This window comes from Planococcus sp. ISL-110 (assembly GCF_018613575.1).
GTDB lineage: Bacteria > Bacillota > Bacilli > Bacillales_A > Planococcaceae > Planococcus.
The window spans coordinates 1-57,671 of record NZ_JAGGPX010000010.1 but is presented as its reverse complement, the minus strand read 5'-3'; the positions used below and the strand labels follow the sequence as shown (position 1 = coordinate 57,671).

Annotated in this window: 55 protein-coding genes (1 of these 55 running past the window's edge); 32 read left to right on the top strand and 23 right to left on the bottom strand. The window is 44.2% G+C overall.

Translation table 11 applies throughout. The features are described 5' to 3' along the window. Positions 1–814, top strand: the 3' end of a protein-coding gene (locus J7I83_RS05865; RefSeq protein ID WP_215099769.1) for an excinuclease ABC subunit UvrA. It extends 1,457 nt beyond the left edge of the window; only the last 814 of its 2,271 coding nucleotides appear in the window; the start codon falls outside the window, past its left edge; the stop codon is at positions 812–814. A 903-nt stretch (positions 815–1,717) separates the two neighbouring features. Here J7I83_RS05865 and J7I83_RS05860 read toward each other — a convergent pair. The 5 genes from J7I83_RS05860 to J7I83_RS05840 all read right to left on the bottom strand — a co-directional run bounded on the left by J7I83_RS05860 (position 1,718) and on the right by J7I83_RS05840 (position 7,261). After that, positions 1,718–2,887 (bottom strand): M24 family metallopeptidase, encoded by a 1,170-nt coding sequence (locus J7I83_RS05860; protein WP_215099768.1) that lies wholly within the window; start codon positions 2,885–2,887, stop codon positions 1,718–1,720. 386 nt (positions 2,888–3,273) lie between these two features. After that, positions 3,274–4,338, bottom strand: a complete 1,065-nt coding sequence (locus J7I83_RS05855; protein ID WP_215099767.1) for a TRAP transporter substrate-binding protein — start codon at positions 4,336–4,338, stop codon at positions 3,274–3,276. A 104-nt stretch (positions 4,339–4,442) separates the two neighbouring features. After that, positions 4,443–5,717, bottom strand: coding sequence for a TRAP transporter large permease (locus J7I83_RS05850; RefSeq protein WP_215099766.1), 1,275 nt, complete (start codon positions 5,715–5,717; stop codon positions 4,443–4,445). Between the two features lie 41 nt (positions 5,718–5,758). Then, complete coding sequence (locus tag J7I83_RS05845; protein WP_215099765.1) at positions 5,759–6,262, bottom strand: TRAP transporter small permease; 504 nt, start codon at positions 6,260–6,262, stop codon at positions 5,759–5,761. A 261-nt stretch (positions 6,263–6,523) separates the two neighbouring features. Beyond that, a complete protein-coding gene (locus tag J7I83_RS05840; protein WP_215099764.1) occupies positions 6,524–7,261 on the bottom strand; it encodes a maleate cis-trans isomerase family protein in 738 nt (245 codons plus the stop codon). A gap of 656 nt (positions 7,262–7,917) precedes the next feature. On the opposite strand from J7I83_RS05840, the gene J7I83_RS05835 reads away from it, so the two are divergent. The 10 genes from J7I83_RS05835 to J7I83_RS05790 all read left to right on the top strand — a co-directional run bounded on the left by J7I83_RS05835 (position 7,918) and on the right by J7I83_RS05790 (position 20,716). Continuing rightward, a complete protein-coding gene (locus J7I83_RS05835; RefSeq protein WP_215099763.1) occupies positions 7,918–8,082 on the top strand; it encodes a hypothetical protein in 165 nt (54 codons plus the stop codon). Positions 8,083–8,086: 4 nt separating this feature from the next. Continuing rightward, positions 8,087–9,520, top strand: a complete 1,434-nt coding sequence (gene aspA / locus J7I83_RS05830) for an aspartate ammonia-lyase (RefSeq protein ID WP_215099762.1) — start codon at positions 8,087–8,089, stop codon at positions 9,518–9,520. 131 nt (positions 9,521–9,651) lie between these two features. Then, positions 9,652–11,367, top strand: coding sequence for a PucR family transcriptional regulator (locus J7I83_RS05825; RefSeq protein WP_215099761.1), 1,716 nt, complete (start codon positions 9,652–9,654; stop codon positions 11,365–11,367). Positions 11,368–11,572: 205 nt separating this feature from the next. After that, complete coding sequence (locus J7I83_RS05820; RefSeq protein ID WP_215099760.1) at positions 11,573–12,757, top strand: M24 family metallopeptidase; 1,185 nt, start codon at positions 11,573–11,575, stop codon at positions 12,755–12,757. A gap of 220 nt (positions 12,758–12,977) precedes the next feature. Next, a complete protein-coding gene (locus J7I83_RS05815; RefSeq protein WP_215099759.1) occupies positions 12,978–14,177 on the top strand; it encodes a cystathionine gamma-synthase family protein in 1,200 nt (399 codons plus the stop codon). A 27-nt stretch (positions 14,178–14,204) separates the two neighbouring features. Further along, on the top strand, positions 14,205–15,452 hold the full coding sequence (locus J7I83_RS05810) for a M20 metallopeptidase family protein (RefSeq protein ID WP_215099758.1): 1,248 nt from the start codon (positions 14,205–14,207) through the stop codon (positions 15,450–15,452). Continuing rightward, the gene (locus tag J7I83_RS05805; RefSeq protein WP_215099757.1) at positions 15,442–16,497 is read left to right on the top strand and encodes a homoserine dehydrogenase; all 1,056 of its coding nucleotides are present in this window, start codon (positions 15,442–15,444) and stop codon (positions 16,495–16,497) included. The genes J7I83_RS05810 and J7I83_RS05805 overlap by 11 nt, the downstream gene beginning before the upstream one ends. A 21-nt stretch (positions 16,498–16,518) precedes the next feature. Further along, positions 16,519–17,952, top strand: a complete 1,434-nt coding sequence (locus tag J7I83_RS05800) for an aldehyde dehydrogenase family protein (protein WP_215099756.1) — start codon at positions 16,519–16,521, stop codon at positions 17,950–17,952. Positions 17,953–18,792: 840 nt separating this feature from the next. Continuing rightward, on the top strand, positions 18,793–19,842 hold the full coding sequence (locus tag J7I83_RS05795) for a 2,3-butanediol dehydrogenase (protein ID WP_215099755.1): 1,050 nt from the start codon (positions 18,793–18,795) through the stop codon (positions 19,840–19,842). A gap of 376 nt (positions 19,843–20,218) precedes the next feature. Further along, the gene (locus tag J7I83_RS05790; RefSeq protein ID WP_215099754.1) at positions 20,219–20,716 is read left to right on the top strand and encodes a TspO/MBR family protein; all 498 of its coding nucleotides are present in this window, start codon (positions 20,219–20,221) and stop codon (positions 20,714–20,716) included. Between the two features lie 157 nt (positions 20,717–20,873). On the opposite strand, the gene J7I83_RS05785 is transcribed toward J7I83_RS05790, so the two are convergent. Beyond that, entirely contained in the window at positions 20,874–21,263 is a 390-nt protein-coding gene (locus tag J7I83_RS05785) for a VOC family protein (protein WP_215099753.1), read from the bottom strand. Positions 21,264–21,835: 572 nt separating this feature from the next. After that, positions 21,836–22,879, bottom strand: a complete 1,044-nt coding sequence (locus J7I83_RS05780; protein ID WP_215099752.1) for an aromatic acid exporter family protein — start codon at positions 22,877–22,879, stop codon at positions 21,836–21,838. A 306-nt stretch (positions 22,880–23,185) separates the two neighbouring features. Between J7I83_RS05780 and J7I83_RS05775 the strand changes: the two genes are divergently transcribed. The 4 genes from J7I83_RS05775 (at position 23,186) to J7I83_RS05760 (ending at position 25,836) form a co-directional block, all read left to right on the top strand. Then, on the top strand, positions 23,186–23,995 hold the full coding sequence (locus J7I83_RS05775) for a tryptophan-rich sensory protein (RefSeq protein WP_215099751.1): 810 nt from the start codon (positions 23,186–23,188) through the stop codon (positions 23,993–23,995). A 115-nt stretch (positions 23,996–24,110) separates the two neighbouring features. After that, entirely contained in the window at positions 24,111–24,788 is a 678-nt protein-coding gene (locus tag J7I83_RS05770; protein ID WP_215099750.1) for a type 1 glutamine amidotransferase domain-containing protein, read from the top strand. 4 nt (positions 24,789–24,792) lie between these two features. Beyond that, entirely contained in the window at positions 24,793–25,077 is a 285-nt protein-coding gene (locus J7I83_RS05765; protein ID WP_215099749.1) for a putative quinol monooxygenase, read from the top strand. Positions 25,078–25,596: 519 nt separating this feature from the next. Further along, positions 25,597–25,836 carry an SHOCT domain-containing protein gene (locus J7I83_RS05760; protein ID WP_215099748.1) on the top strand — a complete coding sequence of 80 codons (240 nt, stop codon included), beginning with the start codon at positions 25,597–25,599 and terminating at the stop codon, positions 25,834–25,836. 162 nt (positions 25,837–25,998) lie between these two features. Here J7I83_RS05760 and J7I83_RS05755 read toward each other — a convergent pair whose 3' ends face one another. From J7I83_RS05755 to J7I83_RS05735, 5 genes are all read right to left on the bottom strand, one after another. Beyond that, on the bottom strand, positions 25,999–26,454 hold the full coding sequence (locus J7I83_RS05755) for a biotin/lipoyl-containing protein (protein ID WP_215099747.1): 456 nt from the start codon (positions 26,452–26,454) through the stop codon (positions 25,999–26,001). A 19-nt stretch (positions 26,455–26,473) separates the two neighbouring features. After that, complete coding sequence (locus tag J7I83_RS05750) at positions 26,474–27,475, bottom strand: alpha-ketoacid dehydrogenase subunit beta (protein ID WP_251047487.1); 1,002 nt, start codon at positions 27,473–27,475, stop codon at positions 26,474–26,476. Between the two features lie 44 nt (positions 27,476–27,519). Next, positions 27,520–28,479, bottom strand: a complete 960-nt coding sequence (locus tag J7I83_RS05745) for a thiamine pyrophosphate-dependent dehydrogenase E1 component subunit alpha (RefSeq protein WP_215099771.1) — start codon at positions 28,477–28,479, stop codon at positions 27,520–27,522. A gap of 324 nt (positions 28,480–28,803) precedes the next feature. Next, positions 28,804–29,643: an alpha/beta fold hydrolase gene (locus J7I83_RS05740; protein ID WP_215099745.1), complete on the bottom strand. Its 840-nt coding sequence runs from the start codon at positions 29,641–29,643 to the stop codon at positions 28,804–28,806. A 57-nt stretch (positions 29,644–29,700) separates the two neighbouring features. Then, positions 29,701–30,522, bottom strand: coding sequence for a CPBP family intramembrane glutamic endopeptidase (locus J7I83_RS05735; protein ID WP_215099744.1), 822 nt, complete (start codon positions 30,520–30,522; stop codon positions 29,701–29,703). 259 nt (positions 30,523–30,781) lie between these two features. Between J7I83_RS05735 and J7I83_RS05730 the strand changes: the two genes are divergently transcribed. Then, complete coding sequence (locus J7I83_RS05730) at positions 30,782–31,330, top strand: flavodoxin family protein (protein WP_215099743.1); 549 nt, start codon at positions 30,782–30,784, stop codon at positions 31,328–31,330. Positions 31,331–31,930: 600 nt separating this feature from the next. On the opposite strand, the gene J7I83_RS05725 is transcribed toward J7I83_RS05730, so the two are convergent. Next, positions 31,931–32,185: a cupin domain-containing protein gene (locus tag J7I83_RS05725; RefSeq protein WP_215099742.1), complete on the bottom strand. Its 255-nt coding sequence runs from the start codon at positions 32,183–32,185 to the stop codon at positions 31,931–31,933. A 318-nt stretch (positions 32,186–32,503) separates the two neighbouring features. On the opposite strand from J7I83_RS05725, the gene J7I83_RS05720 reads away from it, so the two are divergent. From J7I83_RS05720 to J7I83_RS05705, 4 genes are all read left to right on the top strand, one after another. Continuing rightward, the gene (locus tag J7I83_RS05720) at positions 32,504–33,277 is read left to right on the top strand and encodes a GNAT family N-acetyltransferase (RefSeq protein WP_215099741.1); all 774 of its coding nucleotides are present in this window, start codon (positions 32,504–32,506) and stop codon (positions 33,275–33,277) included. Positions 33,278–33,301: 24 nt separating this feature from the next. Next, positions 33,302–33,490, top strand: coding sequence for a hypothetical protein (locus J7I83_RS05715; protein ID WP_215099740.1), 189 nt, complete (start codon positions 33,302–33,304; stop codon positions 33,488–33,490). Positions 33,491–33,683: 193 nt separating this feature from the next. After that, the gene (nadX, locus tag J7I83_RS05710; RefSeq protein WP_215099739.1) at positions 33,684–34,463 is read left to right on the top strand and encodes an aspartate dehydrogenase; all 780 of its coding nucleotides are present in this window, start codon (positions 33,684–33,686) and stop codon (positions 34,461–34,463) included. 477 nt (positions 34,464–34,940) lie between these two features. Beyond that, entirely contained in the window at positions 34,941–36,020 is a 1,080-nt protein-coding gene (locus J7I83_RS05705; protein WP_215099738.1) for an NAD/NADP-dependent octopine/nopaline dehydrogenase family protein, read from the top strand. Positions 36,021–36,227: 207 nt separating this feature from the next. On the opposite strand, the gene J7I83_RS05700 is transcribed toward J7I83_RS05705, so the two are convergent. Next, positions 36,228–37,658 (bottom strand): sodium:solute symporter family protein, encoded by a 1,431-nt coding sequence (locus tag J7I83_RS05700; RefSeq protein WP_215099737.1) that lies wholly within the window; start codon positions 37,656–37,658, stop codon positions 36,228–36,230. Positions 37,659–37,992: 334 nt separating this feature from the next. Between J7I83_RS05700 and J7I83_RS05695 the strand changes: the two genes are divergently transcribed. Continuing rightward, entirely contained in the window at positions 37,993–38,682 is a 690-nt protein-coding gene (locus J7I83_RS05695; protein ID WP_215099736.1) for a FadR/GntR family transcriptional regulator, read from the top strand. Positions 38,683–39,285: 603 nt separating this feature from the next. Continuing rightward, positions 39,286–39,537, top strand: a complete 252-nt coding sequence (locus tag J7I83_RS05690; RefSeq protein WP_215099735.1) for a hypothetical protein — start codon at positions 39,286–39,288, stop codon at positions 39,535–39,537. A gap of 144 nt (positions 39,538–39,681) precedes the next feature. On the opposite strand, the gene J7I83_RS05685 is transcribed toward J7I83_RS05690, so the two are convergent. Together J7I83_RS05685 and J7I83_RS05680 are read right to left on the bottom strand one after the other, a co-directional pair. Next, positions 39,682–40,503, bottom strand: a complete 822-nt coding sequence (locus J7I83_RS05685) for a CPBP family intramembrane glutamic endopeptidase (protein WP_215099734.1) — start codon at positions 40,501–40,503, stop codon at positions 39,682–39,684. 147 nt (positions 40,504–40,650) lie between these two features. Further along, positions 40,651–41,490 carry a DUF4097 family beta strand repeat-containing protein gene (locus J7I83_RS05680; protein WP_215099733.1) on the bottom strand — a complete coding sequence of 280 codons (840 nt, stop codon included), beginning with the start codon at positions 41,488–41,490 and terminating at the stop codon, positions 40,651–40,653. 114 nt (positions 41,491–41,604) lie between these two features. Between J7I83_RS05680 and J7I83_RS05675 the strand changes: the two genes are divergently transcribed. Further along, on the top strand, positions 41,605–41,814 hold the full coding sequence (locus J7I83_RS05675; protein ID WP_215099732.1) for a hypothetical protein: 210 nt from the start codon (positions 41,605–41,607) through the stop codon (positions 41,812–41,814). Between the two features lie 101 nt (positions 41,815–41,915). On the opposite strand, the gene J7I83_RS05670 is transcribed toward J7I83_RS05675, so the two are convergent. After that, complete coding sequence (locus J7I83_RS05670; RefSeq protein ID WP_215099731.1) at positions 41,916–43,448, bottom strand: Na/Pi cotransporter family protein; 1,533 nt, start codon at positions 43,446–43,448, stop codon at positions 41,916–41,918. Positions 43,449–43,805: 357 nt separating this feature from the next. After that, the gene (locus J7I83_RS05665; protein WP_215099730.1) at positions 43,806–44,270 is read right to left on the bottom strand and encodes an SRPBCC family protein; all 465 of its coding nucleotides are present in this window, start codon (positions 44,268–44,270) and stop codon (positions 43,806–43,808) included. Between the two features lie 704 nt (positions 44,271–44,974). Here J7I83_RS05665 and J7I83_RS05660 point away from each other — a divergent pair. Next, positions 44,975–45,604 carry a proline iminopeptidase-family hydrolase gene (locus J7I83_RS05660; protein ID WP_215099729.1) on the top strand — a complete coding sequence of 210 codons (630 nt, stop codon included), beginning with the start codon at positions 44,975–44,977 and terminating at the stop codon, positions 45,602–45,604. Here the strand turns inward: J7I83_RS05660 and J7I83_RS05655 are convergent. Continuing rightward, entirely contained in the window at positions 45,591–46,550 is a 960-nt protein-coding gene (locus tag J7I83_RS05655; protein ID WP_215099728.1) for an IS30 family transposase, read from the bottom strand. The two genes, J7I83_RS05660 and J7I83_RS05655, sit on opposite strands and share 14 nt — an antisense overlap. 102 nt (positions 46,551–46,652) lie before the next feature. Here J7I83_RS05655 and J7I83_RS05650 point away from each other — a divergent pair, with 102 nt between their 5' ends. From J7I83_RS05650 to J7I83_RS05630, 5 genes are all read left to right on the top strand, one after another. After that, on the top strand, positions 46,653–46,928 hold the full coding sequence (locus J7I83_RS05650; RefSeq protein WP_353048232.1) for an alpha/beta hydrolase family protein: 276 nt from the start codon (positions 46,653–46,655) through the stop codon (positions 46,926–46,928). A 343-nt stretch (positions 46,929–47,271) separates the two neighbouring features. Next, positions 47,272–47,616, top strand: a complete 345-nt coding sequence (locus J7I83_RS05645) for a PadR family transcriptional regulator (RefSeq protein WP_215099727.1) — start codon at positions 47,272–47,274, stop codon at positions 47,614–47,616. Continuing rightward, on the top strand, positions 47,613–48,662 hold the full coding sequence (locus J7I83_RS05640; RefSeq protein ID WP_215099726.1) for an HAAS signaling domain-containing protein: 1,050 nt from the start codon (positions 47,613–47,615) through the stop codon (positions 48,660–48,662). Before J7I83_RS05645 ends, J7I83_RS05640 begins: the two co-directional genes overlap by 4 nt. 51 nt (positions 48,663–48,713) lie before the next feature. Next, a complete protein-coding gene (locus J7I83_RS05635; protein WP_215099724.1) occupies positions 48,714–49,565 on the top strand; it encodes a CPBP family intramembrane glutamic endopeptidase in 852 nt (283 codons plus the stop codon). A gap of 271 nt (positions 49,566–49,836) precedes the next feature. Beyond that, positions 49,837–51,342: a phytoene desaturase family protein gene (locus J7I83_RS05630; protein ID WP_215099723.1), complete on the top strand. Its 1,506-nt coding sequence runs from the start codon at positions 49,837–49,839 to the stop codon at positions 51,340–51,342. A gap of 286 nt (positions 51,343–51,628) precedes the next feature. On the opposite strand, the gene J7I83_RS05625 is transcribed toward J7I83_RS05630, so the two are convergent. Beyond that, a complete protein-coding gene (locus J7I83_RS05625; RefSeq protein WP_215099721.1) occupies positions 51,629–52,711 on the bottom strand; it encodes an AI-2E family transporter in 1,083 nt (360 codons plus the stop codon). Between the two features lie 410 nt (positions 52,712–53,121). Between J7I83_RS05625 and J7I83_RS05620 the strand changes: the two genes are divergently transcribed. Continuing rightward, entirely contained in the window at positions 53,122–53,556 is a 435-nt protein-coding gene (locus J7I83_RS05620; RefSeq protein WP_215099720.1) for an Hsp20/alpha crystallin family protein, read from the top strand. Between the two features lie 73 nt (positions 53,557–53,629). Here the strand turns inward: J7I83_RS05620 and J7I83_RS05615 are convergent, their stop codons facing one another. Beyond that, the gene (locus J7I83_RS05615) at positions 53,630–54,103 is read right to left on the bottom strand and encodes a GerW family sporulation protein (RefSeq protein ID WP_215099719.1); all 474 of its coding nucleotides are present in this window, start codon (positions 54,101–54,103) and stop codon (positions 53,630–53,632) included. A gap of 933 nt (positions 54,104–55,036) precedes the next feature. On the opposite strand from J7I83_RS05615, the gene J7I83_RS05610 reads away from it, so the two are divergent. Continuing rightward, the gene (locus J7I83_RS05610; protein ID WP_215099717.1) at positions 55,037–55,591 is read left to right on the top strand and encodes a restriction endonuclease; all 555 of its coding nucleotides are present in this window, start codon (positions 55,037–55,039) and stop codon (positions 55,589–55,591) included. A 151-nt stretch (positions 55,592–55,742) separates the two neighbouring features. After that, positions 55,743–56,336 (top strand): SWIM zinc finger family protein, encoded by a 594-nt coding sequence (locus tag J7I83_RS05605; RefSeq protein WP_215099716.1) that lies wholly within the window; start codon positions 55,743–55,745, stop codon positions 56,334–56,336. 52 nt (positions 56,337–56,388) lie between these two features. Here J7I83_RS05605 and J7I83_RS05600 read toward each other — a convergent pair whose 3' ends face one another. Together J7I83_RS05600 and J7I83_RS05595 are read right to left on the bottom strand one after the other, a co-directional pair. After that, positions 56,389–56,865 (bottom strand): SRPBCC family protein, encoded by a 477-nt coding sequence (locus J7I83_RS05600; RefSeq protein WP_215099714.1) that lies wholly within the window; start codon positions 56,863–56,865, stop codon positions 56,389–56,391. Between the two features lie 110 nt (positions 56,866–56,975). After that, positions 56,976–57,410 carry an OsmC family protein gene (locus J7I83_RS05595; RefSeq protein ID WP_215099713.1) on the bottom strand — a complete coding sequence of 145 codons (435 nt, stop codon included), beginning with the start codon at positions 57,408–57,410 and terminating at the stop codon, positions 56,976–56,978. Positions 57,411–57,671 lie beyond the last annotated feature (261 nt).

Below are 57,671 nucleotides of genomic sequence, written 5' to 3'. Positions count from 1 at the left end.
GGTATGCGGCGTTTCAGGTTCTGGCAAGAGTTCCTTACTGTTTGGCGCATTTACAGAGAACTACCCCGAAACCATCGCGGTCAGTCAAGGCAGCATCGGAACGTCCAGCCGTTCGACACTAGCTACCTACATGGGGATTATGGATGACATTCGGTCGATTCTTGCGAAAGAAACCGGACAGCCGGTCGGATTGTTCAGCTTTAATTCGGTGGGGGCCTGTCCGGTCTGCGAGGGCAAAGGCGTCACCACGCCAGACGTCGCTTTTGCGGATCCTGTGACCGTCACGTGTGAAGCTTGCAGAGGGACGAGGTATTCGGAAAAAGCACTGTCCTATCGCCACAAAGGAAAAAACATCGTGGAAATTTTACAACTCTCGATCGACGAAACCAATCAGTATTTAAAAATGCCGAAAATCGTCAAAAAGGTGGATACCTTAAAGGAGGTAGGCCTGGGCTACCTGACACTTGGACAGACGACAAGTTCGTTGAGCGGCGGAGAAGTGCAACGCCTCAAACTGGCCAGCCACCTGAAAAAAGAAGGGCAAATCTATTTATTGGACGAACCATCCTTAGGCTTGCACACTAAAGATAATGCTCATTTATTGGATGTGTTCCAAGGCCTCGTAGACAAAGGGAATTCGGTCATTATCATCGAACACAATTTGAACTTTATTGCCGCGAGCGACTGGGTCCTCGAAATGGGTCCAGGCGGAGGAAAGGAAGGTGGGGAAGTTTTGTTTGAAGGAACACCGGAAGGGATGCTCGAGTCGGACACATTGACGGCAGAGTGGCTGAGAAAAGGTGTAGAGGAGTAATAGTGATCGGCACTGCGGAGTTAGAATAGAAAGGTGTGTGGGTGACTAGAGTCGCCCACACATTTTTTTGGTTCCCTGATGTACGATCTGGTTCTAACAAGTGTTCGCCCCCATGGGATTTATATAGTGTTAAATGAAGTAACTCATCTTGCATGGTGACCGGGGCTAGTCGGCTCAATTCCTTTCGTTTGAAAAAGCGCAAGACCGCATTCCAAGAGAAGACACGATCCTAAACGATTTTGTCATTACACACAAAACATACTAATCGTAAGAAAAAATCCATGAAATGATTGCGCAGAAGAAAAGCGCAGCCAATTGGGAATTCATGTTCCTTGGCGCGAATATCGATGTGGTGGCCACTGCCGGTCAACTCCCATGCAGACGCTGAAGGCACACAGTTGAACTACCAAGTAGTAAGTGGAACAGTTGCTTCTCTTTCGAGAGGGAAAAAGTGTTGATGACATGACTAGAAGTCCAGAAATTGACGGTGTTTACCGTCCAAATTCTGCTGGAAATCCTTTTTGGGTTTAGACTTAAAAGTGGATACCATGGCCGATTTAGTCGCAAACGGTGGCTCTATCTTCCGCAATTGATGATTTAATTTTGCGCATAAGTGGCTCATTCACTATGCAATATTCAGAAAGGATCTCTAACTATACGCGTATTAGTTTTCCTCACTTGATTGATCGGTTACGCGGTAGATTATGAAATATGTTTTTTGTTCCCAGGGGGCGGCACAAACTAATTTACCTGTTCCAAAAAGCACAAGCCATCGATATGAAATAGTAGAAAGCGAAAGGCGTTTCCTTTTAACCTCAATGGGTTATAGGAAACGCCTTTCGCTTTTAAACCTAATTTTTACATCAGCAGGATTGTCACTGTTGATTGTGATCCAGCTTCTTCTTACTTAACAAAAAGTTTCCGTTCCACATTAGCCATAACTTCACAACCTGTTTCAGTTACTCGGAAAGTTTCACTTATTTCAATACCGTATTTTTCGAGCCAAATCCCGGGAATCATATGGAAGACCATATTCGGTTCAAGGATGGTTTTATCCCCAGGTCTTAAGCTCGCAGTGTGCTCGCCCCAATCAGGTGGATAATTAAGTCCTGTAGCATAACCGATTCTTGATTCTTTCTCAAAGCCTCTTTTTTGTATAGATTTGCGCCATGCCAATTCTACTTCTTCGCACGCAACTCCGGGTTTAATAATGTCCAGTGCCGCATTAATGCCTTCGATTGCGGCTTCAGCCAACGTCTCCATTTCGGGTTTTGGTTTGCCGATGACTACTGTCCGCGCTAAAGGTGCATGATACCGTTTATAACAGCCTGCTAACTCCAGAATTACAGGATCTCCTGTTTTATATTTTTCGTCTGTCCAAGTTAAATGACAAGCTGAAGTTTTTTCTCCGGAAGGGAGCAGGGGAACAATGGACGCATAGTCTCCACCGAATTCTTCTGTGCCAGAAATCTGTGCGTGATAAATGTCTGCCACTACATCACATTCTCTTACACCCGCATGGATCTGTTCAATTCCCTTGTACATCGTCTTTTCCACAATTGCAGCGGCACGTTTGATAAATTCGATTTCTTGATCGGATTTAACGATGCGCACCCAATTTACCAAGTTGTTGCTGTTGGAGAATGTAGCGTTGGGCAAGCCTTGAGTAAGTGAAATATAGTTCTGGGCGGTGAAGTAGTACGCATCATATTCTGCAGCGATTTTTTTATTTGCCTGGTTTTTTTCTCTCAAAACGTCACAAACAAAATCCATAGGGTGCCGTTCTGTTGATTGGACATAATTATCGGGATAGGGCAGAATGTTTTCTTTTTTCAGCCATGTGGTGAATTGAGCGGCACTCGCATCCATGCCTCGGCCAATCCAGATTGGTTCTTCTTCATCAATGAGTACGACAAGTATTTGATGGACATAGAAGGACCATGCGTCATAACCAGACAAATAATTCATATTTGCTGGATTGGTTATTAGAAGGACTTCAATTCCTTCAGCAGCCATTCGTTCTTTTGTTTTTTTTAGTCTACTTTTGAATTCAGAAACAGGGAAATGCAACATGTTTTTTTCCTTCCTTTCATAACTATATAAGTTGAACTAAAGAATATTCATAATCGATATTCCGCAAAACAGCTACGCTTACCGCTGGCGAGAGCGAGCCTTTGCGACGAGCTTACACAGGAGCAATCGTCTTTGCATTGCCCAAAGCGACGAGAGTGATTTTCAGTATGCTACTTCTTTAGTTCAACTTACAAAGAGACATTATAAAGTGAACATACTGATATTTTTTTATATGTAAGCATATAAAAAAGGAGCCCGAATCATATGGATCATCTAAAATTCCACTAAAAAAGGGCTCCTTTTTTACAGCATGTACAATGATTAAGAAACTCATACTATTTCTATAGACTTCTATTCTTCAATGCTAATTCAGAGTGAGAAGTCGATTATTTGAGTTCTTCTTCTGCTGCTTGTATATCTTGTTCAATTATTTTTAAAATTTCTTCGGCGCCGTCCCCGCCATTTTCAATATAAACATCGCGGATAGGGGCAACGAGCTCTTTAAAAGATTCTCTTTGATCTTCAGTCAACTCAATAATCTCCATATCCGATTTTTTGATTTCAGCCATCGCTTTTTCTTCTTCTTCTTGCTGCATTGTAAATGACCAATCATTCACTTCTTGCATTATTTCATTAACCAATTTCTGGTCTTCTTCAGCCAATGAAGAGAACCACTCAGAATTCGCCACTGTAGCCGTGATGTAAATATGGTGTTTAGAATCCATCAAATAATCTTGCACTTCATGGAAGTTACTGTTGTAAATAAAGAACAACGGATTTTCTTGGCCGTCGATTCCGCCTGTTTGCAGCATCGTATAGATTTCACCGGAATCTGTAGCTTGTGGATCTGCGCCCATTAACTTGTATGATTCCATGATCATATCAGTCGGCATTCCACGCATCTTGAGCCCTTTCATGTCAGTTGGTTCTGTGATTTTTTTATTTCCTGTCCAGTACATGGAACCTTCTGTCCAAAACTTGAATATTTCCAGCCCTTTTTCCTCGTATTTGTCTGCAAGTGTGCCGTATAACGCTTCACTTTCATCAAGCACTTTTCTATTTACTTCCGGGTTGTTTGAAAATAAGTATGGGATATTCATAATTTGTGTTTGAGGAATAACACTTCCTGTAAATCCAGGGGATGTAATGGCCATATCAACCGCCCCCGTCTGGAGTTGGGTGAACATGTCATCATTTCCTCCAAGCGTTCCTGTTGTATAAACATCAACAGAAACTCGTCCATCTGTTTCTTCTTCGATTAATTCCTTGAATTTATTTGCATACAAGTCTTGTACGTCCCCTTGGCTTTCTTCGTGCGCAAAGCGAATGTTTATACTGTCATCACTTGCTGTAGCTTCACTGCCCTCAGTGTTATCGCTGCCGCATGCGAACAAGAAAATCGGCATCAGGATCAAAAGAATTAAAAGAGTTGAATTTTTTTTACTAAACATTTTGTTACCCCCTATTAGTTTTATTTGTTTCAGGCCAACTCAACGGTAATAAGTGAATCAGTTAGATGAAACACCTCCTTTATTTGGCGAGAATGCCATGGATTTTAAAGCACATAGCGGTAAGCGATTATAATGTCCGGGAAAAGGATTAATAGGACATTGATGATTAAAAAGATAATAATATAGGGGAATACCCCTCTCACAACTTCTGCATACGGTTTGTTGAATACAGCGCAGGCGGTGAATATGTTTACACCGAATGGCGGCGTGACGGTCCCGAGTGTCGCTTGCATGGTGATTAAAATTCCAATTACGACTGGATCGATGCCCATTTGAGAGGCAATCGGGAAAAAGATTGGCGTTAGAATGGCAATCGCCACCAGCGAATCGACAAACATACAAGAGACTAAAAAAAATAACGACATGATGATGATCACTTGAAGTTCACTTGGGTTATTTCCCAAGACGGCTTCTGTCAAAGCCTGAGGAATTCTCAAGTACGATATGACCCAAGAAAACGATCCACCGGCAGCTAATAAAATAAATACGACACTGGTTATGACTCCGGTCGATGCTGCAATCGGCAAAAGCTGTTTGATCTTAACGGATCTGAAAATAAGTACTTCCAAGATAATGGCGTAAAATACAGAGAATGCCGCTGCCTCGGTCGGACTGAACATTCCTGAATAGATTCCACCTAAAATAATGATAGGGAACCCGAACGTTAAAAGAGCTCTTCTAAATGAACTCCATCTTTGGCCCATAGTCGCTTTAGGTTCAACCGGAATTTTCTTCCGTATTGCGATAAAGTATTCATATGCAGCAAAGCCGAAAAAAATCAGCACGCCTGGAATTACCCCGGCTATAAACAAGTCCCCTATGGAAGTACCGGTCAGCATTCCGTAGTAAATCATGACAATACTCGGTGGAATCAAAATAGCGATTCCGGCGGAGTTGACGATCAATCCCATGATATGCGAATCCTGGTATCCATACTCCAGCGCTCTCTTGCGCATCGGCGGTCCAATGGCTGCTATCGTTGCCTGGGAGGAACCGGAAACCGAACCGAATAAGGTGCTTGTAGCAGCAGTCACAATCCCCGTTCCACCCCGGATATGCCCAAACAAATCCTTTACAAAATCCAATAATCTATTTGCGGTGTTTCCCTTAACCATAATGTCCGCTGCAAAAATGAACATTGGTATCGCGAGTAATACATAAGATTGGACGCTGCTAGCCAGTTGTTGAATAAAGATGACAAAATCAATATTTGGAGCAAGCGTCAGCATCATGACAAGGCCTGTTGTTAATAAAACAATCATGATTGGAAAATTCATAAATAGCATAACGAACAATAATACAATTATGAGCCATAGCAATGTATTTCCCCCTAGCTGTGTCTGAGTTTATGAGACGTTAATTATTTGGCGTCAATGTCATTTTCTTTTCTCGTATAGATGCCTGTAATGAAGTCAACTAAATAACTAAGAAATGCAATGAAGAACCCGATAGGTATGACAGCCATAATAAGATAAACCGGGAACTGAAGCATCGTCGTCACTTCACCGATTTGATGCAAATGCAAAACGTACTCATAGGCAAGATACGTGAGGAAAAGCAAAACAATAGCTGATACCAGATCAATAAACAGCCGGAGAGCCCACTGGGCCTGTTTCGGCAATAAATCGTAAAATCCGGACATCTCGATATGCTGCTTTTTTCTTACTGCATATCCGATTCCTAAGAATGTCATGGCAACCAGTGCGAGGGAACCGACTTCTTCTGAAAATCCCCAGCTTTTATTGAAAAGGTAACGGCTGATCGCATTTCCGGCTAACAAAACACTCATTACAAGCGTTATCAGACCTAAAATGGCCAATTCGATGGAGGACCAGATTTTTTCAATTTTATTGAATGCTTTCATATTCTCTACACCACCTGAGTTAGTTGGAAGTCTTTTATAATATGTGCAGCCTTATTGTGTTCCGTCGCTTATGATATATTTTCCGCAGATAACTTCGGAATAATAGCCCGTAAGCCTGTAAAGGACGCGTCTCTTCGCTGATTATTTATAAAGTGCATAGAAAATTTCCTGGTTTTAATCATCATTAGTAGTCGGGCGATATTTTTTGTGTCGCTTTGAACGATAAATGAATCATTAAAATCGTGACTTCTTTTATGCACTTTATAAACGGAATAAGCTTCCGAAATCTTTAATATCCTCATTGATTCCGGCTAACTTCATACTATGCCAGAAAGTCGCCTGGTTGGATGAGATAACCGGCTTTCCTAAGTCAGCTTCCAGCGTCTCGATCAAGCGTACTGCCGATAAGCCGGTGCATGAAATGAAAACAGCTTCAGCGTCGGCTGTGTCCACTTCCTTCGCCATTTTGTAAATGGTATCTACAGTTATGTTCGATATTTCATAATCACTTGTTATGCCAAGTCCGGTCATATTTGTGACCGAAAATCCGCTATCTTCTAAAAAGATTTTGGCAAGTCTGTTTAAGGCATCTTCATAAGGTGTCGCTACTGCAATCTTTTTAACATTGAAAGCATTCAATGCTGCAACAACTGCAGTAGTAGTTGTTGTGCAGGGGATATTATTGGAAGCGCTTTCCATTCTGTTTATTAGTTCTTGATCGTAGCCCACACCGTGTGCAAAACTGCCGCTTGTACAGCCGAAGGCAATGGAACCCACAGGAGCTTGTGCTAATAATTTTGTCGCTTTTACTGCATCTTCTCCAAGCGAGGACACATCATAGACTGTAAAATTATCGGGATTTTCTGATAAAGCGACTCTCGTTGTAAGGGTAGTAACACCATCAGGAGCCATATCAACATATTCAGCATCCATTGACCAAGCTGAAGCAATGTAGATCAAGCCCAATTTTCCTCTCCAGCCATATGGCAAGTCTTTCATAAGTTCACCTTCTACTTCATTTTTTTATTGCATCTTTATAAAAGAATTACTTGGACCTAAATTATCCTATGAACTTCATCCCCCTCCTTTTGTCCCATTAAGAATTGACGTTGGTTGATGTCACTGTAAACATAATAAAGAATGTTGTCAATATATTTTAAATTATATGAATAATGCCTCGATTGGTGATTAGAGAGAGCATTATACTGGAGATGAAAGGGATCTTTTAAAATTGGTGTAGTCTTGCGGAAAGGAAATTTAGCAAGCTTCTAAGCCATCTCTGCCTTTTAAATTAGGAAAAATATACATCAATCAAAGTATAAGAGCAGATACCGGTTTATCATTCAAACTTCTTTCGACGAGTATTTGAAACTTTTTAAATATTCTTTTTTATTATACAATATTAGATTTTGAATTCTCCCCAAAAAGTGTATGAAGTTTTTATTGTTTTATATTCATTTTGAACAATGGATAAATAATTTTTGAAAGAATAGTATTTACTTCAATAACCAAACTAGGGAAGGGCGGATAAAATGGCAAATACCAGAACCAAAAATGAGGTGAGAATTCAAGGCGTATGGCAGGCTTAAAAGCAGATTGCATCTCTCGTCAATAAAAACTCGCTGATCCATTCAACCGACATGGTCAGCCGGCTGATGGATGATTTGCAATTAATCGCGGAAGAGGACATCGGATATGCCATGGCTTATATGATGGATAAGCACCATATAATCACGGAAGGGGCTGCGACTGGACAGAATGTCGATATAGCCATTCTTTACGCGTTGATTCAAAAATATATTACTCAAGAGGAGAAATGATTGTATGATCAGCGAAATTGAAAACGCTTCTTTTAGAATTGAAAGCGATTTTTTAGGATCGAAAGCAGTCCCGCACAGCGCTTATTATGGAATTCAAACTCTGCGGGCTGTTGAAAACTTTCCAATCACTGGATACCATGTCCATGAGGATTTGGTCAAAGCGTTGGCCACCGTAAAAAAAGCGGCTGCCCTGGCCAATATGGAAACGGGTCGTCTGAATCGGGGATTGGGCAATGCGATTGTCCAAGCAGCGGCTGAACTGATTGAAGGCCAATGGCATGATCATTTTATCGTGGATCCGATACAAGGCGGAGCAGGAACTTCCATGAATATGAATATAAACGAAGTGGTGGCGAACCGGGCGCTGGAGTTACTCGGGATCGACAAAGGAAACTACTCGGAATTGAGTCCCAATAACCACGTGAATATGTCGCAATCCACGAACGATGTTTTCCCGACGGCTATTCACATTTCCACGTTGAATTTATTGGGGAAACTGCTTCATACGATGAGAGAAATGCACACAGTGTTGAAAGAAAAAGCACGGCAATTTGACCATGTAATCAAAATGGGCAGGACGCATCTCCAAGATGCTGTGCCGATTCGGCTTGGCCAGGAGTTCGAGGCATACAGCCGCGTTCTTGAACGAGACATTAAAAGGATATGGCAATCCCAGCAACACCTATATGAAGTAAATATGGGGGCTACTGCAGTGGGAACTGGCTTGAATGCCGATCCGCGCTATATTAAATCCGTCACAATGCATTTGGCGGAAATCAGTGGATTACCTTTGACGGAAGCTGAGCATTTAGTCGATGCAACGCAAAATACAGATGCTTATACAGAAGTTTCAGGAGTATTGAAAGTCTGTATGATGAACATGTCCAAAATAGCCAATGATCTCCGTTTAATGGCGTCGGGACCGAGAGCCGGGCTTGGGGAAATCGTTTTGCCTGCGAGGCAGCCAGGTTCTTCCATCATGCCTGGGAAAGTAAACCCAGTAATGCCGGAGATGCTCAATCAGGTCGCATTTCAAGTGATCGGGAATGACCATACCATATGCCTGGCTTCTGAAGCAGGACAACTAGAGTTGAATGTGATGGAGCCGGTGATGGTCTTCAATTTGTTGCAATCGATTAGCATCATGAATAACGCATTCCATGTTTTCACGAATTATTGCTTGAAGGATATCGAAGCAAATGAAAAACATTTAAAGGAATATGTAGAAAAAAGTGTGGGCCTTATCACAGCCGTAAATCCTCACATTGGCTACGAGATAGCGGCAAAAATTGCCAGAGAAGCAATTGCGAATGGCAATTCTGTCCGCGAAATCTGCCTTTTGAAGAAAGTTTTAACAGAAGAAGAACTGGATTTGATTTTAAGTCCTTATGAAATGACAGAACCTGGGATTTCAGGTATCTCGTTATTTTTAAAATAAGTAAAAGCCCCAGAATATAGGGACCGCTTGTCCGTGTTTATGCGGTCATATAATTATGATGAGAAGGAGCTAACTATTTATCTTTCTTTTGTCTTTATTCAAAGGATATTCAAAAGTGGGAAGGGGACACTATGCGATTAACAGTAAAACATGTATTGAGTTATGAAATTTTAAATTCTGCTAAAGTTTTGGCTGGAAAAGAAATTATCAGCGAAAAGCAAATTCAGTGGGTTTCCGTTATTGAAATGCCGGTTGAAAATTTTGTCCGCCAAAATGAGCTCGTTTTGACAACTGCAATCGGCTGCACCAATGATGTGGAAGCTTTAAAGGCGTTTGTTCAAGATATCATCGATTCCAATGCTGCGGCATTGATGGTGGCGATGGGCAGGCATGTATATGATATCCCGACAGAAGTCATTGAATTGGCTGTAAAGCAGGGTTTCATCTTGATTGAGCTGCCATGGGAAGTCCGTTTTTCCGATATTGTTGAAGAAGTGATGCCGGAAATCAATAATCTGCTGCATCAAGAACGCGAGAAATCCGAAAAAGTGCAGCATGAGTTATTGCAGCTTATTCTGCAAGATACGGATCTTGTCCATATTTCGAAATACATTCAACGGCAAATTGACTGCCGGCTTATCATTGCGGACCGGTCTGGCACGATCTTGGAAAAAGGCGGACATTCAAAAGCGGTTATTGAAAAGTGGAAGAAGTTTGCCTTGCAAGGGGTATTTCCAATCACCGAGGAAAAATCGATGGCGAGCCAGGATTTTATGGCTCAAAAGTTCCGGTCAACTGAAGTGGATGGAAAAGTGGTCCTCCAAATCCCGGTCCTGCAAGTTTCGGAAGATCCCCAAGGATACATATATGTAATTTTGCCAGAAGGGGTATCGGTTGAATCTTATTTAACACAGTACCGGATTTATGTTCTGGAGCACGCAGCGACCACCATTTCGCTGTGGCTTTCCAGAAAAAACGCCATCGAAGATACGAAGGTCAGTTTGCGCAGTGATTTTGTCCAAGAGCTAACAAAGGGAGAATTCACATCTTCCGAACAAGCGCATTCAAGGGCGGCATTGCTGGGATATGATTTGACTGTTCCATACATCAACATGATCGGCTGTCTTGAAAATTTAGAAGAGCTATTTGGAAAATGGAAAAAAGAAGGCGATTCCTTGGCCCAGTGGACAGAAAGCATGGTCGGCTATATCGAAGAGGAAGTTTTTTACTCGGCACAATCGCTGAAGCGAGACACAATGATGACACGTCAAGGCAATCGATTGCTGATTTTCCTTGAAATTTCGATAGATGCTGAAACTGAAAATGTCGGGAATTTTTTGGATTTGATGGAGCGTCGTTTAAAAAATCTGTTGCCGGAAGTGATTATCTCTTGGGGAGTGGGAGAATACCACGATGGCATTAAAGGGTTTGCAGAGAGCTACGAGAATGCCGAGATTGCACTGCGCATCGGCCAGCGGAAAAACGGTCCCGGCCAACGGATGATGTACAGTAACACAAGAGTGGACCGCATCCTTTTAAATTTGGCTCAAAATGATGAAATGAAAGAAGTCATTACATCGACGATCGAACCGATTGTCTCGTACGATCAACTGCGGAACATGGATTTGATTCGAACATTCAGTGCGTACAACCAATACCATGGAAATGTAAGCCAGACTGCCCGTGCTTTGAACTTGCACCGGCAATCCTTATTGTACCGACTCAGAAAAATCGAGTCGTTGACCGGCCTTTCGCTCCTGGATCCGGATGATCTGTTTCTATTGGACCTGAGTATCAAGACCTGGAAGGTCGGAATAGAAAAAAAAGTGAATGAGCAACCGGAATAGCCTTACAGAACTTTTGCTAAAAGTTCTGTAAGGCTATTTTTTTCAGCGTTTTCCAGCCTTTAGATATTTTGACTAAAAACAATTTGATTCTTCATACATTGTTGCAGATGCCAGAAATTTTCCGGGGCGTCTATAATGAAATCAAGAGTTAATTATTCCGAATATTTAGAAAGGGTATTGCATTCTTTTAGAAGGGGGGGTTCCTATGCCGTTTGGAACAGCAGAGTATCAAAAAAGAATTCGCAAAACAAAAGAACGGATGGCTGCCCAAGGCATTGAGGTATTGCTTATCACCAATCCATCCAATATGAATTATTTATCAGGTTACGATGGCTGGTCTTTCTATGTCCATCAAATGCTGATTGTTATAGATGACGAAGACCAGCCATTATGGGTGGGCAGGATGCTGGATGCTAACGGAGCGAAAATCACCACTTGGCTTTATCACGAAAACATCATTCCGTATCCTGACATTTATGTGCAATCAGAAACTTTGCATCCGATGGATTTCATCGCCGATATTTTAAAACAGATTGGGCAAGATAAACAATCGATCGGAGTTGAAATGGAAAGCTATTATTTTTCTGCGAAGTGTTTTGAACAATTGAAAAAAGGGTTGCCGGATGCAAGGTTCAAAGACGCCTCTGATTTAGTGAACTGGATACGGATTGTAAAATCGGATCAAGAAATCGAGTTTATGAAAATTGCAGGGAAGTTCGCGGATCAAGCAGTAATGTCGGGAATAAACCTTATTGATGAAAATGTTCGCGAATGTGATGTAGCAGCAAAAATATTGCATTCGCAAGTGTCAGGAACTGAAGAGCATGGTGGAGATTATCCGGCAATCATGCCTCTTCTGCCATCGGGAAAAAAAACATCCACTCCTCACTTAACATGGACGGATGACCGCTATAAATCCGGAGATTCCATTATTTTGGAACTGGCTGGCTGTTACAGGCGTTATCATGCTCCGCTAGCCCGGACAGTCAACCTTGGAAGACCGGAAAAATTTCTAAAAGAGCTGGCGGATATTACAGTTGAGGGCTTGAATGAATGCTTGGCCATAATCAAACCGGGAGTCGTCTTAGAAGAAGTGGCGCAGACATGGAGCGAATCAATCGCGAAAAGTGGGTTTTCCAAAGAATCCCGGATCGGTTATTCCGTCGGGGTAGGTTATCCGCCTGATTGGGGAGAACATACAGCAAGCATCCGCAAAGGCGACCGAACGGTTCTTCAGCCAAATATGACCTTCCATTTGATCCCGGGTATGTGGTCTGAAGGTTCAGGATTTGCCGTAAGCGAATCGTTCCGTGTAACGGAGGATGGCTGCGAGACATTTTCCAGCCTGCCAAGAGGATTATTCGTCAAGGAAGGTTCAGGATTGGAATAGCTAATGCCGTCTAAGGAGGTGCAGTACAGTCTTGTTGATCTCAACGGAACAGGAACTCAGAAAATATGTGAAATCAAACGAAGAAGCAGTGGCGATTTTCGAAAGCGCTTTTACGAAACTGCAATCGCATTGTTCGCTTACAGCGAAATGGTTAAACGCAATTTAGGGATGAAAGTAGAAAACGATACTACACAACAAAAAAACTAAGAGGAGTGGTCGCATGACACACAAAAATATACAAATGGGAACTAAAGCAGTATGGGCTGGAGAAAAAGAATATTTGGCATTCGGTGCAACTCAAGTGCCGGTCGTGTTAAGCGTAGCTTACACATATGACGATATGGATGAATGGTATGACGTAGCAATCGGTAAAAAGAAAGGCCATATTTACGGGCGCAACACAAACCCGACTGTCCAAGCTTTTGAAGATAAAGTGAAAATCCTTGAAGGGGCGGAAGCAGCAACAAGCTTCTCAACAGGGATGGCCGCAATCAGCAACACACTGGCAACTTTCCTATTGCCGGGCGACCGTATTGTTTCAGTTAAAGATACTTACGGCGGTACAAACAAAATCTTTACAGAGTTTCTTCCGCGCCAAAACATTGAAGTGGCGTTGGCTGAAACGGGGAACCACGAATCGATTGAAGCGGAAGTCGCTAAAGGCTGCAAAATCCTTTACTTAGAAACACCGACAAATCCAACGGTTAAAATTACGGATATTGAACGCATGGCAAAAGCGGGCCACGCAGTCGGGGCTCTTGTCATCATCGACAATACGTTCGGAACGCCGATCAACCAAAACCCATTAGAGCTTGGCGTGGACTTGGTGCTACACAGTGCTACGAAATTCCTCGGCGGTCATGCGGACGCACTTGGCGGCGTACTGGTCGGTTCTCGAGAACTTGTGGAGCAAGTTTATCACTACCGTGAAATCAATGGTGCAACGATGGACCCGATGGCTGCTTACCTGATTTTGCGCGGCATGAAAACTTTGCATCTCCGTGTGCGCGAACAATCTAAAAATGCAATGGAACTGGCGAAATACTTACAGACCATAGACTTGGTTGAAGGAGTTTACTACCCAGGCCTTGAAACGCACCCTAACCATGATATCGCAAAAAAACAAATGAAAGGCTTCGGCGGCATGCTCAGCTTTGCAGTAAAAGGCGGAGTGGATACCGTAAGAGACCTTCTTCCGAAATTGAAATATGCACATCGCGCAGCAAACCTTGGCGCTGTTGAAACGACAGTCGGGCCAGCTCGCACGACAAGCCATGTGGAATGTACTCCAGAAGAACGCGCAGCAATGGGGATTCCTGAAGGTTTGGTCCGCGTATCTTGCGGAATTGAGAACATTGAAGACATCATCGCTGATTTTGAACAAGCGTTTGCACATGTTGAAAATACCTTGAAAGTATAATTTGCCGAGAGTTGAGGTGAGTGGTGTATGTCAGAAAATCATCCGATAGCTGAAAAAGCTAACAGCATTGCAAATAAATTGATTGAATGGCGACGCACGTTTCATCAATATCCCGAACTCAGTTTCCAGGAATTCGAGACCTCTCAATATATTGCTGAGACATTGGAAAAAATCGGGGGCATTGCAGTGGAAAGAGGCCTTGGCGTTGACACAAGCGTTGTCGGGACTTTAACTTCTGGTGAAGGACCAACAATTGCTATAAGAGCAGATATCGACGCTTTGCCCATTGCAGAAGAAAATATCAATGATTACCGCTCACTGCATGAAGAAGTTATGCATGCTTGCGGCCATGACGCCCATACCAGTATTTTACTTGGGGTAGCGAGTGTTTTAGCAGAAGGTTTTCAAAAAGGCGACATCAAAGGAACAGTGAAATTCGTCTTTCAGCCGGCGGAAGAATGCATCGATGAACATGGGCTTTCCGGTTCTCCTTACTTGATAAATGCCGGAGTCTATGACGGTGTGGATGCAGCGATCGCTCTTCATATGTGTCCATGGCTTCCGGTTGGCGAGGTGCAAATCAGCGATGGCTGCAGCATGGCGAATGTAGATGTCTTCAAAGCGAAAATCATTGGTACCGGCGGACATGGAGCGTACCCGGAACTCGGAACAGATCCGACATGGATGCTCGGTCCTGTATTGCAGGCATTGCACGGCATCGTTGCACGAAAAGTACCGGCATTGGAAGCTGCAGTAATTAGTATCGGCCAAATTCATGCCGGAGCTGCGAGCAATATTATTCCCTCGGAAGTGGAAATAGAAGGCACCATCCGCAGTTATTCTGCTGAAATCCGTGACTTGCTGTCACTGGAAATCCAGAAAGCCTTTTCAATAGTAGAAAATTTAAGCGGCGAGTTCACGTTGGAAATCCAGCGAGGCGAACCGGCTCTAGTCAATAGTCCAGTAGTCAATGGCTGGTTCAGAGAAACGATACGTGAAGTTTATCCGGAGCTTCGGCTCACGGATAAACCATTTGGAATGGGTGGGGAAGATTTTGGCTATGTCACGCAGAAGCTTCCCGGCGCCATGTTTCTCCTAGGGTGTGCGACTGAAGATGGAATCCAACGGGATCTGCATACACCTATATTTGATATCGACGAAAACTGCATGCCGCTAGGGGTTTCCATTCTGGCCCGCACAGCGATTGGTTTTTTAAAAGGTAAGAAACCGTCACCAAACAATCAAAAGTTAGAGGTGCAAACTCATGGCTCATAAGCTAGCATTCATTGGATTCGGCGTAGTCGGACAAGGTTTAGCCGAAATCCTTCGTGATAAAAAAGAAGCGTTAAAAAAAGAAGAAGAATTCGAAGCGGAAATTGTAGCGATTTCAGACTTGATGAAAGGCTCTATCTACCATCCGCATGGATTGGATATCGATACAGTTTTGAACGTGCTGAAAGAAACCGGGAATTTAGAGAATTACCCGCATACACCCGGGCTGATAACCGGGTGGGACAGCTTGAAAACCATCCGTGAAACGAATGCGGATACGGTAATTGAAGTTTCTTATACAGATGTGAAAACCGGGCAGCCGGCAATCGACCATTGCAAAACGGCATTTGAAAATGGCAAAAATGTAGTTATGACCAATAAAGGGCCAGTAGCTCTTGCTTATAAAGAGCTTTCCGAAATCGCTGAGCAGCACGGCGTCCATTGGGGATTTGAAGGAACGGTCATGAGCGGAACGCCTGCACTGCGGATGCCGATTGCTACACTTGCCGGAAACAATATCACTGGAATCCGAGGCATTTTAAACGGTACTACGAATTATATTTTAACCAAGATGGAAGACGAAGGCGTTTCTTACGAAGATGCATTAAAAGAAGCGCAAGCGCTCGGCTATGCAGAAGCAGATCCGACGAGTGATGTTGAAGGATATGATGCACGCTATAAAATCGTCATTCTTTCAAATTATGTAATGAACGCGCCTTTAACAGTGGAGGAAGTTTCATGTACCGGAATTTCAAGTATCACATTAGATGATATCGAACAAGCGAAGAAGGAAGGCAAGCGCTGGAAACTATTGGCGAAAGCGCGCAAAGAAGGGGCAGGTGTAGTTGCTTCCATTGCCCCTGAAAAAGTGGATATTTCTGATTCCTTAGCTTCCATCAGCGGTGCAATCAACGCCATTACGTATGAAACGGATCTTTTGGGTCCGGTCACTTTAAGCGGCGCAGGGGCGGGCAAAGTTGAAACGGGCTTCTCCTTATTGATCGATTTAATTTCCATTTCTCGGGAAAAACAAACAGTAAAAAAATGATGATGTAAAGGCGGTAATATCATGACGACTCATCTTAAAGGTCAAAAAATGCTTCTTGCAGGTGAATGGGTGAATAGCGAACGGGTCATCGAAGTACGCGATCCCCAGGACAATAAGATTATCGACACAGTACCTGCAGCCACGGTGGAAGACATGCTGAAGTGTGTGGAAGAAGCAAAAGAAGGGGCGGAAATTGCTGCTGAGATGCCTGTCCATCAGCGTATTAAGATAATTAATGCTGCTGCGGATTATATCGAGCAGAACAGTGAGGAGTATTCACGGACAATTGCATCGGAAAGTAGCAAAACCATCCGTGAAGCAACAAAAGAAGTCGGGCGCGCCATTCAGACATTGCGTATCAGTGCAGAAGAAGCGCGGAGAATCAATGGGGAAACGATTTCTTTTGATCAATCGCCTGGCAGCGAAAACCGTGTTGGCTATTTTTACCGGTTCCCAATCGGGATTATCGGGGCCATCACGCCATTCAATGATCCTTTGAACCTTGTTGCCCATAAAATCGGTCCGGCCATTGCATCAGGAAATGCGATTATCGTCAAACCGGCGACTGTTACACCACTCAGCGCCTTACTTTTAGCTAAAGCGTTTGTCCATGCCGGATTACCGGAAAAAGTATTGTCCGTTATCACGGGGCACGGCAGTGAAATTGGCGATGCTTTAGTAACCCATCCAGCTGTTCGAATGATCACTTTTACAGGCGGCTTAGAAGCCGGGGGAGAAATTTCCCACAAAGCCGGTTTGAAAAAAATCGGTATGGAACTCGGATCGAATTCACCGGTGATCGTGCTGGCTGATGCTGACTTGGAGGATGCTGTCGATTCATGCGTTTCAGGAGGATTCTGGGCAGCGGGGCAAAACTGTCTCGGCGTTCAGCGAGTGTATGTGGAAGAAGCTGTTTTTGAAGAATTCAAACAGAATTTCGTTGTCCAAACCAATGATTACATTGTCGGCGATAAGCAATCTGAATTGACTGATATGGGTCCGCTTATCACTGAAAAAGAAGCGATTCGCGTTGAAAATTTGGTCAATGAAGCCGTTGAAAAAGGAGCTACTTTATTGACTGGAGGAGAGCGCAATGGCGCTTATTATTCACCGACTGTGCTGACGGATGTACCCGGAGATTGCACGATTGCCAAAGAAGAAATTTTTGGTCCAGTGGTACTGCTTTATCCTGTTAAAGACCTCGATGAAGCCATTGCATTTTCAAATGGAGTGAACTACGGCTTGCAGGCTGGAATTTTCACTCAAAATATTACGAATGCCCATAAAGCTATTGCAAAGCTGGATGTTGGCGGTATCATGATCAATGACAGCAGCGATTACCGGATTGATGCTATGCCCTTCGGCGGCGTAAAACAGTCTGGATTAGGCCGAGAAGGCGTTAAGTTTTCAATCCATGAAATGACTGAGCCGAAAGTTGTTTGCTTTAAATTGTAAAACCGCCTAAAAAAGCGGTATCACTTTCCAATTCTTTAAGATACGAACCGTATATTCAGGTTTTAAAAAAGCCGGTTTTTCAGTAGCTGATAAAATTTCAGTAATATTTCTTTGGTCTTGAGAACTTCCTCAAGGCCATTTTACCTTTGCTTGCACCATTACTCATCGCTAATATTACGTTTCATTAATTCAATAATTTACTCGGATGTATCCTTTAAAAATTCGAGTCCCAGGGAAAGGGGAAATTTTAAACGATTCTGTGATTACAGCCATTTAATAGAACCACTTGAGACACGAGAGAACCACTCCTACGCAATATATTTACGGAATATTCCGCAAATATATTGCGTAGGAGGTTTTTTATGGTCAAATACCGGGAGATTCTCAGGTTGGATTCTCAAGATGTGACGAAACGGGGGAATCGCATCCAACGATAGGTGCTCGATGTAAAAAACTTCCCTGTGTTGAACCCAATTCAAGACATACAACAATGCTGCGTACGAAAAACGATGAAATTAGTAGTAGAAAGAATTCTCTTTGCATTTATAGAGTAATTGGTACTTCTTATATACCCGGAAAACAATGGTTCTTTGTGTTGGCAGCTATCTATTTAATATAGTAGGGAAAATTAGCAATACCAAGCTGTGTATTGCAAGATACACAAGCAGTACTATTGACGATATAAATCAAGAAGAATAGAATGACAGTGCATATATATTTAATTCGCGGTATTTGTAATCAAAGTATTTAGTTTAATTTTTTAGGGGTATACATTCCATTCTCCAACATTATTAACAGCATTCAAGATTAAAGAACTCACAACTCAGGAGGAATTTTATTATGAAAGCAGCAGTATGGTATGGAGAAAAAGATATTCGCATCGAAGAAAGAGAGTTAAAAGCATTAAAAGACAATGAAGTAACGGTCCGTGTCGCATGGGCTGGTATTTGTGGCAGTGATTTGCATGAGTATCAAGAAGGACCGGTATTTGTTCCTACTGAAAAAGAAGACCAACTAACTGGCCAAGTAGCACCCCTTATCATGGGACACGAATTTGCAGGTATTATTGAAAAAGTAGGATCACAGGTAACTAAGTTTAAAGTGGGAGATCGCGTTGCGATTAATCCAACTTTGACATTCGGCAACAAACCAGAAGATATTGATCAATACGATGGATTTAGCTTTATTGGTCTTCATGGAGACGGAGGATTCACTACTTTTGCCAATGCACCCGAATCGAATGTTTACCTTCTTCCAGAAACATTAAGCCTGCAAGAAGGTGCGCTCGTTGAACCAACTGCCGTTGCTGTACAAGCAATCAAAGAAGGCGGACTTCAATTTGGTGATACTACAGCAATCTTTGGTGCTGGACCTATTGGGTTGGTGACCGTAATTGCTGCAAAAGCTGCAGGAGCAAGCAAAATCATTGTTTTGGATTTATCAGAAACGCGTCTTGAAAAAGCAAAAGAATTAGGTGCAACGCATACTATTAACTCTGGAAAAGAAAATCCTGTAGAAGCAATTCGTGCAGTTGTTCCAGAAGGGGTGGATGTATCATTTGAAGTTGCAGGTGTAGCTCCAACATTTACACAAGCAATCGCGTCAACAAAAGCACGTGGAACAATGGTTATTGTTTCTATTTTTGCTAGACCAATCGAATGGAATCCACTTCAATTGACTAATACTGGTGTTAAAATAACGTCTTCTATTGCATATACACCAACTTCATTTCAACAAACTGTAGACTTGATGGGTACGGGCCAATTAAACCCACAAAGTATTGTAACCTCTCAAATTCAATTAGATGAGATTGTTGAAAAAGGTTTTGAGGCGTTAACTAATGATAAAACACAAGTGAAAATCCTTGTAGAATTAAGCGGTGAAAAGTAAGCAGTAAGTGTTCAAGTTTTAACCCAATAAGAACTTATGCTCAAAGTATAATTACAGTCAAAAGAAATCCGCCTATTCAACTATAGAGCGGATTTCTTTTACATTAATACCGAAAAAGCTAAAGAGTCCTAATCGTTCCGAACACACGGGACAATGGGGGACTGCTGGAAAAAGAATAGACAATTCTTTCGCGTGTTCATCAAAATTCTATTCATTACTTCACACCTATTCGCAGGCAGCATTATTTTAGGGAGAATCGCGCTCTTGTCCTGAAGGCAATTACTTGCATGGGTCCCTGGGAGCGCACAAATGACCGGAAATAGGATTTTATGGAGTGACTTTGTAGAAGACAATTGAATTCAGAGGAGGAAATTTTATGGAGTTCCTGAAAGTGGATGGCAAGATCAAACCCGGAAAACTGGCGTTGAGCATAATGGTGCCGGTTGTCGGCGGCTCATTAGCCGGCGCGTTCGCAAACCGCAACACCCAGGAAGAGTACGCTGAATTGAAAAGGCCTCTTTTTTCCCCGCCGCCTTGGATTTTCCCCTTGGCATGGACCGCTTTATACACTTCCATGGGGGTGGCAAAATACCGCGCGGCTGAAAAAGCCGCGTTGAAAGGAGAAGCGGGAAGAGTGCTGCTCCCCTACAATCTGCAATTGGGTCTGAACTTCCTGTGGTCATTTCTTTTTTTCAAATGGGGGCTGCGTGGCACCGCACTTGCGGAAATGGTTTTGATGCTCGCAGCAATCACGTGGACGACGTATGAATTTTACCAATACGATCAAACAGCCGGCAATCTCATGGTCCCTTATATCGCTTGGGTAATGTTCGCAATGGGCTTGAACAGCTCGATTTGGAAGCTGAATAAATGAACGATAAGAGAGCAGGCCACCGGAAAAGTCCCGGCGGCCTTTAAATTGCCCTCCTGTGCAAGATAAAATTTAAGATATACAATCATACTGCATAAAAAAACGACAAAATCAATGAAGTATAAGTTTTCCTTTTACTTCGCTGATTTCACTATCTATATCAAGCTTCAACTCTCTCCATCACAGCGAAATAATTTCCTTCATCATCCACAAAGTTGAAGCTTCTGCCGATGCCCATGTTCACCAGTTCGCCGGTCGTAACGCCTCTTTTCTTGAAATCAGCGTACAGCTGATCAACGCCGTCGGTATAAAACATCAAAGAAGGCGTGCCGAGCTCCAAATCGGGTGACAATTTCGAAACGACCTCTTTGTCATGCAAAACCATCGTCGTCGCGGCGTCTTTGGTAGGGGCGATTTCGATCCATCTTACCCCTTGTTCTTTCGAGCCTCCATCCGCAATCACGGCAAATCCCGCTTTTTCCGTCCAGAATTTTACTGCTTTGTCCTGATCCTCTACATACACCATCACTTGCCCAAGCTTATTGATCAATCTGACCACTCCCTCGCAAATTTGGTTTATTCAAGTCTCTTATATCCACTACATTTCCCATAAGGTAAATTCTTCAAACCGTAAGATGAGATCTCGAAAACGGAGGATCCATTGCTAAAAGCATAAGAAAAAAGAGGATTCCAATAAATCCTATAAGCAGCTTAGAGCATCTTTCGATTTATTTTGAACAGGTAGAAACTTAGTAGGAACGTTTGGGAAATGTCTTAAATGTCCCGTTGAGTGGGTTGGGCCATATCAGGCAGGTGAGGATTTCTATAAAGCAATCGGCGGAAAAAGGGAACTGGTGGTTATTGATATAGGGGAGGACGGAGAAGTTATGAGGTTGATTTGATTGCTGATCGAGCCTTTCTTCTATATTCCGTTAGCATATTCATTGGGGCTAATCGCCATCCCATCATGAGCGACACTAGGTGTGGTGTCTATTTTTAAGTGAATGAAGCAGTTTATTCACTAACATATAACGGCCGTGTCAGAAGCAGTTTAGTTTCTGGCACGGCCGTTTTTAAATTAGTTCATCGTAAATGCAACAGCTTGGTTCAAGCTTGATCCTATTATTTTTCCGCTTCCCGGGCTGCCTTCACACTATTTGGATCAAAAAACTTATCGACTAAATCATAAATCGTGATGAGTTCGTAAAGGATCTTGAACTCCGGCGGGAATAGGGTAGGATGCAGGGCGTCGCTTGTCGATACGCCTTTGCTGTCTTCCCAAAAGAAGTCTGTGATGATTTTTAATTGGTGCTGATGCTTTTCGTGATTGTATTCATTGGAATGCTGCAAGTCGTTGGCAAGCTCCGCAACGGCATGCATAATGATATTCCGCTCAGCTGGTGACCATTTAATACTATGGAACGGGATACGAAGTAAAGCATCCAAATGGAATTCCAGGTTATGTAAAAACAGCAATTGCCTTTCCGCCATGCGAAGCTCAGTTTCTCTTCCGCGAACCCAAGGGTATAAACTGGCTTCATCCCGCTGGAAATGGATTAGTTTCTCTGTCTTTCTAATTTCCAGAGTCAGTCGCTTAACAATCGCCTGATCTTCTTGAAGGTTCGCACCACCGTCAAACAGAATGGTATGGAATGTATGTTCCAGCATAGTTCCTGCACGTTCACTGATGCTTTGAATACTTTTTAGAATATCTGTCCGATAGTTTGGCGGGAAAACGAGCATGTTTACAGCGGTGGACACGAGCAACCCAATCGTCGTTGTACCCAATCGAATGAAGAACGAGATCAGGAAATGATCGTGGATGACTTCCACCATCGCGACAGATGTCAATGTGGCAACGAGCAGGCCGGCATGCAGATTTAGTCTGTAGCAGACTAAAATAGTAAAAACAGCAGCGAGTGTATAAGTAATCGGAGCATTGCCGAAGAGTGTAATAAAAAAAACAGCGAATGCCGAACCAATCGCAGATGCCGGGAACCTTACGAGTCCCTTTTTAATCGAATCGCTGACAGTTGGCTCAATCGAAACAATGGCCGTGATGACCGCAAAGACAGGCGGCCAACCAAACCACAAGCAAATAGTGGCTGTTAAAAATATAGCTATACCTGTTTTTAAAATTCGACTGCCCTGGAAGGATCGCTTCATATTTTAACCACCATCTTTTTTCGTAGTATTTTCAATGTAATTCAGTATATCATCGATTTCTAGGTAGACTCCAAGACAATTTGTATTCCATACGAAGACACACCCCTTACAACATGATTGTGGATGTATCTTTTTTAGTTTATTCATCTTTGTGAATTGTGCGGCACACAGAACATTCGTCATTCGTTGGAAGGACTTTGCAGAAAACCGTTTTGCCGTATAGCCAAATCGGGAAGAGAGTATGAAGGAGAGAAATACCAGTATGTTTGAAAAAAAGACAATACCTATCGAGAGGATGAAATCACCATGGATGAAAGCACATTGAAGAAAACAAAACTATTCACCTTATTAAACCTGGTTGCTTATTTCTCAACGCTCGGAGTCAATTACCTCGGATCTTCAGGGTTTTTTAATGGCAATACTCAAAAAGACATCTCAGACAAATACATGACGCTCATCTCGCCGGCGCCTTTTACGTTTTCTATTTGGGGAGTCATTTACAGCTTGGTGCTGATTACGTTGATTTATTTATTTGTCAAAAGGAAAGACGAGAACGTCAGTCGGCTGGTGTTATTGATCTCGCCTTTATTCATCGCGAGTTCGCTGTTCAATATGGGATGGATTGTCGCGTTTTCGTATGAATGGTTGGGCGTATCGACGCTGCTGATTTTGGGACTGTTGTTCTCCTTGCTCATCATCGTGGAAAAAATCTATAAAAATCGTTTTGAGATTCCTTCTACGCTCGCGGGACTCGCATTCACCTTCTATGGTTCGTGGGTGTTCATTGCGACCATCGTCAACATTTCGCTGTTCTTGGTGCAACTGGAGTGGAACGGGTTCGGGCTTTCCGATTCTGTCTGGACAATCATTGTATTGGGCATTGCCATCGCATTTGCGCTCTTTTACTTGTCGCGTTTCAAAAACGCAGCGTTTCCGATTCCACTGGCATGGGCTTTCTATGGAATCTATAGTTCGTATGCGAACGGACAGCTCGACCCTGCCATGTCCGTGGCCATTCAAGGCGTTTTGTTAGCCGGCATCGCAATCTTCTTGATCGCTGTTGTGTGGAGATTCGTTAAAAATGGCAATGCTCTTTTCCTGAGAGAGACAGCTTGAAATCCGGACCGAGTGTCAGAAATCGTTTGCAGGAATTGTCAGTTTGTTTAAACGGGAAAACATTCGGGAACAACTAGTGTCAAGATGATTTATAAATTAGAGGAGGAAACAGAAAATGGCAAAAGTATTAGCAGTACTATCAAGTGGACACAAGGATACAGAAAACAATTACGAAACCGGCTGGTGGGGTGAAGAATTATTTGCACCGATGGAGATACTGGAAAAAGCGGGCCATCAAATGGATATGGCTTCACCACTCGGCGGCAAACCGACAATCGATCAGGCCAGCATCACTAAAGAAACTGACCCAGAAGGCAAATATAAAAAAATGTATGAATCTGGATTAGCGGACAACACAAAAAAACTTTCGGAAGTCACGCCGGAAGACTATGACGCAGTATTCATCGTAGGTGGCCACGGTGCTATGTATGACCTGGCTGAAAATGAAACCTTGCATAACATCATCAATACCGTTTACGACAACGGAAAAATCGTTTCGGCCGTATGCCACGGACCGGCTCCGTTACTTTGGACAAAACGTCCGGATGGCAAAAGCATCATTTCCGGCTTGGACGTAACGGGGTATCCGGAAGCGGTCGAACCTGAAGGTCTTTCTGCCATTCTGCCATTTAGCCTGGAAGGGAAAATGAGCGAAGTAGCCAATTATACTGCCGAGCAAAAAGTGGTATGGGGCAATGACCAATTGGTGACCGGGCGTGACCCGTTCTCTTCTGAAGCATTGGCCGAAGAATTGGTAAAGGCTTTGGATAAAAGCAACAAACAGGAAAACTAAAGTGATGGAACCCATCATCATTACGGCGATCCTAAAGCCGAAAGAAAACATGGAAGCCCAATTATTGGCGGAATTGAACAAAGTTCAAGAAGCTTCACGAGCAGAAGCGGGCTGCATAAACTATGTTCTCCATCAATCAATCGAAGACGATACCTTTGTCCTTCACGAAACATGGAAAGACAAGGACGCCTTGGAGAGCCATGTGGGATCTCTTCATTACCAGGAATACCGGACGAACACGGCGGACCTGGTTCTAAAGAGAGAAGTCTTTAAGCTAAAGACACTCTGATCCATCAGCAGCAAATAGAGTTTCATAAATGCTAAATGCAGGACTTTGCGAAGAACCATCGCAAAGTCCTGCATTTCTTTTTGCCTGAATCGTATTTCAGCAGGTTAATGGAGAGCAATAAGTAGTCATAGGGACAGAATGGGGACTTCTGGGAAACTGCCAAATGATGCAAATCAGCTTATAGTGCAGTTGCTGGCAGTCGGCTTAACTCCTGTTGTTTGAAAATGAATTGGACCGCGTTCCAAGAGAAGACACAATCCTAAGCGATTTTGCCAGTACACGATCATTTTTACTGCATGCATCGCCGCTCAGAGAAAATCAATTTTCTTCAAACATTTTTCTTATTCTTATGAATGGTTCTTTGATGTCCGGTGTGGCTCTGACATATGGCTGGCAGAAGGGGTATATTTTCTTGGCTGCAATCAAAACTACTTCCGTAAACTCCGCAATTTCTGCACGTCTAGCGTGTACATTTAGAGTGTAGAAGTATACTAGAACAAAAAAAGGAGGCAGAAAGAAATGATGGGACCAGGATGGGGAATGGGAGGCGGATTTTTGGTGTGGATCGTATTAATAGCAGTAGTGGGCTTCGGCATTTACTACGTTGTGAAAAACAACATTAACAACAACAATAACAACAATTTTAATCGTTCCCAGAAAGACGCCAGTGCAGACGCAATGGAAATCGCCAAGGAACGGTTTGCTAAAGGTGAAATAACTACTGAAGAATTTGAAGAAATCAAAAAAAACCTTTTATAAAAAATAAAGAAAACCGCGATTTGGATATCTTAATCCAAACCGCGGTTTTTCTATGAACACAAACATCCAACAAGCAAATAAACCGCGTCCCTGTGCAAAACACAATTCCGAAAAGACGAGAATACTGCTTACTTTCGGAAGTTCCTTCTACAGACAGAACTCTTAAAGCCCCGCTTCATCGCGGATATCTTCCTCCGTGATAAAGCCTTGGGGTCCAGAACCTTTTACAGACTCCAGATTGACTCCAAGATCTTTGGCGAGCCTTCGGAGTCTCGGCGAAACGCGGACAAAACTGCTGGGTTCCTGACCCTTGGACTCTGTTTCCCGACTCGATTCCTGTGTAGGCTGAGCATCTTTGGCGACTGCTTCTTGCCCGGGAGCCCCGTCAGGATCAATTGTTGCCAGCAGATCCCCAACTTTTGCAGAGTCGCCTCTTTTTACCGCGATTTCTTGGATGGTTCCGCTGTTTTCGGCTGTTATTTCAGAGACGGCTTTTTCCGTCTGGACTTCCACCAGCGGCTGTCCTTTTTCCACAAAATCGCCAACTGACACAAACCAGAGAACCATCAGGCTTTCATCCACATCCTCCGCCAACTGCGGCAATCGGACCTCAATCATTCCAACACCTCCAGGATCACTATGCTTCATCCATCATCTTTTTCACTTGCTCATAGATGTTATTCGGCCCCGGAATAACGAAGTCTTCCAGGACGCCGCTATACGGAATCGGCACATCCGGAATGGCCAGCCGGCTGATCGGCGCTTCCATTTCAAAAAACGCTTCTTCTGCGACAATCGCCGAGACTTCCGCCGTCATCCCGTAGGACAGGTAATCTTCATCGACCACGAGGAGGCGATGTGTTTTCTTGACGGATTCAATGATTGTATCTTTATCAATCGGTGCCAGTGACCGCAAATCGATGACTTCCGCTTCGATGCCTTCTTTTGCAAGGCGCTCCGCTGCTTCGACCGCGTAATGCGTCATCATTTGGATGCCGACGATCGTCACATCTTTTCCTTCCCGGACAACTTTTGCTTTATCCAGCGGAACCGTATAGGATTCCTCGGGCACATGGTCAACGGCGACATCCAACTGTTTCATCCAGCCCAGCCCCTGAAGCGATTTATGGAACATGAAAACGACCGGATTGTCATCGCGGATCGCTGACACCATCATGCCTTTCAAATCATACGGATTGGACGGCGCGACCACTTTCATCCCCGGCATATGGGCAAACGTCGCATATAGCGTCTGCGAATGTTGGGCGGCGTCCCGGTAACCTCCGCCGACCGAGGTCATCAGAACCATCGGCAGTTTGACATTGCCGCCCGACATATAAGGGATTTTCGCCATGTGGTTATAAATCTGGTCCATACAGACGCCAAAAAAGTCGACGAACATCAATTCAGCAACCGGCCGCATGCCTTCAGCGGCAGCGCCAATGGCTGCACCGATAAAGGCGGTTTCGGAAATCGGAGTATCGAGCACCCGCTCGGGTCCGAACTTTTCAATCAATCCTTGCGTCGAACCAAAGATGCCTCCATATTTCCCGATATCCTCTCCCAATACAAACACATTCGGATCCTTTTCCATTTCCTGCGAAATCGCTTCAGCCATCGCTTTATTGCCGGTCAACATTCTTTTTTTCGCTGTTTCCACAATAGATCGGCTCCTTTCCTGTTTTATGAGCTAAAAACATCTTTCAGCGCGGACTCTGGATCAGGATAGCTGCTGTCTCTCGCAAACTGGTAGGCTTCATCTACTTCTTGTTTGGCTCGCTTTTCCATGGTTTCCAGATCGGCTTCGCTGACGCTCTCGGATTCGGACAGCATCTTTCTCAGTTTAGTGATCGGATCCAGTTGGCGAAGCCCCGGCACTTCCGTTTCATCCCGGTATAATTCCGGATCTCCCTGGAAATGGCCCAAATAACGGTAAGTTTCAATTTCGATGATTGTCGGTCCTTGGCCGTTGCGTGCTCTTGCAACCGCTTCCTCGGATGCTTTATACATGGCAATCGGATCATTGTCTTTTACATAAGCGCCGGCAATGCCATAGGCAGAAGCCCGTAAATCATTCGATTCAACGGAAGTTGACGCTTTTTTCGGCACAGAAATGCCGTATGAATTGTCTTCGACTACCACAATAAGCGGCAAATTCCAGACAGCTGCAAGATTTAAGGATTCATGGAAAGCCCCGGCATTCGCTGCACCTTCGCCGATAAAAGCCACAGCCACCGAGTCTTTTCCTTTCATTTTGCTGGTCATTGCCGCTCCGACTGCATGGGGAATGCCTGCTCCGACAATTCCCCCGCAAGAGAATTTCACCTCCGGGTCAAACAGATGCATATGCCCGCCTTTTCCTTTGCCCAGCCCCGTTTCTTTTCCGAAAATTTCAGCGGTCATCTTCTTCAAATCGACGCCTTTGGCAATGGCGTGATGATGCGGACGATGTGGGGCCGTCACGGTATCCTCTTTTGTCAAATGCACACAGATGCCGACTGCAGCCGGTTCCTGTCCTGTGGCCAAATGCATCTCACCAGGCACAGTCCCAGCCCCGATATTGAATACCGGCGTTTTGCCTTCCATGTACGCTTCCGCCATCTGGTCTTCGTAGTAACGGATCTTCACCATCTGTTCATACATCCATTCCAGCTTTTCCAAAGATACTGCGGGTTGCTTTTCTCCAAACTTAGTCACTGCTTTTCCTCCTTTCAACTGAGTAACGGTATACATCCAATAACATGCGGCACGTTTAAATACGTCTAAACATATTCATAGTAACACCTTTTTTCTTATTTGTGTAAATATTCAGTTTATTTAAAAGGTTGTTTAGTATGGAACAGAATGATGAAATCAACCGTTTTCAACGGAAATACCGGCCTAGTTAGAAATAGAAAAGAGAGCAAGCTGAACTATCGTTATTCGCTATCCGAAAAAAGTGGCTAGACTACAGAGCTTATTTAGATTTTATTCATACTCGAACTTCGCTGAATCCGGACCCAGCCACACTTCATCGACAAAAGAGAAGATTTCTTCAGCGACGTTTTCAGGATCTTCCCAGTACAGCATATGGCCGAGCTTTGGGAAAATAGTGAGACGGGAGTCAGCGATGGCATCAGAGAGCTTTTCCTGATCTTTGCGTGATGCAATGGTGTCCTGTCCGCCACAGATTATGAGCGTGGAAGCCTTCACATGGTGCAGCTGATCTGGGAATTTTTCTTTCAGCAAAGCATCACTGACTTTTTTCCAGACGCGTGCCGGCACTTTTTGTGAATCCCCGTATATCATCTCCAGAAAATCAGAAGGGACTGGCTTAGTGAAAAGGCCTTCGGTGAAATTTTTGATAAATGTCAAACTGACGGGATCTGTTAGCCGGGCCAAAGTAGTTTTCTGCATGCTGACGATATCGGGCTTGTCGCCGAGCGCGGAAGGGGCGCCGACCAGGATGAGCCCAAGAATTCGCTTCGGATGGTGGACAGCGAATTTCCTTGCGGCAAAACCGCCGCTCGATGCCCCTAAGATGAAGGCTTTCTGGATGGCTGCAGCATTCATGAACAGCAGCAAATCCGCTTCGAAATCCTGTGTTCTGTATGACGCCTCGGGGGTATCGATGCCGTCGTGACCACGCTGAGTAAAAGCGATGGCGCGGATTCGGCCAGGGAAATTGGCAAGCAGCAGCTCGAATGTCCGGCAGGAATCGCCGATGCCATGCAGCAAAATGAGCGGGATGCCAAGCGGGTCACCGACTTCTAAATAAGAGAACTCCCTGTCGTCCGGCAAACGTATTTTTTTGAGTTTCAATGCCACTAGATCTCTCTCCTTTCACTCCACATCACTGTGGGCATTTTGCATATCCGTAGAAATTCATTCCCAAAAGATACGATTTTCTTCTATCTTGTTTTCCAAGCCTTGAGACATCCGCAAAATGACGAACAGCAGCAGCGCCAAACTGGTGATCAGCACAATGAGGTTCGGCACGCTTTTCGTATACAGGTCATTTATACTCGTCACCATCAGCCATTGCGGAAAATACGGGTTGACGAAACTTTGGTAAATGGCGATGACGTTGTTAAAGATGTGCAACAAAATCGGTACGAGCAAATTGCCGGTCTTCAAATACAAGAGCGATGCCACTACCGCGAACATGAAGGCGCCGAAAAAGTTGATGTGGAAAATGCCGAAAATCAAACTCGACAAGCCGACCCCTTTCCAGAAGCCGAATCCCTCTACCAGCCAATTGAGGATCAGGCCGCGGAATACGAACTCTTCTGCAATCGGCGCGATGACCGCTAAAATAAAGCCGGTCGCCGCCAAGTACCATACCGCATCGGGAAGCGGCTGCGGCGTGAGGACTGAATCGACCGCGATAGGGGAGATGGACATGAGACCTCGAAGTTGCAGCCAGTAGATGCTGACAGAAAAAGACGTCACCAGCATGGTGAGCCCGAGGACCGGCAGCAGCCAGCGCGCCGTGCCACGAAAGAAGAAGACTTGATCCAGCTTCACGCCGCGCTTTTTGAAATGGTAGCGGACAAATGGCACCGGCAAGACGATATAGAAAACCAACAGTATGGCAACACCGAAAAGGAGCACGTTTTGGGTGACTTGCAGCAGGATAAAAATGGACACGATCGATGCGCCCAGCATCCAGCCGAACATACTCGGTGACTTTTTTTCCTCAGACATCCCCAGCGCCGCCTTTCGTTTTAGACTGATCACGTCCCGAGAGCAAAATATGAGATTTCTTCAAAAAAACATGTTAAATACATCTTGTAGAGTTACTGTATTGACAATATTTTGACTTTATAATATCATGACTTTGAATTTTAAAAAGTATTAGCAACTCTTTTTGATGAAAAAATGGAAACCTGTTTGCAAAGAAAATAAGCCGTCAACCAGTCCACAGCCACTGCTCCTCAAAGCCGAACGCCTAGGAGGATATTCCATGAAACCGTTAATCGTCTATTATTCCCATTCAGGAAACAACGAAAAATTGGCTCTAGAACTGCGGGACAGAATCGCCTGTGACATGTACGAAATCAAGGAGAAAAAGAAACGGAAAAACTTTTCTATTTTTGTCGATTTCTTGTTGAAGCGCAATTCGCGCTTGGCTCCGCTTGATTTTGATGTAAGCAACTACGGGCCAATCATTCTGCTGGCGCCTATCTGGGCAGGGAAAGTTGCTGCGCCGATGCGGACATTCATCAAAATGGAAAAGGATAAGTTGACGGATTATTCCTTTATCACCTTATGCAGTGGATCGGCCGGGCAGCGGGAGAAAATAGCAGCCGAACTGGCCACTCTTACACCGCAAAAACCGGCGGCGGTGGCAGAGCTTTGGATCAACAACCTGCTTCCTGAAGAGCAGCGCAATAAAATCAGGTACGCGACCAACTTCCAGGTTGAAAAACAGCATATGCAGCAGTTCGATAAAGAGATCCAGTTCTTTATTGAAATGGCCTTGCATACCAAAAAAGAACCAGTGACTACGTAAAGCAACAGACTGTGGACCAATTCTTTCAATCGAGTTGGTCTACAGTCTTTTTTCGTTTTGGTCTTTTTAAGACGGACCTTCACTGCTGAAAACTTTCTGCAAAATCAATGAAAAGAAGGGTTTCTGGTGTTTTTTTATGGTGAGGCGTAAGTAGTCATAACTGAGTGGCACGGAGGAGGAATTCAGATTTTTGAACACCGTTTGATGCTCTTCTTCAGTTTTAAGGATAATTGGAAGTTTTTAAAGCTATAGAGTGCAATTGATCCTTTCATGTTCAGAAGCTAACGGAAAAAAGTATCAAGAACATAGATGTCCTGGATACTTTTTATGCTGATTGCTATTAAAAACAGTAAGCGCTTACAAAAATAAATCTTTATTAATGGGCAAATTGTTTTCTGTGCAGTATGCTTCGTAATGATTAATCATCCAAAAAGTATCAATAACGAGGTTAGTGTTGTCTTGATCATCTAGAAACTCAAGTGTGCCATGTACATGAAACCATATGTTTGCCCCGTTATCTGTAACTAAGGTATGGCTTCTGCCTGGACTTTCACGTACAAAGTCACCTACGTTTGAAACCCAGTCATACTCGGCATAACGTCAGCTACCCTCTAAAGTCATGGCTTGTACAGGTCCGCGATGACGATGAACGCCAAGTCCTCCAGGCCCATCAATCTTAAGAACAACCACTGTAGAGTTATTGCGAATGTCAAAACTCAAATAGCGAACAAAAACATTCTCTGTCAAAAATGGTATCCATGGGGATGTCTCTACTGATGAGTCAATATAACCTTCTTCAACTGCATACTTATCACGAGTTACATCCACAATACGTTCCGCTTCAACTAAAGACACAGTCATTCCTCCAAATATTATATTTTTAGGATTTAATGGTACAAGTATAATTTTAACCCCCTTTAACTTTTTGTCAATTCTGAATTTTAAAAAATAGAAATGGGGATTGGAAACCGCGTCCTTATAAAAGGCATACAATAATATTGTATAGAAAACCGACAGAATCATTGAAAGGAAGGGTTTCTGTTGTTTTTTATTCTTGTGTATTTTACGTAACTCACTTAACCCAGTTTTAACAAAATATTATTATCATGAGCTTAGATGTGATTTGAAAGTACAAAATTTGGGTTTTCGGTTCTCTAAAGGAGGAAATACGAAATGGCAGTTATGCCGGCATCGTTATTGTCTGACCTCTTTTTCTTGCCGGAATGGGGCGAGGCTTACGCCAAACAGGAAAAAGGGGAAAACGAGGTTTTTGAGTTCACAACTGACTACGGCTATGTCTATTACCAATTTGTTTTGCGGCCGATTCCAATTGACTTAGGGGACGTCACCTATTACGATACCTTCACTCCTTTTGGCCCAGGCGGTCCCGTAATCGTCAACTGTGCTGCCGGCAGGAGAAAAGAACTTGCGGCAGCATTTCAAAACTACTGCATCGACAATAATATCGTTTCTGAATATATCCGTTTTAATACATGGGTGAACAATGCCGAAGACTTCGAGGACGTCTACAGCATCGATAACCGCGGAATATCGATGTACATTGATTTGAGCGTGGACGATTATTTCATGGAAGAATTCTCATCCAAAGCGCGCGGACAAGTCCGCCGGACCTTAAAAAACAACGTGGAAATCGAGTATGATTATGAGGGGACCACGATTGATGAGTTTCATCGGCTCTATGAAATCATGGCGAAAAGGAATGATATCCCAGATCATTACCGTTTCTCAAAAGAGCTGCTGGCGGAATCGTTTACCTTGCTGAAAGGCAAACAATTTATCGTCTACGCGAAATATGAAGGGCAATTTATTTCGGCGTCACTGTATGCGCACCATGGGGATTTCCTGCATTACCATCTGACGGCGAATGACCCTGAATTTTTCCACGTCGCGGGCAACAGCCTGGTGCTGAACGAAGGCTGTCGCTGAGGAGTTGCGCATGGCAAGAAAGAAGTGCATCTCGGCGGAGCCACAGGCGACGTGCTGTACCGCTTCAAGCGCGGGTTCAAGAAAACCGAGCCGCTCGATATCCTAACCGGTAAGAAAATCCGCAACGAAACGATCTACAACCTTCTGGTGGATTATAATTCGAGCAGAGGCGCCATTGAAGATCTTGGATATTTTCCGCTTTACCGCGGATGACACAACTAAAAAGGCAGAGGCGATGAAAGTCGCGTCTGCCTTTTTGGTTTATGGAACTTTTTATTCAATAAGATCAACGATTTCGAAGATGGCATTTACATGTTTGAGGGTATAGGTAGGTATGCGTCATTCAGCGGAATGAAAGAAAACAAAATCCACGAAGTTTTCATTAAAATATGCAAGGAGGCCAACTATGAATATTGGGATCATCGGAACAGGGAATATTGCCACGTATTTATTGGAACAAGTGAATGCCAATCATATGGCCGAGGGTAGAATAACAGCCGTTTTCGGACGCAACCAGGAAGTGGGTCCCCGTTTGAGCGAGCGATTTGACGTCAATTTTTATACGGATCTTGAAGAATTTTTGAAGGAGCCGCTCGATATCGTCGTGGAAGCATCTACTATAGAAGCAGCTAAACTTTATCTGAAAAAGGTGGTCACCTATAAGAAAGACCTTGTTGTCAGCAGCATCGGCGTCTTTAAAGATGCCGTTTTCCTGGAGGAAATCAAAAGTTTGGCAGAGTCTGCAGGTACCCATATTTACCTGCCGTCCGGTGCCATCGGGGGATTGGATATCTTGCAATCAGCGAAAGCGGCTGGTGGCCTGAAACGAGTCCAGCTGACAACAAGGAAATCACCGGCATCGCTTGGAATTGAATCGGACGAGGAGAAAGTGGTGTTCGAAGGATCGGCTTTTGACGCCGTCGAACAATTCCCGAAGAACATCAATGTCGCAATGACGCTGGCACTTGCGGGGATCGGTGTCGAAAAAACAAGTGTGCGCATCATTGTCGATCCGGCCATTGACCAGAATGCCCACACCATTGAAGCGGAGGGGGATTTCGGGAAGATGCAGCTGCAAGTCAATAACAATCCGATGCCGAGCAATCCGAAGACAAGCCTGCTTGCGGCATTGAGTATTCTGGCCGTGCTGCAGAATACAGGTGGGGCGTTGAGGATTGGGAACTGAGTTTTTATTTTGGCAAAGTTTTAAGAAAGAGGTTGAGCATTAAAAGCAGCCCGTAAAAATGATCGTCATCGAAGACGTTTTTTCCCAAAGCTGATCAATCCACCACCGGTTATACCTTGTCCCTGCAATTAAAGGGAATTACTGATTTTAACAAGTTGAGAAAACATCAATATGAAGTAACTTCCAAAACAAACAAAAAGCACAATGGGCTATTAGTAGCCGATTGTGCTTTTTGTTTAAAGCGGTTTTCTTTTTATAGCCGATATTTTTCTTTTATTGTATTGGTTTTTATTCGACATCTCGCTCATCTGGAAAAAGTGTAGTTTTAGAACTCAATCACAAGTTTTTTTAATTTTTGAAAAGTCTTTTAAATTTTCAGATAAGAATGTATAATTAAAAATGTAATGTAGGACATTTGGACATTAAGACAAGAAGCTGAATAACTAATCTAAATTCATTTTTGAAAGGATGAAGGATATGGATAAGCCAAATTATGCGATAATCGGTGCTGGTAATGGAGGGCATGCTTTTGCAGCCCATCTCAATTTGATGGGATTTAATGTTAATTTATACGATATCGATCCAGAAAGAGTTACAGAATTACAGAAAACGCAAACAATAAAAACTACCGGTACAGTAAACGGAGAAGCACATATTGATTTAATTTCAAATGATATTGAAGAGGTTATCAAAGGAACGGATATTATTATGATTGTAATTCCATCGGTGTATCATGCGAGCATTGCTCAAAAAATGGCCCCATACCTTGCAGATGATCAAATTGTAGTATTGAATCCTGGTGCTACAGGAGGGGCACTAGAAGTAAGTTTTATTTTCAAGAAAGAGAGTAAGGCGGAAAGAGTTATAGTGGCGGAAACGAATACGCTGTTATATGCATGCAGGAGTCCTAAAGTTGGGGAAGTTATTATTAGTGGAGTAAAGGATCTTGTGAGAGTTGCAACCATACCTAGTGAAGAGGCAAAAAGAATAGAAGGGTTATTGAATTTATCTTTTCCAGAGTTTAAATCTGTACCAAATATTATGTGGACAAGTTTAGAAAATGTAAATGCATTATTGCACCCTGCACCCACTCTTTTAAATGCAGGAAGGATTGAAACCAAAGTACCTTTTAAATACTATCTAGACGGTGTAACCCCATCTATAGCTATGTTAATAGAGAAAATGGACGAAGAACGCTTAGGGATAGGGGAAATGTTAGGATTAAAATTACCTTCTATTTTAGATTGGTATGAAGAAAGCTATGGGGTTAAAGGAAATACATTGTATGAAAGTATCCAAAAAGTAGAAGCCTATCAAGAAATAAACGGTCCTACTACTTTAAATACGAGATATATTTTTGAAGATATACCTACTGGTTTAGTACCATTATCAGAGCTAGGGAAAATGGTGGGGGCAATCACGCCAACCATTGATGCAATAATTGAATTGGGAAATGTTATTTTAAAAAGAAACTTTAGAGAAGATGGACGGTCATTGGGTAAGTTAGGTCTAGAAGAAAAAGGAATAAACGAAATTCATACATTACTTTCAGTATAATTGACTTTCGGTAAATATTTTATTCTTTAACTGGTTTACCAACTCGTTCAAAATGAGTTGGTGAACCAGTTTTTTGTTATTGAATGTAAATGTTGATTTAAATGTTTAATAAAAGGCAAGAGGATGAGCTCACTTTCTACTTCTCAGTAGAAAGTGAGCTCATCCTCTGTTGCTTTACGATCCTATTGATATTATTAATCGAATTTTTTAAACCGGCTTTTTCTGTTCGATTAGCACTTCTGATTTGAAATCTTTATTTCGAGTAAGAAAACTGATTAAAAACAACCCAATTAACGATAGTGCCAAACCATAGATGACGTAAGGAATAGTGGTGCCCATGGCGTGAGCAATGCCGGTTCCTAATATTCCAAACACCATTGCTCCAATACCGCCATAAGGCGTTACTATAGAGGTGTTTCTCAATAAATACCCTCCGAATATTGGTACTAGAAGAGCGCCAGCAGAGTATGCATAAGTTGCAACGAGCCAATTTAATGCACCTGTAAACTGGGTTGCTAAAACATAAGCTATAGCAATAATGACAACCGAAGTCCAACGTGACATAGCCAGAAGTTTTTTCTCGCTTACATCCGGGTTGATATGATTCTGATACAAATCTCTAGTGATATTTACAACAACAGATTGAACCCCACTATTAACGGTAGACATAATTGTAGCGATAATAAAACTAGCGTATAAAGCCAGGAACCAAGTAGGTACTTGAGTTAAAAACCATCCAGCAGCTAACTCGGGACCTGCTAAATTAGGGTTCATTTTGAAAATCGACATTCCCATAACGGCGGCCCAAACTTCTACGAGCATAATAATGATGGCAGTTGCTATCAAAGTAGTGCGAATGCTGCTGGTGTTTTTGGCTGCATAAATTCGCTGATAATACATTTGATTGGTCAATGTCCCCGGAATAATCGAAAGCGTCCATAATACAATGGTCAACATGCCTACAGCTCCGAGGCCACTAGGCAGTTCCCAGGATGTTGCCGGATTACTGTTTATTATTTCATTCCAGCCTCCAGCCATATTAATAACCATAAAAGATGATATGACAGTCATGATGAGCATTCCTACTCCGAAAATGAAATCTGTCCAAGCAATTGAAGTAAGACCTGCTGGAATAATGAAGACTAAACTGAATAAAGCTAAGAAAAACATTAGAATAGTTGGGGAAATACCCGTGATGGGCTCTAATAATTTTCCGAATGCAACAAGTTGCGTAGCTACCCAGCCGAAAGGAACAATAATGGTCATAAGAGCAGTCATTCCGCTTAAGACAGGGTGGTTTCCGTATATACTACGAATTACATCTGGCAGAGTGGTAAAATTTTTGCTTCTGAGCCAAGGTGCGATCAACACAAATGTAAGAATACCGACACTAAGAATTAATCCATAAGTTAAGGTAGACCATCCAGATGCATAACCAATTCCTACATGGGCTACTAGCATTCCTCCACCCATAGCAGTAGCAAATTGAGTCCCAATGACAACATAAATTGGGAGTGACCGTCCGCCTACTTGCCAATTTTCACTTCCTTTATTTTTACTTCCTATGTACAACGCAATAGCTCCGCTAAAAAAAAGAACTCCTAAACTGCTGGCAATGATAATAAATAATGGACTCATAATACCCCTCCTTAAAATGGTAACCTGAAATGAATTATGTTCAAAATGAAAATCGCTTTCTTTAGTGCATTCTCAAATCTTTCAATTTATCATCAATCACTACTGAGTAGATATTTGTTTCCACATCTCCTTTCAGAAAGTCTTAATGTACTAATGTCCAACAATTGTATCAATTATTTTTTTGAAAAGATATACTTTTCTAATAATTTAATTTTTATTTTTAATTATAGAAAATGAATAATAATACATTTATAATGTAAAGTTATATTTATAGGTAACTCTTGGTGTATAGTAGAAGTACATTGTAGGATATTTGTACAAAAGGGGGAGAATAATGATTACACCAGCTACTAAAAGTTCTCTTTATCAAGATATCATTAATCAACTTATAAATGAGATCAAAAGGGGAAGTTGGAAGCCAGGAGATAAGTTTCCGGGTGAAAAAGAATTAGCCCTTACCTTTGAAGTTAGCCGGAACTCTATTAGAGAATCACTTAAAAGCTTGCAAATCCTTGGGATAATTCACTCTTCAGCAGGGAAAGGGACATTTGTTACTGAAAATGCACTGCGGAAAATAGAAAACACAGAATTAGTTGAGTTGCTTACTGATCACAGAAGCTCTTTAATTGACTTTCTCCATTTTAGAATGGCTCTTGAAGCACAAGCTGCATTCTTGGCGGCTCAAAATGCTAGCGCAGAGGAAATTGAAATACTTGAATCTCTTTTAGAAACTTTAGGTGAGAAACTATTAAAGGACAAAAATTATGCACTTGAAGGCTTCGAGTTCCATATGCGAATTGTTACCTTGTCTCAAAATAAATATATTATTAAGTTATTTCAAAGTTATTCAGATGAATTAAAAGCACAGCGTACCCCCATATACCAAGATAAAATTAATAAACAAAGAACTCTTGAAGATCATGTGAAAATTGTGCAAGCAATAAAAGACGCAGAACCTGAAAAGGCTAGAGACGCTATGTTTGCTCACTTTGTCCATGCTTTAGAAGATATTGATTTAGACTAAGTATTATCGTGATTTTATTGGTTTTTGAATACCTTTATAAAAAGGTTAAATAGATTTGTCTATACGCATTCAAGTCTAAAAAGCCGATTATGATGCAATTCGGAAGCGAAAAGCTATTTCGATGAAAATCGGCTAATCTTTATACAATTAATTAAGGGCAGACAGTATGGTTACCTGTCTGTCCTTTAATTTATTGTAATGTAATATTTTGTTTTTTCTTTTATGCAATAAGAAAACCGCTTCCTGTGCCAAACGCTAAAAAGATCTGTAGTGTTAGAAAACCCGGTCTATGTGGAAAACAAAATTCAAGTTATACAAAAGTGGCGAATGAATAATCCGACAAATCGAGTAATAGAGAGATTTCGGTACGTGAAAGACCGGGTTTTCTTATTCTAATAAGTGGTTCTCTGATGCCCGAAGTGGTTCTGGACCGTGTCCACCTTGGTTCTGTTTTTGGGCACAGCTGATTCTCGAGCTTGTCTTTCTTCAATGATAGTCTTTGACAAGTATTTCGGCTGGGTACAACATTGGCTGCAGCAAGCAACATTTCCGGAGGCTAATGTTATGCTATAACGAAATGGGAAGCGAAGGAGTTGGTTGGCTATGAAAAGGAAGCTATTGCCGGGGATCATCGGGGGTTTTATAGGTTTTATAGTTGGAGTTATTGGCGGTGGATTTCTCGGTTTAGTTGTGGGTGGAACTTTTTTAGGGGGCTTCGAGATCCGTGAATATACCGGACTTGAAGGATATGAGTTAGCGGCATACGTTGGGGCTCTAATTGGTGCCATTGTTATTGCAATAATAGGAGTTAAACTTGCATGGAGTATTGCTGATAAGAAGGAAAAGAGAATCTGATTAAAGGGAAAAAACCTCCGCTTCGAAGAAATCAAGCTTCCTTGAAGTGGAACACGAAGAAGAGAAAATCCGGGAGCGCTTTGCACAGTGCTCCCGGATTTTCTCTGTGAAAAAGCTTTCCATTTCTTACACTTCTTTAAAAATTTATTCCGAAAAGATACGGTCTTTTTCTACCTTGTTTTCCAAGCCCCGGGCCATCTGCGCAATGACGAACAGCAGCAGTGCCAGGCTGGCGATCAACACAACGAGGTTCGGCACGGTTTTCGTATACAGGTCATTTATACTCGTCACCATCAACCATTGCGGAAAAGACGGGTTGACGAAGCTTTGGTAAATGGCGATGACGTTGTTGGCCATGTGCAGTAAAATCGGCACAAGCAAATTGCGGGTCTTCAAATACAGGAGCGACGCCACCACCGCGAAGATGAACGCGCCGAAAAAGTTGATATGGAATATGCCGAAAACCACACTCGACAAGCCGAGCCCATTCCAGAAGCCGAATTTCGCGATCAGGCGATTCAGGATCAGCCCGCGGAACACAAACTCTTCCGAAATCGGCGCGATGACCGCCACAATGAAGCCGGTCGCGATTAGGTACCATAACGCGTCGGGGAGCGGCTGCGGCGTGAGTACAAAATTGACCGCAGTGGGGGCGATGGGCATGAGCCCACGCAACAGCAGCCAAATCATGCCGATGGAAAACGCCATCGACAGCGCGGTGAGTCCGAAAACCGGCAGCAACCAGCGCGCGGTGCCGTGGAAGAATACGACTTGGCGCAGTTTCGCGCCGCGCTTTTTGAAATAGTAGCTGAAAAACCACACCGGCACAACGACATAGAACACCAACTGCAGCGCGACATCGATGATGAACACGTTTTGGGTGGCCTGCAGCAAGATGAAAATTGACACGATGGACGCGCCCAACATCCAGCCGAATGCATACCGCGACTTCATATCCTCGAACATCTTCAGCGCCGCCTTTCGTTTTAAACTGCAACTTTTGAACGTTTCATCAAGTCTTGCCTGTGTGACACACAGGCAGAATTCAGCGACTGCTGGAAGTGAAGAATCAGTGGATTTTCAACGCTGATTAGACAGGTAGGCTCATCCTTCTCACTCCACGACAATGCGGCCGTTGTTCGAAACAAGAGTGATCAGCACTTCACCGTTGCCGAAACTGATCTCGCTGGAATCTTGTCCGTACATGTCGATGTTTCCGTTATCGACGCGCGCCTCGATGCGGGCGTTGGAAGGCTCGTTTTCAGTTTGGATTTCAATATGTCCATTATTCGTTTCAAAGTCGACAGGGAAATCAAGCGTATCGGTAGTCAAATCGATGCGGCCATTATTGGCCTTTGCCTGCACTTCACCCGATACATCTGTGAAAGTGATGCGGCCGTTCGAAGCGCGGACTGTCATATCAGCTTCGATGTTTGTCAGTTCAATGCGGCCATTGGCTGTTTCGACATCGACCTTGTCGCTTTCGACCGCTTCCATTTCAATGCGGCCATTATTCGCTTCAAGCGACAGTTCAGCGGCCTGGATATCTTTTGCGTCAATGGCACCGTTAATGCTGTTTACAGAGAGCGACGCAAGCCCGGTTGCCGGCACATAGACTTGCAGCGTGGAGGAGCGGTTAAAGCCAAATACGAAAAATCCGGATCGGTCTTCGACTTTAATGGTCAAGCGGCCGCCTGAAACATCTGTCTCCAACGTGAAATCATCGCTATTGCCTGTCAGCACGACGCGGGAAGTGCCGTCATCGCTTGGCAGAAAATCCACGCGGGAATTTTCCACTGTGATTTCCATGTTCTCGATTTCCTCGTCGAAAGTTTGTTCTTCCAACACTTCCTGTTGCGCCGGATCTGAAGTGTAGATGGCATATAAGACAGCAATAACACCGATTACGAACAGCACGGTTACGATGATCAAAATCCTCACAAGTGTTTTCATAACTGGATTCCCCTTTCTTTACTGAAACATGCGTGCAAGGCGACAGGGTATTTCCAAAGTTTGTTGAATACATACGGCAAGAGCAAACAAAACAGGGCGGAAGGAAGGGTGACCATGCAGCCTATGCTGAATAGGCAAGCAATCGCGATGGAACGGATTGTCTACTGGTCCGTGCAGGCCTCTTTGCTGGCGGGCATCTATTACATGTATACCCAAGGCAATGGGACAAAAGTGTTCATGGGGTGTTGCGGTCATGGTGGCCACTTCGCTTGTGCAAAGGCGCTTCCATTATCCAATCGACCATTGTATCTGGCACAATTATGACCATTCGCCTGTTCCGATAAATACACGCTAAATTGAGAATGGAATTGTCGTATATAAACTCGATCATCTCCTGCACAGAGTCATAAATTCCACCAGAAATTTCAATCCCCCAACCGCGCCACTGCACGCCAGAAATGGTAAAGCACACCATCGTACCACAGCAACGCATCTACTTTTTTCAGTACCAGGTCCAGTTCATCGCTGGATTTCGCGGCGCGCACAAAATATTCATCGCGGCGGATTTTGCGGTGGCTGGCCATCGCCGCTGATGCGTCATTAAGTTCTGACACTAATGCCGGCATAGCCTCATCATCGAAAATGCGCTGCTCGGCGTTTTTCATCAGTGGCATCCAGCGTTCGGCGAGCCCTGGATGGAGCCAGTTTGCGCCTTTAGCGGCCGGTTCACTGAGCACCTGCAGCAGCCGATCGATGTGATCGAGCGCATGTAAAATTTGTACATGCCGGCTGAACACGTCAGGCGACATCGCCTCGATCTTTGCAAGAAACGTCCGTACCTGCATCGCTGCATTATGCAATAGGTCAATCTCTTCCGCATCGACATCGCCGCCAGCGAGCAAGTTGCGAGCCAGTCCGAACAGTTTCGCCAGGATCAGCTGGATGGTGCGGTGCGCCGCTTCGAGGGCAACTTCGGGGATGCCTGCCACTGACGCATCCAAATGATGGAGCAGCGGATCGTCTTTATCGGGCAGCAGCCATTCCAGCAACCGGACGAACCAAGGGAGCACCGTTGCAAATGCCAGCACGCCAAGCACATTGAACAATGTATGGAAAATTGCGATGCCGACAGCCGCGTCAAATGTGCCAAAGAGGGCTGTGCTCAAGCTGCGTGTCGTCCACATCAAAACCGGTGCAAGCAGCACAGCGAGAAACGCCGTCCCCAGATTGAAAAGCACGTGCGTCAGCCCCGCCCGTTTTGCCGCTGTGCTTGCGCCGATTGTGGCCAGTACCGCGGTCAATGTTGTGCCGATGTTCTGGCCGATAACCAGATAGGCGGCTTGCTCAAAGCCGATGACGCCAGAGAACAGCGCCGCCAAGGTCGTTGCCACTGCGACGGATGACGACTGCATGATGACAGTCATCATCGCACCGACAGCGATCAGCAAAAAGATATTCGTCATTCCTTCAAATGATACCGCTGCCTGCAAATCATCCATACCGGTCTGCAGTACCCCTACGCCGAGGAACAGCAGGCCGAACCCGGCAAAGGCCTTGCCGTACGCGGCCTTACGCTTTGTGAGGACCGTCTGTGCCAGCGCACCTATGCCGACGATTGGCAGCGCCCATGCCATCAGGTCCACCTTGAAGCCGATGAGTGACACCAGCCAACCCGTACTCGTGCTACCGATGTTCGCCCCCATGATTACGCCAATTGATTGCCGGAATGGCAGCAAGCCCGCGCTGACAAAGCCGATCGTCAGCAGCGTCACCGCCGTCGACGACTGGATGATCGCCGTGATAACAGCGCCGGAAAAAATGGCACGGCCAGTTCCGCCGGCAATGCGGTTCATCCAGTCTTTGATGAATTCGCCTGCCAGTTCTTTCAATGCCCCGGTCATCATCTGCATGCCGAGCAAAAACAAGCCGATGCCGCCGATGAGCGCCGCAATCTCCATGGTCTTCGCCTCCCAACGTTCTGTTTTCTTAAGTGTAAAGCAAATTGCCGATAAAATATCAATTTTAACTGAATATTCTCACTTTTTTAAGTAGGGATATTGCTATGGAAAAAATAGAGCCTCATAGCGTGGTTTTGTCTTGCTGAAAATCCTACGGCTTAACGATTGGCTTGGTTCACATTAAACGATGTGTTGAAGGCAATTCAGTTTATAAAAATCGTTTCTCTTTAAGATTGCCTGCATATTTTACAGGCGTAAAAAAACAGCCGCTCTCTGCGATGGAATCCATCAGAGTGGCTGTTTTAAATTGACGATTGTGAGTATGATCATCAGTTGGTCTTTCGAAAGGAACCGGGTTTACTTCATGCTGTAGGTGTCAGATGTTTCACAAACAGCCTTCAGGTTGTTCAAGGTTTGCTCCATGGAGTTATCCATCAGTTTTTTGATGATGAGCGTATTTGCTACTTTCCCAATCAGCTTTCCTGGCAATTCATAGTTCATGTTGATAGAAATTTCCGTCCCTTCTCCTTCAGGAACGTAAGTCCAGGACTGTTGGGAGTCTATCGCTCCTTTGACGGTGCCTTCCCATGAATAGCGTTCCCCGTTTTTGGATGTTTCCAACACTTCGACTTTAATTGGCAAATGCATTCCCAGCATGGTGTATTTCATGTCCATGGTAGTTCCAGTTTCCCCTTTGCCGACTAAATTTTCGGGTTCTGAAAGTCCGACATACCATTGGAACCAGTGAGACGGGTCGATTGCGTAACGATAAACATCGTCAACCGGCCGATCGATATAAATATTTTTTTTGATATTCCACATACCGTGTTCCTCCTCTAGTGGGTGAACGAATAAATTTTGATCCGGGTACGGGAGTATGGTTTTGGGATACCACTTTTAGCTCTTGTTTCAGTTGCAATGCGAAAAATTTAGCTCTTTGGGCATGCGTAGGGACGTACCTGCCTTTTTCTCCAACTGATGAAAATGAGCGATACAATCATCAATATTTCAAAATTTTGCATAAGGCCAAACCTCAACAAATAAAAGAAAACAGAAGATCTTCTTGCTTTGTTTTTTGCGGTTTCTCAGTTTTAGCGGCTGGGAAATATAGAGACATCAAAATTTTCAATAGATCTTTTACTGAAATAAAATTTTTGTTCCGTAATATTGCATCATCATTATATAGGAATTTCCATCAAATAGCAAGTTAATTTCTTAAAATTCAGTTTATTATAGAGAATTCCTTTCTGTAATTTTGTAGAAGAGAGAATAGATATAGTTGAACGGCGCAGAGAATAGAAAAAGTATCCTGGAGATTGAGAGCGAATACGCTGTGACAATGCTGCACCCCGCTATATGTGCGGGGCGGGACAGTGAAGGGCAGCTGGGAATTTGTATCCGATAGCTCTCCGACCAGATCGGCATATACGGCTCCTGTACGAAAGACAAGTCAGTGGTTAAAATAAAAGAAACTCACGTCTGACGGAGTAATGGTTTTTAAACAGTGAAAAAGGAGGTGCGGATAAATGAAAAATGTCACAGAAGGATTTATCGCGGTTGCAGGAGGAAACGTCTGGTACCGGATCAGCGGCAACGGTTCCGGCATTCCACTATTGCTGTTGCACGGAGGGCCAGGGATGAAAAGCAGCGACAGCGATCCGCTGCTGCAATTGGGGACGGACCGGCCAGTGATCCAGTATGACCAGCTGGGCTGCGGGAAATCGGACCGGCCGACGGACACGGCGCTTTGGACGCTAGACCGCTATGTGGAAGAGCTGGAGCAAGTCATTGAGACATTGAAACTGGAAAGCGTCCATTTGCTGGGTCATTCCTGGGGGACGATGCTGGCAGCTTCTTATCTGTTCAAAAAGCCAGCCGGCGTCCGCAGCGTCATTTTTTCCGGCCCGGCTCTGAATGCGCAGAGATGGCAGCAGGATCAGCGGAATTACTTAAAGCAATTCCCGCAGGATATCCAGGAAACAATTACACGGAGCGAGCGAGAACAAACGACCGATTCTGCGGAATACGAAGAGGCGATGATGGCCTATTATAAACGCCATATGTGCCGCGTCGACCCATGGCCGAAAGAATTGGGGGAGGCTTTGAAAGACCTGAACTACCAAGTTTATAATTTTCCGTTTGTCAATTTAAGCTAGACAAGTCTACTCCATTCAGGTGACTCAAAAATGCTTCCAAGGGTGTACGATAATCCAGCGACTTCCGTGGGATGTTATTCCGTTTGTCGGCCACCGTGGAAACGAACGGTTGATCCACCTGATTGAAGTCCATTTCCTTTGGCAATCCGTCTTTACGAAGGAGTCCGTTGGAATTTTCATTCAAGGCGCGCTGTGAAGGCGTGCCGGGATCCGCAAAATAAATCGAGACGTCGTGCCGGTTGCACAACGGTTTCCAATTGGAGAATTCCTTCCCGCAATCAAACGTGATCGATTTGAACAGATTTCGTGGAACCCCTTGAAACCACTGGCTTAAAGCAATTTCAATATCACATGCCTTACGTCCTGCAGGCTTGATGGCAATAATGACTTTTGTCAGCCTTTCGACCAGCGTGATCACCGCACTTTTGTGTCGGACGCCCACGATGGTGTCGCCTTCGATGTGCCCGAACTCTTGTTGGAAAGAAGGATAATCGGTTTCCCGTTCGGAAATATGCCGTTTGAACGCCTGCTTACCCCGGCGTTCCTGGTGGCCATTGGGTTTCCGTTTCCCTTTCATCGGAAGTGTAACTACATCAAAGACCCGATTTTTGAACATGCGATAGAGCGTGCGCACGGAACAGTCAATCGCCGTCTCTGCGCGGCCGACAATGACATCCGGCGTCCAGCCCTGCGCCACCTTGTCTTGAATATAGGCCACTTGTTTCTTCGGCAAGACCATTTTTCGTCGGCCGCAGCGTTTCTTGTTTTTCTTGTATTGTGTGTAGAAATCGAGGGCTGTATGCCCTGATTTCAGGAAGTTGATGACATTGTAGATCGGCTGCCTGGAACGGTTCAGGCACTCAGCAATGATCGCCACAGGTATATTTTGGCGGTGGTAGGATTCTATCATCACCAATTCATCCGTGTTAAGATGGGTGTAGGTCATTCGTGATCACTCCTATGTTTTTCTTTGGTCGGAAAATACATTTAGAGTGTATCACGAATGGCTTTTTCAGTTGTCTAGCTTAATTTTACAATCGGCGATTTCATGTGGGGAGCTTCCGAATTCACCGTCACCGGCACATTAAAGGATTTTGATGCCACCGGCCGCTTGCCAGAAATTGAAATTCCGGCCCTGTTTTCCTGTGGCCGCTTTGACGAAGCCACTCCTGAAGCGACTGAATATTATGCCGGGCTCGTTCCGGATGCGGAATTCCATGTGTTTGAAAACAGTTCCCATATGCCGGGAATCGAAGAACCGGAAGCATATGTGGAGGTGGTCCGCGAGTGGGTGAACCGCCAGGAATTGAGGCCTGGTGGGTAAGCGGACCAGATGAAAAGGTACACGCCGGGACGTTTGAAGTGTGGCCGGTTTATCCTAAATGAAAACTTGGCGCTTTTGGCTGCCGAAAAATTGATATCATCTTTTGATCCATACCGGGACTATCCGAAAAATTCAAAAAGCAAACCAGAGGAAAGCACTGCTTTTTCCTGGTTTGCTTTTTTGTCATTTCCATTATTGAAGGATGTGAATAAAAGAAGGTAACGACCCCTTTTTATATTTATCGAATATTCAGTTTATATTTTGCCATTGTTTTTCCAATGCTTTAGGATACATAGTATAAGGCACTTCGGTAAGCAGAGGATAAAACCTGGAGGTGAAAAGGATGGACAATACATCATCACTGGACGGATGGGCATCCGAGCTGCGCAGCGGAATCTTGCCGCTTGCAGTGCTTGCCCAATTAAAATCGCCGCAATACAGCTCTTCCCTGATTCAGGTGTTGGAGCAGCGGGGATTGTTATTGGATCCCGGCGCATTGGCGCCTTTGCTGCGGCGGCTTGAAAAGCAGAAGCTGCTCACGGGAAACTGGGATCAGACCGGCAACCGTCCGCGTAAGTATTATGCCCTGAGTGAAGCAGGGGCAGAAGCATTAAAGCAATTGAACGGCGACTGGCAGAACGTCATGCAGGAACTCCAGCAATTAATCGAAGGAGATGGTAGCCAATGAAATTGCTTGACCGCTATATCAGCGAAGTGATGCGCAGGCTGCCGGCCAAAGAACGCGACGACATCGGTCGGGAGTTGTGGTCAACGATGGAAGACCTGCTGCCGGCCGGCTACTCGGAAAAAGAAGAGCGTGAGCTGTTGATGAAGTTCGGCGACCCGGCAGTGCTGGCCGGCAAATACCGCACGCAGCCGACGCATTTGATCGGTCCCCGTCTTTTTGATATTTACCTTACATTACTGAAAATCATCATTCCGATTGTCGTGACCGTGGTGCTGGTGATCTTAATCATCACGACCATTTTCTCAGGTGCCGGAGAGGCTTCAGTGATCAGTGTCATTGTCGGCCTGATTGGAGACTTGATCTTAGCGGCTATTGACGTGGTGGTCAATGTCTTTTTCTGGGTGACGGCCGTATTCGTGATTATCGAATGGGTGGACCGCACAAATCGCGAAGCTGGAAAACCGTCGATTGAATTTCCGGAAAAAGGATGGACCCCGGATGAGCTGAAAGCCAGTAAGGATATACCGAAGAAAAAGGCAATTGCACGAAGCGAACCTGCATTCGATTTGATTTGGATTGCCCTATGGCTGTCCATTTACTTTAACGCGGATAAGCTGGTGGGCATCTACGAGGAAGGCTCAAGTGGGCTTGAAATGATAACGCCGGTCTTCAATCAAAGTGTCCTCCTGTCCTACTGGCCAATTGTCCTGCTCGTAGTCATCCTGCAAGTGGTGATGGATGTATGGAAGTGGATGCGCAGGCGTTGGGATATCAAACTTGCCACGCTCAATTTAGTTGTTAATGCGCTGTCAGCGGTAGCTTTTCTCCTTATTTTCAGGGATTCGGAAATTTTCGCCGAAGGTTTTCTGGCATGGCTCGAAGCCCTTTTCGGATCTTTGAGTGCGTTGAATTGGGTCGTGGGGGGAATCATTGTTGCAGTTGTATTATTCGCAGTGATTGATACGATCAATGGATTTTGGAGAGCGGCAATACGGGAAGAGGCGTCTGAGCAAAGCTGGAAACGAGGCCAAGGGTCCGATTATTGAAGGCAAAAAGAATGTGTAATTAACTTCGAGAGAGCAGGTGGTTATAAATTGATGAAAAAAATTGATAAGCCGAAAACCCCTATGACAATAAAGGCGATTTTTCCATTCATTTTGATAGCCTTTGGATTGACATGGGGCATTGCCTCATTGATGCTTTTTTTTAATGATCGGTTTATTGCCATATTTGGTGAGATAAGTACTTCAAACCCCATGTACATTCTGGCTGTCTACGCCCCTGCCTTTGCTGCATTTATACTAGTCTGGCGCTATTACGGGTTGGGAGGGATTGGTAGTTTTCTCCGCCGTCTGACATTGTGGAGGATGTCGCTTGCCTGGTGGCTGTTTCTGATAGTTGGAATCCCTATTCTCTTTTACTTGGCTTCAGCAATAACCGGCACAATCACTGATCCTTTTCCATATAGTCCATGGCATGCCGTTCTGCCGGCATTGGTGCTTATGCTGATTTTGGGACCCGTAGAAGAATTCGGTTGGCGCGGCCTTGCTCTTCCTTTACTGCAGCGCAGATTTACTCCATTTTGGGCCAGCGTCATCATCGGTATAATCTGGGGCATCTGGCATCTGCCGGCTTTCCTGATTGGTGGAACGCCGCAATCTGAATGGGTTTTTCTCCCTTTTTTCATCGCGGCCATCGCGCTCTCGATTATTATGACTGCAATTTTCAATGCATCAAAGGGCAGCATTCTTACCGCCGCACTGTTCCACTTCCAGTTAAATAACCCCATCTGGCCGGATGCTCAACCCTGGGATACAATCCTGTTTAGTGCAGTTGCGGTGGCAATAGTGATCTTCAAACGAAGAACAATGTTTACCCACAGCAATGCAGTAACCACAATTCTGTATCCTGGAGATGAACCCTTGTCTGTTAACCAGGCAAACCGCTGATGAAAATTTTGCGTTGTTTACTGCTGTAGGAGAGGCAAGTGTTCACCCATTTTTAAAAAATAAGTGTATAATTGTTATACAATAACTATATAGAAGACGTTTTATAACTTCTATGCAGGGAATATGAATGATTACTGCAATGTTCTGAAGAAAGCGTCAGTGTAAAATATTTCGAAAGTATAAGCGATAGGCATCGCAATCCCCTTGATGTGATGATTTCAGCGGATTCGATAACATGAACATAACTTTAGAGAAGAAGGGCGGTACATATATGGTGAATTCTACTAAATCAGTAATCGTGATTGGGGGAGGCCTCGGTGGTTTATCGGCGGCTATTTCCCTGGCGCAAAAAGGTTACGCGGTTTCTTTGTATGAGAAGAATGAACACATCGGCGGGAAAGTCAATCGCTTGGAGCAGGACGGTTTCGGTTTCGACCTGGGCCCGTCCATTTTAACGATGCCGCATATTTTTGATAAGTTGTTCCAAGGGAGCGGCAAGCGGATGGCTGATTATGTACCTATCAAGCGGCTCGAACGGGAATGGCGTTCGTTCTTTCCGGATGGCACGGTGTTGGATTTGTACCATGATCTCCACTTGATGGAACGGGCGAACCCTGCACTTTCCCGCGGGGATATGAAAGAGTATTACTCGCTATTGAAATATGCCAAGCGGATTTATAAGACGACAGAACACAGCTATTTGAAAGAAGGATTCGAGTCGCCGAGAGAGGCTGTTGCGCAAAACGGCATCCTTGCAACCTTGATCGGATTCGACTTGACGTCCACCATGTACAGCGCGATTTCCAAACGGATCAGCAACCCGCATTTACGCGACATGCTGTCTTATTACGTCAAATACGTCGGTTCTTCGCCTTATAGCGCACCTGCGGTTCTCAACATGATGATCTACATGCAGCATGCGCAGGGCTGCTGGTACGTAGAAGGCGGGACGCATAAACTGGCGGAAGGCTTGACGAAGCTGGCGAGAGAAGAAGGCGTTCAAATCCATACCGGTATGGGCGTGGTTCGGGCGCATACGAATGAAGATAAAAAGATTGCGGGCGTTAGACTCGAAGATGGTTCATTCAAGACCGCCGATTATTATGTATCGAACATGGAAGTCATTCCATTTTACAAGAAAATGGTTGATGCGGACGAGAAGTATGTCACGAAGCTGGTGAACAAGTACGAACCGTCGAGCTCTGGCCTCGTGCTGCACCTTGGTGTGAAGAAAACCTATCCGTTCTTGAATCACCACAACTTTTTCTTTTCGGAGAATTTGCATGAACAGATGGACAAGGTGTTCGAGAAACACGAACTGCCAGACGATCCGACCATTTACTTGGTCAACGTAAACAAAACCGATCCGACCCAAGCACCACCCGGACACGAAAACATCAAGATCCTGCCGCATATCCCGTATATTCAGGACAAGCCATTTACGCCAGAAGAATATCAGCAGTTTGAAGAACTCGTGCTCGACAAGCTGGAACGCATGGGCTTACACGGCTTGCGTGACAATATCGTGACACGCGACGTTTGGACACCGCATGACATTGAACGCGCCTACGGTTCGGACCGGGGAGCGATTTACGGCACCGTTTCCGACAAAAATAAGAACGGTGGCTTTAAGCACAAAAAACAAAGCGAACTATACGATAACCTGTATTTTGTCGGGGGCACCGTGAACCCCGGCGGCGGAATGCCGATGGTGACACTCAGCGGCCAGCAAGTGAGCGATAAGATTGTGAAGCGCGATCAGGCGCGGAAAAGATAAAAGTATTTCTTTCGATTCGACCTCCATTCAGTAAAGGGGATGTGTTTGGAGGAGCGGGGATGTTACGCAGAGCCTGATGTGAAAATTTTGTTGCTGCGTTATTATGTGTAAGAGTCGGACCCGCCAAGGCTCTAAGTCAGTATCTAAATAGCAATTGCATAAAAACGCCACCTTCACTGAAATCAACCGATTTCGAAGGTGGCGTTTGTATATTTAAGGAAAAAGACAGGAACACATAAATTAGCAAAATTCATACCGAATTCGTCTGCAGCAACTGCCTGGTTTTTCAACGGAGCGCCGGGTACTTTAACCGGATGAGCCGGTATAAGTTCTGCATGATGGCTTTGCCGACAGCGTAAACAGGAATGACGAGGATCATGCCGATAATTCCGGCAAAGCTTCCCCCGATATACAGAAGAAAAATGATGGTTACTGGATGCACCTCAAGTTTATGGCCCATAACGTTCGGTGATATGAGATTGCTTTCCAATTGCTGGATGATCAGGATGGCAACGGCAGTCCAGAGCGCCAGAAGCGGCTCCTGGAAAAAAGCCACAATCAACACCGGTAAAGCGCCGATGAATGGCCCGAGAAACGGAATCAGGTTGGTGAACATGGAAACGAGTGCAAGGATGACGGCGTATTCCAGGCCAAGCAACATATAGGCGATCAGGCTGAGCGCACCGACGAATAGGCTGACAATCGCCTGGCCCTGAATATAGGCACTCAAGTTTTCATCCATATCCTGCAGGATTTTTCGTCCTTCGTCACGTGAGTCCTGAGGAAGGAACTTCAGGACACGGTCTGGCAGGCGTTCTCCGTCTTTCAGCAGAAAAAACAATATGAACGGGACGATGATCAGTTTAGCTATTATGCTGATAAAGCTGGCGAGAAAGCTAAGCAGCCCAGCTCCGAGGCCGGAAAACGTAGCAGAAAAATTGTCCGTCAGCGTCGATGGCTGAAGCGCCGGCATGACGTTTTGTTCTTCAATATATTGCCACCAGTCACTTTGCAGAGCCAAATCAATCCAACTCTGCACACGCCCGACAATGAATGGGAAATTGTTGATCAATGTCATGATTTGGCTCGCCAATAATGGACCAAGCCATCTGCCAAGGAAGAAGATGGCAACGGTGAAAAAAATGAAGAGAGACAGGATAGCTGTTACGCGTCCCATCCGTTTTTCCAGCAAACGGACCAGTGGCCGGAATATATAATAGAGGATTCCGCCGACGATGACAGTGGGAGCGATTGTTGAGAAAATGACGCGGAACGGGTAAAGAAGAAATGGCATACGGGCAGCCAGGTACAGAATGATGAGAATGAGAACAACGCTATACAGGAATAAAAACCATTTTGTTTTCGGCATGCGCAGCCCCCCAGCTTCCGGCTGCCACTCTACTTTGTGCATAAGCAGCCTTTATTTCCTATTACCTGTAAGCTGCCGCATTAAACACTTATTGGCTTTGGATAATCTGGACGTATCCGGACAGAAAGAAAGAGGAACGGCAGGAAGCCGAAAGTACGGGAACGGCATCACAACAACAAACGGTAGGAATGGCTAATGACTATTTGACTTATATGGCTTTTAAGCACCTGTTTACTGGATTAATTCGAATTTCATTGACATTTTTTTTATTAGGACTATACTGAGTTGTAGTTACTGAATATTCAGTATTTTGTAATTATTTAGTTGGGAATGTCGTAGATTTTCGTAAATGGTCTTCCGTGGAAAAATGTTTTAACGCTTGACCAAATATAAAAAAGGGAGATTTTGCTATGAAAAACTTTTTGTCTAGCAAAAAAGATGATTTTTTACCGAACTTATTTAGAGAAGGAAGCGAAGTAAATCTCTTTGATCGTTTTTTTAAGGAGTACCATTATCCGAAAGTGGACATCAAAGAAGTCGAAGATCATTATGAAGTCCAAATGGATGTTCCTGGCTTCGCGAAAGAGGACGTCAATGTTACATACAAAGACGGTTACTTAGAGGTTCAGGGTACCAGGGAAGAAAACAAAGAGACTAAAGAAGAAGAAGGGCATTACGTCCGAAAAGAGCGCTCTTATGGTTCCTTCAAACGCAGCTTTTATGTCGGGGATGTTGATGAAAATAATGTTAAAGGCTCTTTCAAAAATGGGATTCTTATGCTTAATGTACCAAAACCCTCAGAAGAAAATGAGCAGGATAAAGGAAAACAGATACAAATCGAGTAGCCATAGAATTCCAGGGCATTGTCATTTGCCCATAGCTAAAAGCCATCAGTCTTTCATTGATGGCTTTTGTTTATTATTCGGCTTTATGCAGATGCATTTTCTTCATCTTTTGTCCTTTTTCCCGTTTGTTCATACACCTGCTTTTTTGCTTGGTCTGGCTGGGTGACATCAAAAAAGCGAGCCCGGTAATCATGAGCGGCAGCAGAAGAATAAGCTCTAACGGAATGATGGGTTTGTATACCGTTTTTTCAGCGGTGATGCTGTAAATACCGAGTGGTTTGATCTGGAAGGAACCGCCGCTGCCTTCACCGCTGCCTCCTTCAGTTTTTTCGGAGCCAGGGTGCTTGCGATCAGTATCTTTAAGCTCATAGCCCTCGCCACCACCGGCCGCAATAAGGTATTTCACTTTTGCAACCGGGAGAATGACCGTGTCTCCAATCTCAATCGGATCTCCATAGACAAGCGAGACATCCCGGGCCTCGGAAAATTTTTCGGAAATCGAGCGTACCGGCGACAGCTTAAATGGAACATGTGCATTTTCTGTCATGCTTTTCACTCCCTTTTTTTAGTAGAGTGTATACCTTTCGCCTTTAAATTGCAGTTTCCTCTATTTTTTTTGCAATTAAATAAAAATATGATGTGGGTATGAGTGGTGAAAAATTAATAAAGAAGAAAAGCGCTACCCTATCAACTTGTCAGTAAAGTGCAGATGAATATTGAAAGTAAGACGCCCGCCTGGCGGATGATATCCTTCGCAGACAGACCCTCAAAATCGTGATCGGCTGAAATCTATAAAAAGGCTGCGATTAGATTTTCTTTGGATGATTCTATTTAGGGTTTTTCACCGGACATATGGTTCTATTAAATGACTGTAACCAATTACAAGGCCTGGAAAAGCAGTCGAACAATAAAATGGCACCGAGCTACTCTGATCAGGAATGTTAAGGAGAGAGTGGCTCGGTTTTTTGTAGAGAAATCACTTGGAATATTTGTATATTAATTATGTTATAAGTGGTACTATTTACTTAATATCGGAATAGTCTTAAAGGTTCATTTAAGTGGGAGGAGAAAAAATGTATGGCTGGAACCACTAAGTATCTTACAACCGCACGGGATGAGGTCTTATCAGTCGTAAAGACTATCACGAGGGAATTTTAAAATGAAACTTCACTACGATAGAGGTTCTTCAATAAATGAAAAGTAAAAGAACAATATATAAAGACAGCACCATCCGAACTTAACTGATTTACAAAAAGCTATCCCTTAAAAGATGTATTCTCTCTTCTGCACTAATGTTAACTACTGAACTAAAGTAGAACTTGGAATTGCTTTATATTTTGGTAAAGGTACCTAAATTTACTTGATTCAGTATTTTTTATTTAGAGTAAGAGCTGTTAAAAATCCATTTGTATATATTCTATATAAAAATTGTGGAGTTGATTTTAGTGTCAGTTGCTACTAGAGAGAAGGGCGGTTTAACATGACAAGAAAGAAAAAGAATAATAACTTGGGTGAGTTGCTTATTGGGATTTTGGTTCTAGCTAGTGTCAGTACATTTGTTTATACGCAATCAGTCACAGGAACCATTATCGTATTTATAGTTGGCTTTATCGCAATGCTGGCGATTGCCAAGACCATTCAATTCAAAAGGCAGAAGAAGTTGAACCGGTCGGGGATATTGCAGGTGGATGAGATGTCAGGAGCTGAGTTCGAAGAATTTTTGCGTTTGCGTTATAAAGCAGGAGGTTATGCCGTTCGCAAAACGCCCTATAAAGGCGATTATGGAGCGGATCTTATTTTGGAAAATGGACGACAAAAGATTGTGGTCCAGGCGAAGCGATATAAAAGCAATGTTGGCATCAAAGCAGTTCAGGAAATTTCTGCTGCTAAATTGCATTACGGGGCAAACGAAGCGTGGGTCGTCACCAACAGCTTTTTCACGAAAGCAGCTGCAGAACTGGCACTAAGCAATAAAGTGAAATTGGTGAACCGCGATGAATTGGTGGGAATTTTGTTAGCTAAGAAGGCTGGTTGAAATAAAAAAAATCGTATGTTTCGAGCTGATAGACTCATCACATCCAAAAACCGGATGTGGTTTTTTATTTTCATAAACAATTCATCCGATCTTAATCCACACACCCGTTCACCTATAAGCCTTACGAGTTATAATCCAACGGGGAATGGACATGAAGTTGAGCAATCTGGAGGTGTATGTGCCGACTGTGCTTTATAACCGCGGCTTGGATTATTTTGAGCGTGATTATGTGGAAGATGCGCCGAACCGTTGGCATGGGCTTGTAGCGGGGACACGGGATTACGATGTGTCGATCAACTTGGCAGAAGACGAGACGATTTTGTCGTCTTCCTGCACATGCCCATTCGAATCGGATTCGTTGTGTAAGCATGAAGTGGCGGTGTGCCTGTCATTCCTTGCATACAAAGAAGAACACGCTGGTGACGTTGTGGACATACTGCCCCATTTGAAAACATTGAAAAAAGCGGAGCTGCTGGAATACTGCCGCTCCAATGTCCATGAAATTGAAACCCTATACCCGCATTTATTGGCTGATTATCCGCATGAAGTGAATGAGATTTTCACTTTGTACATTTATCAGTCGATCGAGTCCGCTTCCAGCCGGAAAGCCTATCAAGTGGCCTGCGGGAAGATCCGGGCTTTCCAAAAAGCGATGGGACGGGAAGCGGCAGCGGGACTGATTGGCGAGCTGCGGTTCATGTACCCGAAACGCAAAGCGCTGTTGGATGAATTGTCGAAAATTTAATGCGAATGCGTAGGTGTGTTGCTTCCTGAAAACTGAAAAAATCTTGCGCAGTCTATTTTTCAATAAACTGCGCAAGATTTTCAAGTGTGGAATCCAACCCTTCTTCATGATCTTCTTTCCGGATCCCCTCAGGAACGTGTTCACAAACAATCGTGACTTTTGTACCTTCTAAAACCGCTTCCAAATACCAGGTTTGAATCATCTCACCGGAGAACGTGGGATCTTCTGAATCGAATTGGACGGACAGCCTGATTTTCGTGTTGGGAACCAGTTCCAGAAATGTACCTTCGGAAACATCCGTATTCTCCGAGGTTTTGCCAAGGTTAGAGTGTTCGGATTCATATGTTAGGGTCATCTTGTAGGCTCCGCCTTCGCGAGGTTCGAGCAAGTCAATGTGTGCAGACATACCTTCTGGCGGAAGCCAGGAGCTCAATGCTGCAGGATCCATAAACGCCTGGTAGATGGTTTTTGGCGATGCCGCGATCACTCTGGAAGCCGAATCGATTCTGTTGCTGGATGAGTACGCCATGATGAACAACCTCCCGATTTGTGTTTGGTATAGTATACCCGCCCGGAGTCCGAAATCTTCTGGTTCTCAAAAAATGAATAGCCTTATTCAATACAACAAAAAAGCCGATGCTAATCAGCGTCGACTTCTTCTCCATTCAGCATGAGGCGGTAGCGGACATCCGCTTTCAGCGAATGAGCGACCGGGCAATACTTTTCTCCGCTCACCTCTATGGCGTGGAGCACTTTTTCCGCAGGGATATCGCCTTCAACGTGGAACGTCACCACAATCGACAAGAACTCCTTCGGTGGATTGCGCCGCTTCTCGCCCTCAGTGATGATCTCGAGGGAGCGGATCTCTTCCATCTTCGCCCGCAAAATCATAACGACGTCCATTCCAACACACCCCGCAAGTGAACCGAGCAATGCCTGCATCGGCAATAGGCCTTGTTCGTTGCCCACTCCCTTATGGGCATCCATCGTTAACGTATGGCCACCTTGTCCAACTGCCGAAAAAACAAAATCCCCTTGCCATTTCGTCGTGAGCATCAATTGATCTGTCTCCATCATGCATCCTCCTCATACTTTTCTTTTAGTGTAACACTCGTTGTCTGAATATTTGTTGGAATATTCCTGATAGCCTGAAAAAATCACAAACCATCAAGAAAATCAGTGTTGTTTAAATTTCATTTTTTATGTGATGTTGTATATTTGGTGACAAGACCCCTTAGAAGAAAGAGCGAAAGGCGGCGACTCCTGCGGAAAAGCGGAGTGCTAAGACCCCGCAGGAGCTTGCGACGAGGAGGCTTAGCGCTTCGCCCGCGGACA

Bases quoted from the DNA above. Each gene is read 5' to 3' on its own strand.
- nadX (WP_215099739.1), top strand. From the start codon at position 33,684: ATGAATATTGGGATCATCGGAACAGGGAATATTGCCACGTATTTATTG.
- J7I83_RS05690 (WP_215099735.1), top strand. From the start codon at position 39,286: ATGAAAAGGAAGCTATTGCCGGGGATCATCGGGGGTTTTATAGGTTTT.
- J7I83_RS05770 (WP_215099750.1), top strand. From the start codon at position 24,111: ATGGCAAAAGTATTAGCAGTACTATCAAGTGGACACAAGGATACAGAA.
- aspA (WP_215099762.1), top strand. From the start codon at position 8,087: ATGATCAGCGAAATTGAAAACGCTTCTTTTAGAATTGAAAGCGATTTT.
- J7I83_RS05680 (WP_215099733.1), bottom strand. From the start codon at position 41,490: ATGAAAACACTTGTGAGGATTTTGATCATCGTAACCGTGCTGTTCGTA.
- J7I83_RS05630 (WP_215099723.1), top strand. From the start codon at position 49,837: ATGGTGAATTCTACTAAATCAGTAATCGTGATTGGGGGAGGCCTCGGT.
- J7I83_RS05840 (WP_215099764.1), bottom strand. From the start codon at position 7,261: ATGAAAGACTTGCCATATGGCTGGAGAGGAAAATTGGGCTTGATCTAC.
- J7I83_RS05835 (WP_215099763.1), top strand. From the start codon at position 7,918: ATGGATGATTTGCAATTAATCGCGGAAGAGGACATCGGATATGCCATG.
- J7I83_RS05625 (WP_215099721.1), bottom strand. From the start codon at position 52,711: ATGCCGAAAACAAAATGGTTTTTATTCCTGTATAGCGTTGTTCTCATT.
- J7I83_RS05610 (WP_215099717.1), top strand. From the start codon at position 55,037: ATGACAAGAAAGAAAAAGAATAATAACTTGGGTGAGTTGCTTATTGGG.
- J7I83_RS05705 (WP_215099738.1), top strand. From the start codon at position 34,941: ATGGATAAGCCAAATTATGCGATAATCGGTGCTGGTAATGGAGGGCAT.
- J7I83_RS05600 (WP_215099714.1), bottom strand. From the start codon at position 56,865: ATGGCGTACTCATCCAGCAACAGAATCGATTCGGCTTCCAGAGTGATC.
- J7I83_RS05730 (WP_215099743.1), top strand. From the start codon at position 30,782: ATGAAACCGTTAATCGTCTATTATTCCCATTCAGGAAACAACGAAAAA.
- J7I83_RS05700 (WP_215099737.1), bottom strand. From the start codon at position 37,658: ATGAGTCCATTATTTATTATCATTGCCAGCAGTTTAGGAGTTCTTTTT.
- J7I83_RS05800 (WP_215099756.1), top strand. From the start codon at position 16,519: ATGACGACTCATCTTAAAGGTCAAAAAATGCTTCTTGCAGGTGAATGG.
- J7I83_RS05595 (WP_215099713.1), bottom strand. From the start codon at position 57,410: ATGGAGACAGATCAATTGATGCTCACGACGAAATGGCAAGGGGATTTT.
- J7I83_RS05655 (WP_215099728.1), bottom strand. From the start codon at position 46,550: ATGACCTACACCCATCTTAACACGGATGAATTGGTGATGATAGAATCC.
- J7I83_RS05695 (WP_215099736.1), top strand. From the start codon at position 37,993: ATGATTACACCAGCTACTAAAAGTTCTCTTTATCAAGATATCATTAAT.
- J7I83_RS05685 (WP_215099734.1), bottom strand. From the start codon at position 40,503: ATGTTCGAGGATATGAAGTCGCGGTATGCATTCGGCTGGATGTTGGGC.
- J7I83_RS05750 (WP_251047487.1), bottom strand. From the start codon at position 27,475: ATGTTGACCGGCAATAAAGCGATGGCTGAAGCGATTTCGCAGGAAATG.
- J7I83_RS05825 (WP_215099761.1), top strand. From the start codon at position 9,652: ATGCGATTAACAGTAAAACATGTATTGAGTTATGAAATTTTAAATTCT.
- J7I83_RS05615 (WP_215099719.1), bottom strand. From the start codon at position 54,103: ATGACAGAAAATGCACATGTTCCATTTAAGCTGTCGCCGGTACGCTCG.
- J7I83_RS05780 (WP_215099752.1), bottom strand. From the start codon at position 22,879: ATGAAGCGATCCTTCCAGGGCAGTCGAATTTTAAAAACAGGTATAGCT.
- J7I83_RS05605 (WP_215099716.1), top strand. From the start codon at position 55,743: ATGAAGTTGAGCAATCTGGAGGTGTATGTGCCGACTGTGCTTTATAAC.
- J7I83_RS05755 (WP_215099747.1), bottom strand. From the start codon at position 26,454: ATGATTGAGGTCCGATTGCCGCAGTTGGCGGAGGATGTGGATGAAAGC.
- J7I83_RS05805 (WP_215099757.1), top strand. From the start codon at position 15,442: ATGGCTCATAAGCTAGCATTCATTGGATTCGGCGTAGTCGGACAAGGT.
- J7I83_RS05860 (WP_215099768.1), bottom strand. From the start codon at position 2,887: ATGTTGCATTTCCCTGTTTCTGAATTCAAAAGTAGACTAAAAAAAACA.
- J7I83_RS05760 (WP_215099748.1), top strand. From the start codon at position 25,597: ATGATGGGACCAGGATGGGGAATGGGAGGCGGATTTTTGGTGTGGATC.
- J7I83_RS05635 (WP_215099724.1), top strand. From the start codon at position 48,714: ATGAAAAAAATTGATAAGCCGAAAACCCCTATGACAATAAAGGCGATT.
- J7I83_RS05845 (WP_215099765.1), bottom strand. From the start codon at position 6,262: ATGAAAGCATTCAATAAAATTGAAAAAATCTGGTCCTCCATCGAATTG.
- J7I83_RS05820 (WP_215099760.1), top strand. From the start codon at position 11,573: ATGCCGTTTGGAACAGCAGAGTATCAAAAAAGAATTCGCAAAACAAAA.
- J7I83_RS05675 (WP_215099732.1), top strand. From the start codon at position 41,605: ATGCAGCCTATGCTGAATAGGCAAGCAATCGCGATGGAACGGATTGTC.
- J7I83_RS05620 (WP_215099720.1), top strand. From the start codon at position 53,122: ATGAAAAACTTTTTGTCTAGCAAAAAAGATGATTTTTTACCGAACTTA.
- J7I83_RS05745 (WP_215099771.1), bottom strand. From the start codon at position 28,479: ATGTATGAACAGATGGTGAAGATCCGTTACTACGAAGACCAGATGGCG.
- J7I83_RS05670 (WP_215099731.1), bottom strand. From the start codon at position 43,448: ATGGAGATTGCGGCGCTCATCGGCGGCATCGGCTTGTTTTTGCTCGGC.
- J7I83_RS05640 (WP_215099726.1), top strand. From the start codon at position 47,613: ATGAAATTGCTTGACCGCTATATCAGCGAAGTGATGCGCAGGCTGCCG.
- J7I83_RS05650 (WP_353048232.1), top strand. From the start codon at position 46,653: ATGTGGGGAGCTTCCGAATTCACCGTCACCGGCACATTAAAGGATTTT.
- J7I83_RS05660 (WP_215099729.1), top strand. From the start codon at position 44,975: ATGAAAAATGTCACAGAAGGATTTATCGCGGTTGCAGGAGGAAACGTC.
- J7I83_RS05775 (WP_215099751.1), top strand. From the start codon at position 23,186: ATGGATGAAAGCACATTGAAGAAAACAAAACTATTCACCTTATTAAAC.
- J7I83_RS05720 (WP_215099741.1), top strand. From the start codon at position 32,504: ATGGCAGTTATGCCGGCATCGTTATTGTCTGACCTCTTTTTCTTGCCG.
- J7I83_RS05795 (WP_215099755.1), top strand. From the start codon at position 18,793: ATGAAAGCAGCAGTATGGTATGGAGAAAAAGATATTCGCATCGAAGAA.
- J7I83_RS05855 (WP_215099767.1), bottom strand. From the start codon at position 4,338: ATGTTTAGTAAAAAAAATTCAACTCTTTTAATTCTTTTGATCCTGATG.
- J7I83_RS05645 (WP_215099727.1), top strand. From the start codon at position 47,272: ATGGACAATACATCATCACTGGACGGATGGGCATCCGAGCTGCGCAGC.
- J7I83_RS05765 (WP_215099749.1), top strand. From the start codon at position 24,793: ATGGAACCCATCATCATTACGGCGATCCTAAAGCCGAAAGAAAACATG.
- J7I83_RS05815 (WP_215099759.1), top strand. From the start codon at position 12,978: ATGACACACAAAAATATACAAATGGGAACTAAAGCAGTATGGGCTGGA.
- J7I83_RS05790 (WP_215099754.1), top strand. From the start codon at position 20,219: ATGGAGTTCCTGAAAGTGGATGGCAAGATCAAACCCGGAAAACTGGCG.
- J7I83_RS05810 (WP_215099758.1), top strand. From the start codon at position 14,205: ATGTCAGAAAATCATCCGATAGCTGAAAAAGCTAACAGCATTGCAAAT.
- J7I83_RS05735 (WP_215099744.1), bottom strand. From the start codon at position 30,522: ATGTCTGAGGAAAAAAAGTCACCGAGTATGTTCGGCTGGATGCTGGGC.
- J7I83_RS05665 (WP_215099730.1), bottom strand. From the start codon at position 44,270: ATGTGGAATATCAAAAAAAATATTTATATCGATCGGCCGGTTGACGAT.